Source organism: Allobosea sp. TWI1241 (assembly GCF_039673065.1).
Classification (GTDB): Bacteria; Pseudomonadota; Alphaproteobacteria; order Rhizobiales; family Beijerinckiaceae; genus Allobosea.
Map to the genome: position 1 here is coordinate 56,049 of NZ_JBDJKW010000008.1, position 56,985 is coordinate 113,033.

The 56,985-nt window shown below is 70.0% G+C and carries 46 protein-coding genes and 1 tRNA gene (1 of these 47 cut by a window edge); 25 read left to right on the forward strand and 22 right to left on the reverse strand.

Annotated features, from left to right (window positions below; translation table 11 throughout):
* Window positions 1-597, forward strand: the final stretch of a protein-coding gene (locus ABE438_RS12130; RefSeq protein ID WP_346502885.1) for an AIPR family protein. The gene continues 1,074 nt to the left of window position 1, outside the view; only the last 597 of its 1,671 coding nucleotides appear in the window; the start codon falls outside the window, past its left edge; the stop codon is at window positions 595-597.
* A 129-nt stretch (window positions 598-726) separates the two neighbouring features.
* On the opposite strand, the gene uvrA is transcribed toward ABE438_RS12130, so the two are convergent.
* Complete coding sequence (uvrA, locus tag ABE438_RS12135; RefSeq protein ID WP_465248606.1) at window positions 727-3,834, reverse strand: excinuclease ABC subunit UvrA; 3,108 nt, start codon at window positions 3,832-3,834, stop codon at window positions 727-729.
* Between the two features lie 265 nt (window positions 3,835-4,099).
* Window positions 4,100-6,721 carry an ATP-dependent chaperone ClpB gene (gene clpB, locus ABE438_RS12140; protein ID WP_346502886.1) on the reverse strand — a complete coding sequence of 874 codons (2,622 nt, stop codon included), beginning with the start codon at window positions 6,719-6,721 and terminating at the stop codon, window positions 4,100-4,102.
* A 183-nt stretch (window positions 6,722-6,904) separates the two neighbouring features.
* Here clpB and ABE438_RS12145 point away from each other — a divergent pair, with 183 nt between their 5' ends.
* Entirely contained in the window at window positions 6,905-7,234 is a 330-nt protein-coding gene (locus ABE438_RS12145) for a DUF2293 domain-containing protein (protein WP_346502887.1), read from the forward strand.
* Between the two features lie 57 nt (window positions 7,235-7,291).
* Window positions 7,292-8,050: an MOSC domain-containing protein gene (locus tag ABE438_RS12150; protein ID WP_346502888.1), complete on the forward strand. Its 759-nt coding sequence runs from the start codon at window positions 7,292-7,294 to the stop codon at window positions 8,048-8,050.
* 104 nt (window positions 8,051-8,154) lie between these two features.
* Here the strand turns inward: ABE438_RS12150 and ABE438_RS12155 are convergent, their stop codons facing one another.
* The 6 genes from ABE438_RS12155 to ABE438_RS12180 form a co-directional block, all read right to left on the reverse strand.
* Window positions 8,155-9,102, reverse strand: a complete 948-nt coding sequence (locus ABE438_RS12155; protein WP_346502889.1) for a DUF4167 domain-containing protein — start codon at window positions 9,100-9,102, stop codon at window positions 8,155-8,157.
* 405 nt (window positions 9,103-9,507) lie between these two features.
* Window positions 9,508-10,401: a peptide chain release factor N(5)-glutamine methyltransferase gene (gene prmC, locus ABE438_RS12160; RefSeq protein WP_346502890.1), complete on the reverse strand. Its 894-nt coding sequence runs from the start codon at window positions 10,399-10,401 to the stop codon at window positions 9,508-9,510.
* Between the two features lie 26 nt (window positions 10,402-10,427).
* Window positions 10,428-10,676, reverse strand: coding sequence for a hypothetical protein (locus tag ABE438_RS12165; RefSeq protein WP_346502891.1), 249 nt, complete (start codon window positions 10,674-10,676; stop codon window positions 10,428-10,430).
* Between the two features lie 87 nt (window positions 10,677-10,763).
* Window positions 10,764-11,849, reverse strand: coding sequence for a peptide chain release factor 1 (prfA, locus tag ABE438_RS12170; RefSeq protein ID WP_346502892.1), 1,086 nt, complete (start codon window positions 11,847-11,849; stop codon window positions 10,764-10,766).
* Window positions 11,850-11,909: 60 nt separating this feature from the next.
* The gene (gene ptsP / locus ABE438_RS12175; RefSeq protein WP_346502893.1) at window positions 11,910-14,177 is read right to left on the reverse strand and encodes a phosphoenolpyruvate--protein phosphotransferase; all 2,268 of its coding nucleotides are present in this window, start codon (window positions 14,175-14,177) and stop codon (window positions 11,910-11,912) included.
* A gap of 109 nt (window positions 14,178-14,286) precedes the next feature.
* Window positions 14,287-15,888 (reverse strand): alpha,alpha-trehalose-phosphate synthase (UDP-forming), encoded by a 1,602-nt coding sequence (locus ABE438_RS12180; RefSeq protein WP_346502894.1) that lies wholly within the window; start codon window positions 15,886-15,888, stop codon window positions 14,287-14,289.
* A gap of 260 nt (window positions 15,889-16,148) precedes the next feature.
* On the opposite strand from ABE438_RS12180, the gene otsB reads away from it, so the two are divergent.
* On the forward strand, window positions 16,149-16,946 hold the full coding sequence (gene otsB / locus ABE438_RS12185) for a trehalose-phosphatase (protein ID WP_346502895.1): 798 nt from the start codon (window positions 16,149-16,151) through the stop codon (window positions 16,944-16,946).
* 66 nt (window positions 16,947-17,012) lie between these two features.
* The gene (locus ABE438_RS12190; protein WP_346502896.1) at window positions 17,013-18,854 is read left to right on the forward strand and encodes a glycoside hydrolase family 15 protein; all 1,842 of its coding nucleotides are present in this window, start codon (window positions 17,013-17,015) and stop codon (window positions 18,852-18,854) included.
* A 262-nt stretch (window positions 18,855-19,116) separates the two neighbouring features.
* On the opposite strand, the gene metW is transcribed toward ABE438_RS12190, so the two are convergent.
* Window positions 19,117-19,740, reverse strand: a complete 624-nt coding sequence (gene metW, locus ABE438_RS12195) for a methionine biosynthesis protein MetW (protein WP_346502897.1) — start codon at window positions 19,738-19,740, stop codon at window positions 19,117-19,119.
* A 196-nt stretch (window positions 19,741-19,936) separates the two neighbouring features.
* Complete coding sequence (metX, locus tag ABE438_RS12200) at window positions 19,937-21,115, reverse strand: homoserine O-acetyltransferase MetX (RefSeq protein ID WP_346502898.1); 1,179 nt, start codon at window positions 21,113-21,115, stop codon at window positions 19,937-19,939.
* Window positions 21,116-21,373: 258 nt separating this feature from the next.
* Here metX and ABE438_RS12205 point away from each other — a divergent pair, with 258 nt between their 5' ends.
* The 4 genes from ABE438_RS12205 to ABE438_RS12220 all read left to right on the forward strand — a co-directional run bounded on the left by ABE438_RS12205 (window position 21,374) and on the right by ABE438_RS12220 (window position 24,655).
* On the forward strand, window positions 21,374-22,210 hold the full coding sequence (locus ABE438_RS12205; RefSeq protein ID WP_346502899.1) for a chorismate mutase: 837 nt from the start codon (window positions 21,374-21,376) through the stop codon (window positions 22,208-22,210).
* 33 nt (window positions 22,211-22,243) lie between these two features.
* On the forward strand, window positions 22,244-23,350 hold the full coding sequence (locus tag ABE438_RS12210; protein ID WP_346502900.1) for a pyridoxal phosphate-dependent aminotransferase: 1,107 nt from the start codon (window positions 22,244-22,246) through the stop codon (window positions 23,348-23,350).
* Window positions 23,347-24,291 carry a prephenate/arogenate dehydrogenase family protein gene (locus ABE438_RS12215; RefSeq protein ID WP_346502901.1) on the forward strand — a complete coding sequence of 315 codons (945 nt, stop codon included), beginning with the start codon at window positions 23,347-23,349 and terminating at the stop codon, window positions 24,289-24,291. Before ABE438_RS12210 ends, ABE438_RS12215 begins: the two co-directional genes overlap by 4 nt.
* Before the next feature lie 288 nt (window positions 24,292-24,579).
* Window positions 24,580-24,655 (forward strand) — tRNA-Thr (locus tag ABE438_RS12220).
* A 178-nt stretch (window positions 24,656-24,833) separates the two neighbouring features.
* Here ABE438_RS12220 and ABE438_RS12225 read toward each other — a convergent pair.
* Window positions 24,834-25,616, reverse strand: coding sequence for a putative phage abortive infection protein (locus ABE438_RS12225; protein ID WP_346502902.1), 783 nt, complete (start codon window positions 25,614-25,616; stop codon window positions 24,834-24,836).
* A gap of 398 nt (window positions 25,617-26,014) precedes the next feature.
* Here ABE438_RS12225 and ABE438_RS12230 point away from each other — a divergent pair, with 398 nt between their 5' ends.
* The gene (locus tag ABE438_RS12230; RefSeq protein WP_346502903.1) at window positions 26,015-27,871 is read left to right on the forward strand and encodes a DUF3857 domain-containing transglutaminase family protein; all 1,857 of its coding nucleotides are present in this window, start codon (window positions 26,015-26,017) and stop codon (window positions 27,869-27,871) included.
* A 39-nt stretch (window positions 27,872-27,910) separates the two neighbouring features.
* On the opposite strand, the gene ABE438_RS12235 is transcribed toward ABE438_RS12230, so the two are convergent.
* On the reverse strand, window positions 27,911-29,002 hold the full coding sequence (locus ABE438_RS12235) for a hypothetical protein (protein ID WP_346502904.1): 1,092 nt from the start codon (window positions 29,000-29,002) through the stop codon (window positions 27,911-27,913).
* 16 nt (window positions 29,003-29,018) lie between these two features.
* A complete protein-coding gene (locus ABE438_RS12240) occupies window positions 29,019-29,510 on the reverse strand; it encodes a GAF domain-containing protein (RefSeq protein ID WP_346502905.1) in 492 nt (163 codons plus the stop codon).
* Between the two features lie 169 nt (window positions 29,511-29,679).
* On the opposite strand from ABE438_RS12240, the gene ABE438_RS12245 reads away from it, so the two are divergent.
* Window positions 29,680-31,311, forward strand: coding sequence for a GMC family oxidoreductase (locus ABE438_RS12245; RefSeq protein WP_346502906.1), 1,632 nt, complete (start codon window positions 29,680-29,682; stop codon window positions 31,309-31,311).
* Window positions 31,312-31,338: 27 nt separating this feature from the next.
* Here the strand turns inward: ABE438_RS12245 and ABE438_RS12250 are convergent, their stop codons facing one another.
* From ABE438_RS12250 to ABE438_RS12260, 3 genes are read right to left on the reverse strand one after another with little or no spacing between them, the layout of a single operon-like run.
* Window positions 31,339-32,199 carry a PPC domain-containing DNA-binding protein gene (locus ABE438_RS12250; RefSeq protein ID WP_346503009.1) on the reverse strand — a complete coding sequence of 287 codons (861 nt, stop codon included), beginning with the start codon at window positions 32,197-32,199 and terminating at the stop codon, window positions 31,339-31,341.
* A 14-nt stretch (window positions 32,200-32,213) separates the two neighbouring features.
* Window positions 32,214-33,845 (reverse strand): acyl-CoA synthetase, encoded by a 1,632-nt coding sequence (locus ABE438_RS12255; RefSeq protein ID WP_346502907.1) that lies wholly within the window; start codon window positions 33,843-33,845, stop codon window positions 32,214-32,216.
* Window positions 33,842-34,699 carry an IclR family transcriptional regulator gene (locus ABE438_RS12260; protein WP_346502908.1) on the reverse strand — a complete coding sequence of 286 codons (858 nt, stop codon included), beginning with the start codon at window positions 34,697-34,699 and terminating at the stop codon, window positions 33,842-33,844. The genes ABE438_RS12255 and ABE438_RS12260 overlap by 4 nt, the downstream gene beginning before the upstream one ends.
* A gap of 245 nt (window positions 34,700-34,944) precedes the next feature.
* On the opposite strand from ABE438_RS12260, the gene ABE438_RS12265 reads away from it, so the two are divergent.
* The 8 genes from ABE438_RS12265 (at window position 34,945) to ABE438_RS12300 (ending at window position 44,846) form a co-directional block, all read left to right on the forward strand.
* Complete coding sequence (locus ABE438_RS12265) at window positions 34,945-36,771, forward strand: TRAP transporter large permease (RefSeq protein ID WP_346503010.1); 1,827 nt, start codon at window positions 34,945-34,947, stop codon at window positions 36,769-36,771.
* 117 nt (window positions 36,772-36,888) lie between these two features.
* Window positions 36,889-37,908: a TRAP transporter substrate-binding protein gene (locus ABE438_RS12270; RefSeq protein WP_346502909.1), complete on the forward strand. Its 1,020-nt coding sequence runs from the start codon at window positions 36,889-36,891 to the stop codon at window positions 37,906-37,908.
* Between the two features lie 180 nt (window positions 37,909-38,088).
* The gene (locus tag ABE438_RS12275; RefSeq protein ID WP_346502910.1) at window positions 38,089-40,401 is read left to right on the forward strand and encodes a putative bifunctional diguanylate cyclase/phosphodiesterase; all 2,313 of its coding nucleotides are present in this window, start codon (window positions 38,089-38,091) and stop codon (window positions 40,399-40,401) included.
* Between the two features lie 75 nt (window positions 40,402-40,476).
* Window positions 40,477-41,523: a histone deacetylase family protein gene (locus ABE438_RS12280; protein WP_346502911.1), complete on the forward strand. Its 1,047-nt coding sequence runs from the start codon at window positions 40,477-40,479 to the stop codon at window positions 41,521-41,523.
* Between the two features lie 240 nt (window positions 41,524-41,763).
* Window positions 41,764-42,726, forward strand: coding sequence for an ABC transporter substrate-binding protein (locus tag ABE438_RS12285; RefSeq protein WP_346502912.1), 963 nt, complete (start codon window positions 41,764-41,766; stop codon window positions 42,724-42,726).
* Between the two features lie 19 nt (window positions 42,727-42,745).
* Window positions 42,746-43,291, forward strand: a complete 546-nt coding sequence (locus ABE438_RS12290; RefSeq protein WP_346502913.1) for a mismatch-specific DNA-glycosylase — start codon at window positions 42,746-42,748, stop codon at window positions 43,289-43,291.
* Window positions 43,288-44,064, forward strand: coding sequence for an ABC transporter permease (locus ABE438_RS12295; RefSeq protein WP_346502914.1), 777 nt, complete (start codon window positions 43,288-43,290; stop codon window positions 44,062-44,064). The genes ABE438_RS12290 and ABE438_RS12295 overlap by 4 nt, the downstream gene beginning before the upstream one ends.
* Window positions 44,061-44,846 carry an ABC transporter ATP-binding protein gene (locus ABE438_RS12300; protein WP_346502915.1) on the forward strand — a complete coding sequence of 262 codons (786 nt, stop codon included), beginning with the start codon at window positions 44,061-44,063 and terminating at the stop codon, window positions 44,844-44,846. Before ABE438_RS12295 ends, ABE438_RS12300 begins: the two co-directional genes overlap by 4 nt.
* A gap of 40 nt (window positions 44,847-44,886) precedes the next feature.
* Here the strand turns inward: ABE438_RS12300 and ABE438_RS12305 are convergent, their stop codons facing one another.
* The 4 genes from ABE438_RS12305 to hutI form a co-directional block, all read right to left on the reverse strand.
* Complete coding sequence (locus ABE438_RS12305) at window positions 44,887-45,459, reverse strand: HutD/Ves family protein (protein ID WP_346503011.1); 573 nt, start codon at window positions 45,457-45,459, stop codon at window positions 44,887-44,889.
* Window positions 45,460-45,772: 313 nt separating this feature from the next.
* Window positions 45,773-47,440, reverse strand: coding sequence for a urocanate hydratase (hutU, locus tag ABE438_RS12310; RefSeq protein ID WP_346502916.1), 1,668 nt, complete (start codon window positions 47,438-47,440; stop codon window positions 45,773-45,775).
* A 97-nt stretch (window positions 47,441-47,537) separates the two neighbouring features.
* Window positions 47,538-49,064, reverse strand: coding sequence for a histidine ammonia-lyase (gene hutH, locus ABE438_RS12315; RefSeq protein WP_346502917.1), 1,527 nt, complete (start codon window positions 49,062-49,064; stop codon window positions 47,538-47,540).
* Window positions 49,061-50,227: an imidazolonepropionase gene (gene hutI, locus ABE438_RS12320; RefSeq protein WP_346503012.1), complete on the reverse strand. Its 1,167-nt coding sequence runs from the start codon at window positions 50,225-50,227 to the stop codon at window positions 49,061-49,063. The genes hutH and hutI overlap by 4 nt, the downstream gene beginning before the upstream one ends.
* 157 nt (window positions 50,228-50,384) lie before the next feature.
* Between hutI and ABE438_RS12325 the strand changes: the two genes are divergently transcribed.
* A complete protein-coding gene (locus tag ABE438_RS12325; RefSeq protein ID WP_346502918.1) occupies window positions 50,385-51,749 on the forward strand; it encodes a formimidoylglutamate deiminase in 1,365 nt (454 codons plus the stop codon).
* A gap of 7 nt (window positions 51,750-51,756) precedes the next feature.
* Window positions 51,757-52,506: a histidine utilization repressor gene (gene hutC, locus ABE438_RS12330; protein ID WP_346502919.1), complete on the forward strand. Its 750-nt coding sequence runs from the start codon at window positions 51,757-51,759 to the stop codon at window positions 52,504-52,506.
* Between the two features lie 75 nt (window positions 52,507-52,581).
* On the opposite strand, the gene ABE438_RS12335 is transcribed toward hutC, so the two are convergent.
* Together ABE438_RS12335 and ABE438_RS12340 are read right to left on the reverse strand one after the other, a co-directional pair.
* On the reverse strand, window positions 52,582-52,845 hold the full coding sequence (locus tag ABE438_RS12335; protein WP_346502920.1) for a glycine zipper domain-containing protein: 264 nt from the start codon (window positions 52,843-52,845) through the stop codon (window positions 52,582-52,584).
* A gap of 62 nt (window positions 52,846-52,907) precedes the next feature.
* The gene (locus tag ABE438_RS12340; RefSeq protein ID WP_346502921.1) at window positions 52,908-53,387 is read right to left on the reverse strand and encodes a PRC-barrel domain-containing protein; all 480 of its coding nucleotides are present in this window, start codon (window positions 53,385-53,387) and stop codon (window positions 52,908-52,910) included.
* Between the two features lie 359 nt (window positions 53,388-53,746).
* Between ABE438_RS12340 and ABE438_RS12345 the strand changes: the two genes are divergently transcribed.
* From ABE438_RS12345 to ABE438_RS12360, 4 genes are all read left to right on the forward strand, one after another.
* Window positions 53,747-54,130, forward strand: a complete 384-nt coding sequence (locus tag ABE438_RS12345) for a PRC-barrel domain-containing protein (RefSeq protein WP_346502922.1) — start codon at window positions 53,747-53,749, stop codon at window positions 54,128-54,130.
* Window positions 54,131-54,390: 260 nt separating this feature from the next.
* Complete coding sequence (locus ABE438_RS12350) at window positions 54,391-55,299, forward strand: transglutaminase-like domain-containing protein (protein WP_346502923.1); 909 nt, start codon at window positions 54,391-54,393, stop codon at window positions 55,297-55,299.
* Between the two features lie 2 nt (window positions 55,300-55,301).
* Window positions 55,302-56,237, forward strand: coding sequence for a diacylglycerol/lipid kinase family protein (locus ABE438_RS12355; protein WP_346502924.1), 936 nt, complete (start codon window positions 55,302-55,304; stop codon window positions 56,235-56,237).
* Window positions 56,238-56,312: 75 nt separating this feature from the next.
* Window positions 56,313-56,981, forward strand: a complete 669-nt coding sequence (locus ABE438_RS12360) for a phosphatase PAP2 family protein (protein ID WP_346502925.1) — start codon at window positions 56,313-56,315, stop codon at window positions 56,979-56,981.
* The last annotated feature ends 4 nt before the right edge of the window (window positions 56,982-56,985 follow it).

Sequence of the window (56,985 nt, forward strand, 5' to 3'; positions counted from 1 at the left end):
CCTAGGCAGGACGGCGCGAGGAAGAGGACGGGCAAGGACACTATCGAGCTGGATAGATTGGCTCAATACATCGCATCTTCTGATAAAGAATTTCTTATCCAAGCTATTGATAATAAGGGAGAGTTGTTTGACCAGCCGTATCAAAAACTATTCCCAAAAGACATAAGCGAACGCCGAGTATATTTAGCGTGGCTTTCCGGTCTTGCCTCCGATGCGGAGCGTAAGAAGCTTTTGGAGAAAATCGGGGATACTTCAAGTGGTTTGCTGACCGTGACGTCTGGATTTTGGATTGTATATACATCCTTCATTTTGATGAAAAAATTCAGCGACTTAGACTCTGGAATAATAACTCTTGATAAGATGAAAAATCAGTCATTCCAGAATTCAATAAATAAATATGCTGCTAAAGCAACGGAGATTTTCTTTGATGCGGCGATTGATACTTACGATCGTTCCGAATATGGTTCTGTAAAAGCGACACTTAGATCCACAAAATTTCTTGGAAAAATGGATTCTAAAATTGCAATGCGCGTCGCAAAATTAAAGGCAAAAGAGTTGCCAAATTTAGTGGATGTTTGTAAGTCCATTAAAGTTTAGTTTTATTTTCTAAAAAAGGGTGCGGCGCGCAATTGCCGCATCCTTTCCTTTATAGCGTTGGCCTTGTTTGCCGAGTGTCAGCCCTGTTGACTCTGTGTTGAATTTTCAACTTAAACTGCATTGCAACAGTCACTCCGCCGCCTGCGCCCCAGTCCCCTTCAACGGCCTTCTCTCCAGCACCTCGCGCAGGAAGCGCGCGGTGTGGCCCTTGCCGATCCGCACCACGTCTTCCGGCGTGCCCTGGGCCACGACCTCGCCGCCGCCGTCGCCGCCTTCGGGGCCCATGTCGATGATCCAGTCGGCGGTCTTGATCACTTCGAGGTTGTGCTCGATGACCACCACCGAATTGCCCTGCTCGACCAGCTCGTGCAGCACCTCCATCAGCTTGGCGACGTCGTGGAAGTGCAGGCCGGTGGTCGGCTCGTCGAGGATGTAGAGGGTGCGGCCGGTGGCGCGCTTGGAGAGCTCCTTGGAGAGCTTGACGCGCTGCGCCTCGCCGCCCGACAGGGTGGTGGCCTGCTGGCCGACCTTGACGTAGTCGAGCCCGACGCGCGCCAGCGTCACCATCTTCTCGCGGATCGAGGGCACGGCCTTGAACAGCTCCTTGGCCTCCTCCACCGTCATGTCGAGCACGTCGGCGATCGAGCGGTCGCGATACTTCACCTCGAGCGTCTCGCGGTCGTAGCGCTTGCCCTTGCAGACGTCGCAGGTGACGTAGACGTCCGGCAGGAAGTGCATCTCGATCTTGATGACGCCGTCGCCCTGGCAGGCCTCGCAGCGGCCGCCCTTCACGTTGAAGCTGAACCGGCCGGCCTGGTAGCCGCGCGCCTTCGCCTCCGGCAGGCCGGCGAACCAGTCGCGGATCGGGGTGAAGGCGCCGGTATAGGTCGCCGGGTTGGAGCGCGGCGTGCGGCCGATCGGCGACTGGTCGATGTCGATGACCTTGTCGAGATGCTCCAGCCCCTCGATGCGCTCATGCGGCGCCGGCTGGGCGATGGCGCCGTTCAGCTTGCGCGCGATCGCCTTGTAGAGCGTGTCGATCACCAGCGTCGACTTGCCGCCGCCGGAGACACCCGTGATGCAGGTGAACAGGCCGAGCGGAATGTCGACCGTGACGTCCTTGAGGTTGTTGCCGCGCGCGCCGACGATCTTCAGGCTCCGGCCCTTCTGCGGCTTGCGGCGCCGCGGCGGCACCGGCACGCTGAGCGCGCCGGTGAGATATTGCCCGGTGAGCGAGTTCGGATCGGCCAGGATGTCCTCCGGCCGGCCCTGCGAGACGATTTCGCCGCCATGGATGCCGGCGCCGGGGCCGACATCGACGACATAGTCGGCGGTGAGGATCGCGTCCTCGTCATGCTCGACCACGATCACCGTGTTGCCGAGATCGCGCAGCCGGCGCAGCGTGCCGAGCAGGCGCTCATTGTCGCGCTGGTGCAGGCCGATCGACGGCTCGTCCAGCACGTAGAGCACGCCGGTCAGCCCCGAGCCGATCTGGCTGGCGAGGCGAATGCGCTGGCTCTCGCCGCCCGACAGCGTGCCCGAGGCGCGGGCGAGGGTGAGATATTCCAGCCCGACATCGAGCAGGAAGCTCAGCCGGTCGCGGATCTCCTTGAGGATGCGCGGGGCGATCTCGTTCTGCTTCGCCGAAAGCCGCGAGGGCAGGGCGCTGACCCAGTCGAGCGCATCGCGCACCGAAAGCCGCGAGACCTCGCCGATATGGCGCCCGTCGATCTTCACCGCCAGCGCCTCGGGCTTGAGGCGGTAGCCGTTACAGGCGGCGCAGGGCGTCTCCGACATGAAGCGCCCGATCTCCTCGCGCGCCCAGTCGCTCTCCGTCTCCTTCCAGCGCCGCTCCATATTGGTGATGACGCCCTCGAAGGGCTTCTTCACCTCATAGGCGCGCAGGCCGTCATTATAGGCCATGCGCACCGCTTCGGTGCCGGTGCCGTAGAGGATGGCGTCGCGCGCCTGCTGCGGCAGCTCCGACCAGGGCTTGGTCATCGAGAAGCCGAAATGACGGGCCAGCGCCTCGAGCGTCTGGCCGTAATAGGGCGAGGTCGACTTGGCCCAGGGCGCGATCGCCCCCTTCTTCAGCGTCAGCGAGGCGTCCGGCACGATCATGCCGGGGTCGATGCGCATCTCGTGGCCGAGCCCGTCGCAGGTCGGGCAGGCGCCGAACGGGTTGTTGAACGAGAACAGCCGCGGCTCGATCTCGGGAATGGTGAAGCCGGAGACCGGGCAGGCGAATTTCGAGGAGAAGGTGACGCGCCGCGGCTCGCCGTTCTCCTCCTTTTCGTCGGCATATTCGAACACCGCGATGCCGTCGGCGAGGTCGAGCGCCTGCTCGAGCGAATCCGCCAGCCGCGCCCCGAGATCGGGCCGGATCACGATGCGGTCCACCACCACGTCGATGTCGTGCTTGAACTTCTTGTCGAGCGAGGGCGCGTCCGGGATCTCGTAGAAGGCGCCGTTGACCTTGACGCGCTGGAAGCCGCGCTTCAGCCAGTCGGCCATCTCCTTGCGGAACTCGCCCTTGCGGCCGCGCACCACCGGCGCCAGCAGATAGCCGCGCGTCTTCTCCGGCAGGGCCACCAGCCGGTCGACCATCTGCGAGACGGTCTGGCTCTCGATCGGCAGGCCGGTCGCCGGCGAATAGGGGATGCCGGCGCGGGCCCAGAGCAGGCGCATATAGTCGTGGATCTCGGTGACGGTGCCGACCGTCGAGCGCGGGTTCTTCGAGGTGGTCTTCTGCTCGATCGAGATCGCCGGCGAGAGCCCGTCGATCTGGTCGACATCGGGCTTCTGCATCATCTCGAGGAACTGGCGGGCATAGGCCGACAGGCTCTCGACATAGCGGCGCTGGCCCTCGGCATAGATCGTGTCGAAGGCGAGCGAGGACTTGCCCGAGCCCGACAGGCCGGTGAACACCACCAGCTTGTCGCGCGGAATGGCGAGGTCGACATTCTTGAGGTTGTGCTCGCGCGCCCCGCGCACCGAGATCATCCGCGCATGCGCCTCCGCCGCCAGGTTCGCGCCGGCCTTGGCGTCGAACAGCGCCTCCAGCGACGCCGCCTGCTCGGCCAGCGTCGCCTTGGCGGCCGCGGGCTTGGCAGCGGACGGCTTGGCGGTCGCGGTCTTGGCAGTCTTTGTGCTGGCAGTCTTCGCCTTGGCGCTCGTCGTGCTGGCGGCAGGAGCCTTGCCGTCCGTCGCGGCGGAGCTTTGAGTCTTGCGGGCCATGTCGGGATCCGGTTGGGGGCAGCCGTAGAGATAGGGCAAAAGCCGTTCCGTGCCAGATCGGGCCGGCGGCGGGCGGGCATGACTAGCACGCAGGCGGCGATGTTGCCGCATTGTTCCTGCCGGCTGTCCTGACAAAGATTGTCAGCAGCGCGTCAGGGGCGGGACGAGCCCCCGCCCGAGCCGGCATGCCGCGGGCGCGGGCCGCCGCAACGACAAAGGGCGCCGCTCGCGCGGCGCCCTCGTCATCATCGGGGTGCGGAACCCCTCAGTTCAGCGGCACGCCCGCCGGGCGCTGCTCGCTTGCGGCGGCGAACTCGCCCAGCATCAGCCCGGCCGGGCCGACGGTGAGCGGCACGGTCTCGCCGTCCCGGATCGCGCCGGCGAGCAGCAGCTCGGCCAGCGGGTCCTGCACCGACTTCTGGATCACGCGCTTCAGCGGGCGCGCGCCATAGGACGGGTCGTAGCCCTTCTCGGCCAGCCAGTCGCGCGCCTCGGGCGAGAGGTCGAGCGCGATCTTGCGGTCGACCAGCAGGCGGCCGAGGCGGGCCATCTGGATGTCGACGATGGCGCCCATATCCGACCGCCGCAGGCGATGGAACAGGATGATGTCGTCGATCCGGTTGAGGAACTCCGGCCGGAAGGCGTGGCGGACCACGCCCATGACCTCGTCGCGCACGGCCTCCGAATCCTCGCCCTCGGGCTGGTTCACCAGATACTCCGAACCGAGATTCGAGGTCATGATGATCAGCACGTTGCGGAAGTCGACCGTGCGGCCCTGGCCGTCGGTGAGCCGCCCGTCGTCGAGCACCTGCAGCAGGACGTTGAACACGTCCGGATGCGCCTTCTCGACCTCGTCGAACAGCACGACCTGATAGGGCCGGCGCCGCACGGCTTCGGTCAGGGCACCGCCCTCCTCATAGCCGACATAGCCGGGAGGCGCGCCGATCAGCCGGGAGACCGAGTGCTTCTCCATGTATTCCGACATGTCGAGCCGGACCATCGCCGTCTCGTCGTCGAACAGGAAGGCGGCGAGCGCCTTGGTCAGCTCGGTCTTGCCGACGCCGGTGGGCCCGAGGAACATGAAGGAGCCGATCGGACGGTTCGGGTCCTGCAGGCCGGCGCGGGCGCGCCGCACCGCCTTGGACACCGCCTCGACCGCCTCCTTCTGGCCGACGACGCGGGCGCCGAGCGTCTGCTCCATCTGCAGCAGCTTCTCCTTCTCGCCCTCCAGCATCTTGTCGACCGGCACGCCGGTCCAGCGCGAGACCACCGCCGCGACATGGTCGGGCGTCACCGCCTCCTCGACCATGCCGGACTGGCCGCCATTGGCCTCGATCTCGGCGAGCTGCTTCTCCAACTGCGGGATCTCGCCATAGGCCAGCTCGCCGGCGCGCTGGTACTCGCCCTTGCGCTGCGCCTGGGCCAGTTCGTTGCGGGCATTGTCGAGCCGGGTCTTGATCTCCGCCGCCTGGCCGAGCTTGTCCTTCTCGGCCTTCCAGGTCGCGGTGATCGCGGCCGAGCGGGTCTCGAGCTCGCCGAGCTCGCCTTCGAGGCGCCGCAGCCGCTCCTTCGAGCCGGCGTCGCTCTCCTTCTTGAGCGCCTCCTGCTCGATCTTCAGCCGGACGATCTCGCGGTCGATCGAGTCGAGCTCCTCGGGCTTGGAATCGACCTGCATGCGCAGGCGCGCCGAGGCCTCGTCGACCAGGTCGATCGCCTTGTCGGGCAGGAAGCGATCGGTGATGTAGCGGTTCGACAGGGTCGCGGCCGAGACCAGCGCCGAATCCGTGATGCGGACGCGGTGGTGCTGCTCGTACTTCTCCTTGAGGCCGCGCAGGATCGAGATCGTGTCCTCGACCGTCGGCTCCTCGACGAAGACCGGCTGGAAGCGCCGGGCCAGCGCCGCGTCCTTCTCGACATATTTGCGGTACTCGTCGAGCGTGGTCGCGCCGACGCAGTGCAGTTCGCCGCGCGCCAGCGCCGGCTTCAGCAGGTTGGAGGCGTCCATCGCGCCGTCGGTCTTGCCGGCGCCAACGAGCGTGTGCATCTCGTCGATGAACAGGATGACGCCGCCGGCCGCGGCCGAGACCTCGGACAAAACCGCCTTCAGCCGCTCCTCGAACTCGCCGCGATATTTCGCGCCGGCGATCAGCGAGCCCATGTCGAGGGCGAGCAGCTCCTTGTCCTTCAGGCTTTCGGGCACGTCGCCATTGACGATGCGCAGCGCCAGCCCCTCGGCGATGGCGGTCTTGCCGACGCCGGGCTCGCCGATCAGCACGGGATTGTTCTTGGTGCGCCGGCTCAGCACCTGGATGGTGCGGCGGATCTCCTCGTCGCGGCCGATCACCGGGTCGAGCTTGCCCTCGCGGGCCGCCGCGGTGAGGTCGCGGGCGTATTTCTTCAGCGCGTCATAGCCCTGCTCGGCCGAGGCTGAGTCGGCGGTGCGGCCCTTGCGGATCGCTTCGATCGCGGCGTTGAGGCCCTGCGGCGTCACGCCGGCGGCGGCCAGCGCCTTGCCGGCCTCGTTGTCCTTCTCGATCGCCAGCGCCAGCAAAAGCCGCTCGACCGTGACAAAGCTGTCGCCGGCCTTGTCGGCCGCCTTCTCGGCGGTGTCGAAGACGCGCGCCAGGGCCGGCGTCAGATGCAGGCCGCCGGCGCCGCCGCCGCTGACCTTGGGCTGCTTGGCGAGCGCGGCCTCGACCGACTGGCGCGCCAGCCGCGACTGGCCGCCCGAGCGGTCGATCAGACCGGCGGCCATGCCCTCCTGATCGTCGAGCAGCGCCTTGAGCAGGTGCTCCGGCGTGAACTGCTGATGGCCCTCGCGCATCGCGATGGTCTGCGCCGCCTGGAGGAAGCCCTTGGCCCGGTCCGTGTACTTCTCGATGTTCATCTGTATCGCTCTCCGCCCGCCGGTCGCGCCCCGTAGCGGCGGATCCGGCTGCCCTTTCGTCAGGATGGGGCCCCCTGAGGCGACCCCTCGGGCCAGAGATAGGTGTTGCTTTCCCGCAACGGAAGGGGTGAGGGCCCGGGAGTCACGTTGACGCGGCTGCGGCATCCTGTCCAGCATCGCGCCATGGTCGGGACGAAGCGGCAGCAGGCGATTCGCAAGGCGCTCCGGGCGCTGGCGCCGGGCATCCCCTTCGGTGATGCCGAGGCGGTGCTGACGCTGGCAGGCCGCCCGGCGATGAAGGCGCTGCCGCCGGGCACCGCGCTCTGGCTGGCGCTGGCCAGCCATGTCCGCCACGTGCACACCGATTACGACCAGCTGCTCGCCGAGGGCTATGAGCGCGACGCCGCCCGCTTCTTCGTGGCCGAGCCGAGCGACGACGTGCTCGCCGGCTGGGGCTGCCAGCGCTCGGTGCTCGACGGCGAGATGCTGGAGGAGGGCGCGCCCGGCGCGTGACCGGGGCGCGCGCCCATGGCAGGGTGCGCCGCTTTCGCAGACGGGAACGGTCGGTCCATGCGCGTCATGTCGCTCTATCGCTATCCGGTGAAGGGGCTCTCGCCCGAGCGGCGCGAGGCCTTCGCCCTGCCGGAGGGCGGCCATGTGCCGGGCGACCGGCTCTTCGCCATCGAGAACGGCCCTTCGGGCTTCGACCAGGCCGCGCCGGTGCACCAGCCGAAGATCAAGTACCTGATGCTGATGCGCAATGCGGCGCTGGCCCGGCTGCGCACGCGCTATGACGACGCTTCGGGCACGCTCGTGGTCGGTCATGAGGGCGTGGAGGAGCGCTTCGACCTCGCCAGCGAGGCGGGGCGCGCGGCGCTCGCCGCCTTCCTGGGCCGCGCCGTGCCGGAGGAGCTGCGGGGCCCGCCGCGCCTGCTGACGGCGCCGGCCGGCTACCGCTTCACCGATTCGCGCTCGGGCTTCGTCTCGCTGATCAACCTCGCCAGCGTCGCCGATCTGGCGCAGCGCATGGGCGCGCCGCTCGATCCGCTGCGCTTCCGCGGCAACGTCATGCTCGCCGACCTGCCGGCCTGGGGCGAGAACGAGCTCGTCGGCCGGCGGCTCGCCACCGGCTCAGGGCTGGTGCTCGAGGGCATCAAGCGCATCGAGCGCTGCGCCGCGACCAATGTCGACCCGGCGACCGGTGAGCGCGATCGCCAGATCCCCAAGGCGCTGATGCAGCTCTACGGCCATGTCGATTGCGGGCTCTACTGCCGCATCCTCGCCGCCGGCAGCCTCGCCGAGGGCGACGTGCTCAGCCCGGCCGACTGAGCCGGCGGCCATCGCCGCATCGCAGGTTTCCGCACAGCAAAAAGGGCCCGCGAGGGCCCTTTTCGATATCGTGTCCGATGAGAGCGCGACAGGCGCCCGGCGGATCACTCCGCCGGCGTCTCGCTCTCGGCGCCCAGCGCGTCCATGACCTCGCGCGGCGAGCGACGGCGGCGGGTGCGCTTCGGCTTCTCGCCGGCCTCGCCCTCGCTCTCGGCCTCGCCGGCCTGGGTGACAGGCTCGGCCTCGGCTTCCGGCGCCTCGCTGACCGCGATCGGCACGCGGGTCGGCATGGTCAGGAAGGCGGGCAGCGAGCCGGCGCCGTCCTGCTCGGTCTCGGCGGCCTGCGTCTCCTGGCGGCGGGCGGGACGCTCGCTGCGGGCCGGCCGCTCGCGACGCTCGCCGGCCGGCTGCGCCGGGGCGAGATCGGGCTGCTCGGCGCCGGGCTGGGCCTCGGGCCGCATCTGGTAGGGCTGCTGCTGCGGCTGGCCGCCATCCTGGCGCTCGAAGCGGCGCTCGCCGCGCTCGGCCCGCTCCGGCCGGTCGAAGCGGCGCGGGCCGCGCTCGCCCCGGTCCTGCTGGCGATCCTGCTGGCGGTCGAAATTGCGCTCGCGCCGGCCCTGCTGCTCGAAGCGTTGGCCGTTGGACTGGCCGCCTTCGCCGTCCTCGCCGCCGGCATGCTGGCCGTTGGGCTGCTGGTGCTGGCCCTGCTGGCCGCCATCCATCTCGTCGCCTTCCTCGCCGTCATCGTCGGGATCCTCGACGAAGGCGCGGTTGGGCTGGAAGCTGTGGCCGAACTGCTGGGACATCTGCTCCTGCGCCGCGAGCAGGATGCGGTAATAGTGCTCGGCGTGCTGGAAATAGTTCTCGGCCGCTACGGGATCGCCGGAAGACTGGGCGTCGCGTGCGAGCTGGAGATACTTTTCCGCGACGTGCTGGGCCGTGCCCCGCACCTTGACGTCGGGACCGTTGGATTCGTAGCTACGCTGCAGCGGGTTCGGAGATTTCCGGTTGCCGTTATTGTTGTTGTTATTGTTGTTGTTACGGCCGCGCATGCGCCGGTTCTGGCCTGGTCTCATTCGCGTCTGTCTCGCGTTCCGATTATTCGATGCAACCAGCGGGGCGACGTGCACAGGCACTCGCGCGACGGGTTGCGGCGTCGCGCTGCAGGATGGTGACCGGAAAGGGCTTCGAGCCGTTCGTGGTCTTCACACGCCTGTTCCAAAAACGGAGCTCTACCGGCTCCTCGTCCGCAGGCGATCACACGCGCTCGGACGCTCGGTCTTGCTTGTCGGTTACGTCGTTTCTGGCAGCAGTCCGAGGCGAGATCCTCAGCTCATCGGACCTGCCGGATATATGTGCTGACGACATCGTCTACAAGACAGTTCGTGCATAAACGCTTTCCGGCCGTCCTCCAAGCGAATTCGCAGGCGCAACCTGAGGCCGTCCACGCCGGATCGTCAGGCCGGCGATGAGAGGCCCGCATCGCGGAAGACCAGCGCCCGCTCATGGCCGCCGAGGTCGCGGCGGCTCTCGACATGGGCGAGGCCTTCCGCCGTCATCAGCGCCACGACGTCGCCGGCCTGGCCGGCGCCGATCTCGATCACGGCAAGCCCGCCGGGCGCGAGCAGGGCCGGCAGGCGCCGCGCCAGCAGGCGATAGGCGTCGAGCCCGTCGGTGCCGCCGTCGAGCGCCAGCAGCGGATCATGCTCGCGCACCGCCGCGTCGAGTCCGGCGATCTCGGGCGAGGGGATATAGGGCGGGTTCGAGAGGACGAGGTCGAATCGGCCGCTGACCGCCGTGTCCCAGTCGGAGTGCAGGAAGGTGGCCCGCGCGGCGACGCCGTTGCGCTCGGCGTTGCGCCGCGCGGTGGCGAGCGCGTCCTGCGAGAGATCGACGCCGGTGCCCTTCGCCTGCGGGAATTCGCTGAGCGCCGCGATCAGCAGGCAGCCCGTGCCGGTGCCGAGGTCGAGCAGGGCGAGCGGTTCGTCGCGTCGCGTCGCGAGATGGGCCAGGGCCGCCTCGATCAGCGTCTCGCTGTCGGGCCGCGGCTCCAGCGTGCCGGGCGAGAGCGCGAAGCTCAGGCCCCAGAACTCGCGCGCACCGAGCAGGCGCCAGAGCGGCACGCCTTCGCGCCGCCTGTCGAGCGCCTCGCGCAGGCGCGCCGCCGCCTCGGCGTCGAGCTGCGGGCCTTCGCCGGCGAGGTCCTCGATCAGGATGCGCGCCTCGAACACCGCCTCGCGGCTGCCGGCGCGGCGCAGCGCCAGCGCCAGCGCCTTGCGGGCCGACGCGGTTTCGCCGCCCTCGAAGAGGGCGGCGACGGGGTCGTCGGCGATGGGCGATGGCTCGGTCAAGCGTGTCCCGGCGCCGGCGCTCCGGCTTACGAGTTGCCCTGCATGCCCTGCTGGATGCAGGCCTTCATCTTCGTCCGCAACGCGGACTTGCGTTCCTTAGACCCACGGAACTGGCGCTGGCAATCGCGGCGCGCCTGCGCCTCGGTCTTGGCGCCCTGCAGCGCGGCGGGCTGCTGGCGCAGCACCTTGCGCGCGGTGTCCGACTGGGCCTGCGCCGCCATCGGCGCGAAGGTGACGGCGGCGGCGACGGCGAGGCTGGTGAACAGGATCTTCATGGCGCTTCCCCTGGAAGGTGTCTGGTGCGGCAATAACGCGCGACCGGGGGAGAAGGTTTCGTCGCCGTCGCGACGAGGCTGCGCGGCTCAGACGCTGCCCTGCTCGGCCAGCAGTTCGGCCTGCCGCGCGGCGGTCAGCGCGTCGATGATCTCGTCCAGCACCAGCCCCTGCATCATCTCGTCAAGCTTGTAGAGCGTCAGGTTGATGCGGTGGTCGGTGACGCGGCCTTGCGGGAAATTATAGGTGCGGATGCGCTCGGAGCGGTCGCCGGAGCCGATCTGCGAGCGGCGGTCGGCCGAGCGCTCGGCATCGGCGCGGCTGCGCTCCAGGTCGTAGAGCTTGGCGCGCAGCAACTCGTAGGCGCGCGCCTTGTTCTTGTGCTGCGAGCGCTCGTCCTGGACGACCACGACGATGCCGCTCGGCATATGGGTAAGGCGCACCGCCGATTCGGTCTTGTTGACGTGCTGGCCGCCGGCGCCGCCGGCCCGCATCGTGTCGATGCGCAGGTCCTTCTCGTCGAGCGCGACGTCGACCTCGCCGGCCAGCGGCAGGGTCGCCACCGTCGCGGCCGAGGTGTGGATGCGCCCGCTCGCCTCGGTATCGGGCACGCGCTGCACCCGGTGCACCCCGGATTCGTATTTCAGCCGGGCATAGACGCCCTGGCCGGCGATCTCGGCGATCACCTCCTTGAAGCCGCCGACCGTGCCCTCGCTCTCCGAGAGCACCTCGACGCGCCAGCCGCGCTGGGCGGCGTAGCGCTGGTACATGCGCAGCAGGTCGCCGGCGAAGAGCGAGGCCTCGTCGCCGCCGGTGCCGGCCCGGATCTCGAGGATGACGCCGCGCTCGTCGGCGGCGTCCTTGGGCAGCAGCGCGATCAGGATCTCTCGGGAGCGGGTCTCCAGCGCCGCGCGCGCCGCGTCGCGCTCCTCATAGGCGAGGTCGCGCATCTCGGCATCGGTGGCCGGGTCGTCGATCATGGCGAGCGCCTCGTCGAGCGTCGCCTGCGCCCCGCGCCAGGCCAGGATCGCCGCCACCACCGGATCGAGCTCGGCGACCTCTTTGGCGAGCTCGACCACGCGCGCCGGCTCGGTGACATGGTTCAGCGCGTCGCTGGCCGCGGCATGGAGGGCGACGATGCTGTCGAGGCGGTCCTGGGGGAGCTTGAGCGACATGATCCGGAGGGAAAACGAGAAACGGGGGCAGGCGCGGCGGCGCGAGGCGAGGCAGCGTCGCTAGACGGCGACCTTCAGCTCGGCCGCGAGCGCCGAGAGCAGCGGGCGCAGGCTGGCGGCGCCGTCGGAGGTCGAGAGCCAGGCGTCGAGCCGCTGGCGGGTCTTGCCGATGTCGAGCGAGCGCAGCATCGCCTTGACCGGGCCGATGGAGGCCGAGGACATCGACAGCGAGCGATAGCCGAGCGCGATCAGTGCCATCGCCTCGATCGGCTTGCTGCCCATCTCGCCGCAGACCGTGACCGGGCAGCCGGCGCGGCCGGCCTCCTCGACGATGCTGCGCAGCGCCCTCAGGCTGGCGGCGCAGAGCGGGTCGAACCGGTCCGAGACGCGGCGGTTCTCGCGGTCGGCGGCGAAGAGGAACTGCATCAGGTCGTTGGTGCCGACCGAGAGGAAGTCGGCCTCGCGGGTGATCTCCGGCAGCTCGAACAGCAGCGAGGGCACCTCGACCATCACGCCGAGCTTCAGGCTCGACGGGGCGGGGCGGCCGTCGCGCTCCAGCATGGCGAGTTCGCGGCGCACCAGCAGCCGGGCGCGCTGGAACTCGTTCACCGTCGCGATCATCGGCAGCATGATCTTCATGTCGGTGCCGGCGCCGGCGCGCAGCAGGGCGCGGACCTGGGCGCGCAGCAGGCGCGGCTTGTCGAGGCCGATGCGGATCGCCCGCCAGCCCAGCGCCGGGTTCTCCTCCTCGACGCGCTCCATATAGGGCAGCACCTTGTCGCCGCCGATGTCGAGCGTGCGGAAGGTCACCGGCCGGCCGTTCGCCGCCTTGAGCACCGCGCCGTAGAGCGCCTGCTGCTCGGCGGTGGTCGGCATGTGCTGCGCCACCATGAACTGCAGCTCGGTGCGGAACAGGCCGACGCCGGCGGCGGCCGTCTCGTCGAGATTGGGCATGTCGACCAGGAGGCCGGCATTGATCTGCAATTCGATCGCGACGCCGTCCTTCGTCACCGCCGGCTGCGATTTGAGCTTGCGGTACTGCTCCTGCTTGCGGGCGCGCAGCCGCGCCTTGTCCTTGTAGGCGTTCTCGACGTCGGGCTGCGGGCGGATCTGCACCTCGCCGGCCTGGCCGTCGACGATCACCGCGTCGCCCGGCCGGATCAGCGCCGTGGCATTGGCGATCTCGCCGACCGCCGGGATGCCGAGCGCGCGCGCCACGATGGCGATGTGGCTGGTCGGGCCGCCCTCCTCGAGCACCAGCCCGCGCAGATTGGCGCGCTCATAGTCGAGCAGCGCGGCCGGGCCCATCGAGCGCGCGATCAGGATCGCGTTCTCGGGCATCTCCTCGCGGCTGGCGCCGTTGGCCTTGCCGACCAGCGTGCGCAGCAGCCGGTTGGCCAGATCGTCGAGATCGTGCAGGCGCTCGCGCAGATAGGGGTCGGTCTGGCGCAGCATCTTGGCGCGCGTGTCGGACTGCACGCGCTCCACCGCCGCTTCCGCGGTGAGGCCGGTCATCACCGCCTCGTGCATGCGCCGCAGCCAGCCCTGGTCGTGGGCGAACATGCGGAAGGTCTCGAGCACGTCACGATGCTCGCCGGTATGGGCGACGTCGCCGCGCTCGATCAGTTCGTCGATCGCCTGCCGCATCGCGCCGATCGCGGCTTCCAGCCGCTGGACCTCGCGGCCCGGATCCTCGGCGATCAGGTTGGTGATGGCGACGCGCGGCTCGTGCAGCACGGCATGGCCGAGGCCGACGCCGTCGGCCAGCGTCGCGCCCGCGCTCTGCATCGGCCGGTCGAGGCCGATGCTGGCGCCGGGCCGGGACAGCGCCTTCAGCCCGCCGGCCGCGATCATCTCGGCCATGATCATGGCCGTGGTCTGCAGCGATTCGACCTCGTCCTCGCTGTAGATCCGCGAGGCGCGGTTCTGGATGACGAGGACGCCCATCACCGCGCCGCCGCGCAGGATCGGCACGCCGAGGAAGGAGCGGTAGATCTCCTCGCCCGTCTCGGGGCGGTAGGAGAAGGCCGGGTGGGCCTGCGCGTCGGAGAGCGCGATCGCCTCCGCCTCGCTGGCGATCAGGCCGACGAGGCCCTCGCCGGCGCGCATGGTGGTGAGATGCACCGCCTCGGGGTTGAGGCCTTCGGTGGCGTAGAGCTCCAGCGAGCCGTCTTCGCGCAGGACATAGACCGAGCACACCTCGGCCACGAGATTGCTGGCGATCAGGACGACGAGCCTGTCCAGCCGCTCCTGCGGACTGACCGGCGCCGCCATCACCTCGCGGAGACGGCGCAGCAGCACGCCTGATCCCCCGAGCGCGCCTCGCATCAACACTATCCTCCGCCGCCCGGCCCGAAAGCCGTCATTCCGCAGACCTGACACCGTCGCGGACGCGTGGCAAGCGCTCCTGCGGATACAACCCTTCGGCGAGCCGCTTCTAGCGAGGCGTCGGGGCGTTCGGCAAGAGGGCGGGGTTTCCGGCCTGCGCGAATTTGCGGCGCGGTGCCTCGTCCTCGCCAGCCGAATCCTTCACCAGCCGCAGCGACCTGCGGCGGGACGCGGCGGCGGGCTTCTCCGCCGGGGCGTCCTCGGCGACGGCGCGGCGCGGCCCGCCGCGGCGCGGCACGCGGGCCGGCGGCGGCAATTCGTCGGCCGACTCGGCCGGGACCTTGCCGGTCAGCACCGCGAGATAGCGCGAGGTCCACCAGGCGATGTCGGTGGCGGCGATCACCGAATAGAGCCGCTCGAAGCGCCGGATGCGCTCCTGCCGCGGCATGGCGAGCGCGGTGCGGATCGCCTCGGCGACCTCATGGGTGTCGTAGGGGTTGACGATCAGCGCCTCGCCCATCTGCTGGGCGGCGCCGGCAAAGCGCGACAGGACCAGCACGCCTGGGTCGTCCGGGTTCTGCGCCGCGACATATTCCTTGGCGACGAGGTTCATGCCGTCGCGCATCGGCGTCACCAGCCCGACCTGGGCGCGGCGGTAGAAGCCGGCGAGCGCGCTGCGGGAATAGGCCTTCTTCACCACGCGGATCGGCGTCCAGTCGAACTCGCCGAGCGCGGCGTTGAGCCGGCCGGCGACCTCGTCCGACTGGCGGTCGAGCTCGGCATATTCCGGCACGTCGGAACGCGAGGGCGGCGCGATCTGCAGCAGGCCGACATCGCCGCGATATTCGGGATGGCTGCGCAGGAACAGGCCGAAGGCCTCCAGCCGCTGCACGATGCCCTTGGAATAGTCGAGCCGGTCGACGCCGATCACCAGCTTGCGGCCGCCGAGCGGCCCGGTGGTGGCGCGGATCGGCTGGGTCGCCGCGCGCACCGAGGACACCGCCAGCTTGCGGAAGCCCTCGACGTCGATGCCGATCGGGAAGGCCTGTACCAGGGTGCGGCGCTGCTGCGTGACGATGAAGCGCTCCTCGCGGCGCGCGGCGGTCAGCTTGGTCAGCCCGTCGACGATATTGTCGGCATCCTTCTGCGTCTGCATGCCGATCAGGTCGTAGGCGGTCATGCTGCTGATCAGCGTGCTGCTGAAGGGCAGGGCGCCGAACACCTCGGCCGGCGGCCAGGGGATGTGGTGGAAATAGCCGATGCGGTTGGTGACGCCGCGCCGGCGCAGCTCGGCCGCCAGCGGGATCAGGTGGTAGTCGTGGATCCAGATCACGTCGTCGGGCTGGAGCAGCGGCACCAGCAGCCGGGCGAAGCGGCGGTTGACCGCGAGATAGCCGGCATAGTCCGGGCGCTGGAACTCGGTGAGCCCGAGCCGGTAGTGCATCAGCGGCCAGAGCGCGCGGTTGGAGAAGCCGAGATAATAGCTCTGGCGCTCGGCCTCGGTCAGGTCGATCACCGCATAGGAAACCTTGCCGTGGCGCTGCGGCGTGATCTCGCCGGCGGGTTCGGCCGCGGTGGCGCCGCTCCAGCCGAACCAGAGCCCGCCATGCTTTTCCAGGGCGGAGCGCAATGCGACGGCGAGGCCTCCCGCGGCCACCTTCTCGCCCTTTTCGGGTACGGTGACACGGTTGGAAACGACGACGAGTCGCATGTTGCCTCACTCTCGGTTGACGCTCGCGATCGACGGGCAGGATCGATATCCGGGATCGACATCGATTGCGTCGGCGCGGAACTCAACGCGCCTGCGAACGTAATGTTTCGTGTGCACATCCGGCCTCGCGGGGCCGGAACGCGTCGCTGCCCGGACGGGTGCCGGGCGACGCGGCGGGCGGGATGCGAGCGGGACGGGGCGTGCGATGCGCGGCGCCGAGGGTCGTCCTTTCGCCCGCATTAACCTATAGGACTGATCCCATGTCGCAAGCGTTCACCCCCGAATTCGTGGCGAAACCGGCTTTGCAGCCCGAGGCGGCCACGCCGATCGCCCTGTTTCTCGACTTCGACGGCACGCTGGTCGAGATCGCGCCCTCGCCCGAGCAGGTGCGCATCGACCGTCGCGTGCCGGCCGCCCTCGACGCGCTGCGCCAGCAGCTCGGCGGGGCGCTCGCTCTGGTCTCGGGCCGCCCCGTCGCCTTCCTCGACGCGATGATGGCGCCCTACCGCTTCGACGCGGCCGGGCTGCACGGCGCGCAGATCCGCATCGGCGGGGAGGAGGCGCCGCTCGCCGGCCCGTCCGAGGCGCTGCGCGAGGCGACGCGCGCCATGGTGCGCTTCGCCAACGGCCATGTTGGCGTCATCGTCGAGGACAAGCGCCAGTCGGTGGCGCTGCACTGGCGCCTCGCGCCGGCGCTGGCCGAGGAGGCGGTCGCCCTGATGGAGGGGCTGGCCGAACGGCTCGGCCCGGCCATGCGGCTGCAGCGCGGCAAGGCGGTGGCCGAGCTGGTGCCCGCCGCCGCCAGCAAGGGCAACGCGATCCGCGGCCTGCTCGGCCAGGGCGTCTATGCCGGGCGCCTGCCGGTGTTCATCGGCGACGACGTCACCGACGAGGACGGCTTCGCCGCCGTCGACGCGGCCGGCGGCCTGTCGATCCGCATCGGCGCCGGCGAGACCCGCGCCCAGCACCGCCTCGCCTCGCCGACCGTGCTGCGCCGCATCCTGCTGGCCGCGGCCGAGGAGGGCGGGCTCACCCTCGACAGTTTCCTGCGGGGCTAGCACCGCCCCGTTCCCCCGCTCCCGGTTTGCGGGTTAGGTTTCCTCCGGCGTTCTTCAAGGATTGGCATGACCGTCACGACCCTCGCCGCGCCTGGCGTGGCCTCCCTCGATCTCGGGATCATCGGCAACTGCTCGATCGCGGCCTTCGTCGATCGCCGCGCGCGCATCGTCTGGGGCTGCTTCCCGCGCTTCGACCGCGACCCGGTGTTCTGCTCGCTGATCGACAACCGCATCGAGGACGGCGACGCCATGCCCGAGAAGGGCGTGTTCGCGATCGAGATGATCGGGATGACGCGCTGCGAGCAGAGCTATCTCGACAACACCGCCATCCTCTCCTCCGTGCTCTCCGACGATCAGGGCAACGCGCTCGAGATTCTCGATTTCGCGCCGCGCTTCGTGCGCTATGAGCGCTTCTTCCGGCCGCCGCAGCTGGTGCGCCGGGTGCGGCGCATTTCGGGCCGGCCGCGCATCCGCGTGGTGGTGCGCCCCTGCCTCGGCCTCGGCGAGGAGCCGAGCGAGATCACCCGCGGCTCCAACCATGTCCGCTTCGTCGGCGCCGACCAGACCATCCGCCTGACCACCGACGCGCCGATCTCCTATGTGATGGAGAGCACGCCGTTTGCGGTCGAGGGCAAGCCCTTCTCCTTCTTCCTCGGCTCCGACGAGGCGCTGCGGGCCGAGATCGAGACGACCTCGCGCGAATTCCTCGACAAGACCACCGATTACTGGCGCGACTGGGTACGCTCGCTCTCGCTGCCCTTCGACTGGCAGGACGAGGTCATCCGCGCCGCGATCACGCTCAAGCTCTGCGCCTTCGAGGAGAGCGGCGCCATCGTCGCGGCGCTGACCACCTCGATCCCCGAGGCGCCGGGCACCCAGCGCAACTGGGACTACCGCTTCTGCTGGCTGCGCGACGCCTATTTCGTCGTCCACGCCCTGAACCGGCTCGGCACGACCCGGACGATGGAGGATTATCTCGGCTTCATCGCCAATATCGTCGACAGCTATGCCGAGAGCGGCGCCGAGCACCTGCCGCCGCTCTATCCGATCACCCGCGGCGGCGAATTGCGCGAGTTCGAGGTGCCGCATCTCGCCGGCTATCGCGGCCACAAGCCGGTGCGCGTCGGCAACGGCGCCGCGACCCAGATCCAGAACGACGGCTATGGCGCGGTGGTGCTGGCCGCCACCCATGCCTTCTTCGACCGCCGGCTGATCCAGCCCGGCAAGGAGGCGCTGTTCGCCCAGCTCGAGCATATGGGCGAGCGGGCGATCGCGGTGTTCGACAAGCCCGATGCCGGCCCCTGGGAATTGCGCGGCAAGCAGGTGGTGCACGCCTTCTCCAGCGTGATGTGCTGGGCGGCCTGCGACCGGCTCGCGCGTATCGCCGGCCAGCTCGGCCGGGCCGAGCGCAAGGCCTATTGGTGCGCCGAGGCCCAGCGCCTGCACGCCACGATCGAGGCCCGCATCTGGAACGAGGCGAAGGGCCATTTCGTCTCGACCTTCGACGGCGAGGACCTCGACGCCACGCTGCTGCTCTTCGCCGAGCTCGGCTTCGTCGCCCCCGACGATCCGCGCTTCGTCGCGACGGTGGAGGCGATCGGTCGCGACCTGCGCCGCGGCGACCTCGTGCTGCGCTACGCCACGCAGGACGATTTCGGCTACATGCACACCGGCTTCCTGATCTGCGCCTTCTGGTATGTCGACGCGCTGCACGCCATCGGCCGCAGCGACGAGGCCAAGGCGCTGTTCGAGCGCATCCTGCGCCGGCGCAACAGCTTCGGCCTGCTCTCGGAGGATGCCGATCTCGACACCGGCGAGCTCTGGGGCAACTTCCCCCAGACCTATTCCATGGTCGGCCTGATCAACTCGGCGATGCGGCTCAGCCGCGACTGGGAAGAGGCGTTCTGAGCGAGACCCGTCTGTCCGGGGCGGGCCGACGGGCCTGAGCCCGGACAGCGTGCGCACCGCGGCTGCCGGCATGCCGCCGGCGGGGCGCCATGATCTGATGCGTCGTGGTCATGGGTTCCGGGCTCTTCGCTGCGCGAAGCCCCGGAATGACGGCTGCTGAGAGAGCGTCGGACCGAAAAGCGGACACCGCTTTTCGGAGCGGTACGATGCCAGGACGATGCGCTCGATCGCCGTGCCGTCCCGGTTCGGACGCGGGGCGACTTTATCCCCGCTTCAGCAGGAACACCGCCTGCGCGCCGAAGAGGTTCCAGAACCACCAGGGCGCGTTGACGCCCATGGCGCGGCCCGAGACGTCGAGCGCCACCGCGCGCTCCTTGACCGCGCCGATCGTCTCGCAGAGCAGCACGAAGTCGCGGATCGTGCAAAAATGGATGTTCGGCGTCTCCCACCAGGCATAAGGCAGGGAGTCCGTCACCGGCATGCGGCCGCGGAAGAAGACCTGGCTGCGCATGCGCCAGTGCCCGAAATTCGGGAAAGAGACGATGGCGCGCCGGCCGATGCGCAGCATCTGCTCCAGCACCAGCCGCGGATTGCGCGTCGCTTGGATGGTCTGGGACAGGATGACGTAGTCGAAGCTGTCGTCCGGATAGGCCTCGAGATCGGTATCGGCGTCGCCCTGGATCACCGCCAGCCCGCGCGTCACGCAGCCGGCTACGCCCTCGCGCGACAGTTCGATCCCGCGCGCGTCGACGCCGCGCGTCTCGGCCAGCAGCGCCAGCAACTCGCCGTCGCCGCAACCGACGTCGAGCACCCGCGACCCGGGCGTCACCATCTCGGCGACGAGCCGCAGGTCGATGCGGTTGGTCTGGCTCTCGGGGAGGGTCATGGCACAAGGCTCCGGCGCGCAGGCGAGCCTCCGCCGTCTTTCCGGGGCGGCCCGAAGGGCCGAGCCCGGAACCGATGACCGCGGGGCGTGCAGGCAAGGGCGCGGCCTGCGTCACGCATGGTCAGCGAGGCCTCGTGTTCATGGGTTCCGGGCTCTTCGCTGCGCGAAGCCCCGGAATGACAGGCGCCGAGCTTCATCACAGCCCCCTCGCGCGGGCGGCGGCGTCGATGAAGCCGCGGGTGGTGGCGAAAAGGTTGGGCTCTTCCAGCAGGAAGGCGTCGTGGCCCTTGTCGCTCTCCAGCTCGACGAAGGAGACCGAGGCGCCGGCCGCGTTGAGCGCGTGCACGATGGCGCGCGAGTCGCTGGTCGGGAACAGCCAGTCGGTGCTGAAGGAGGCGACGCAGAAGCGCGTGCGCGTGCCGGCGAAGGCCTTGGCCAGCACGCCGTCATGATCGGCGGCGAGGTCGAAATAATCCATCGCGCGCGTCACGTAGAGATAGGAATTGGCATCGAAGCGCTCGACGAAGCTGACGCCCTGATGGCGCAGATAGCTCTCGACCTGGAAATCCGCGTCGAAGGAGAAGGTCGGCGCGGCGCGCTCCTGCAGGCGCCGGCCGAACTTGCGGTGCAGCGCCGGCTCCGAGAGATAGGTGATGTGCGCGCCCATGCGGGCGACCGAGAGCCCCTTGGCCGGCCGCGTGCCCTCCTCGAGATAGCGGCCGCCGCGCCAGTCGGGATCGGCCATCACCGCCTGGCGGCCGACCTCGTGGAATGCGATGTTCTGGGCCGAATGCTTGGCGGCGGTGGCGAGCGGCAGCGCCGAGAACACGCGCTGCGGATAGCTCGCCGCCCATTGCAGCACCTGCATGCCGCCCATCGAGCCGCCGGCGACGCAGAACAGCGTCTCGATGCCGAGCGCGTCGACCAGCCGCGCCTGGGCGCGGACCATGTCGCGGATCGTCACCATCGGGAAGCCGAGCCCCCAGGGCTTGCCGGTCTCCGGATTGGTCGAGGCCGGCCCGGTGGTGCCCATGCAGCCGCCGAGCACATTGGCGCAGATCACGAAGAAGCGCTCGGTGTCGATCGGCTTTCCCGGGCCGATCATCGAGGTCCACCAGCCGCCCTTGCCGGTGATCGGGTTGCGGCTGGCGACGTGCTGGTCGCCGGTCAGCGCATGGCAGACCAGCACGGCGTTGGAGCGCGCCTCGTTCAGTGTGCCATAGGTCTGGTAGGCGATCTGCCAATGGTCGAGCACCGCGCCGGAATCCAGCCGGAGCGCGCGGTCCGGCCCGAAGCTGGCGAGCAGGCTCGTGGGACGGTTGGCCTCGACCAGCGGGTCGGCGAGCGCATCGGCAGGCGGCGTCCGGTTCGGCATTCGGATTTGTCTTGTCGTCCAGCCCGTTCGGAATGACGGACCCGTACCGATGGCGCGCCGCAGGGCCCCTTGTCAACAAACGCCCGTGCCGGCGGCCGGGCTTCGCCGGCGCGGGGCGGGCAGAGGCCGCACGGCCCCGCGCCAACTCGGCTTTGCCAAGGCGGGCGCGCGCGGATAAGACGCTGGGACCTCGCTCCCCGTCGCGCGCGGCTTCCGGGACGAGGGCCGAAGCCGTTCCTCTGGAGATTGGTCGCCCCCATGACCGAAGCCGCCCCGACCACGCTCGCCGACCTGCGCGGCGAGATCGACCGGATCGACACCGCGATGCACGAGCTGCTGATGGAGCGCTCGCGCATCATCGAGACGCTGATCCGGGTGAAGTCGACGCAGGCCTCGGGCTCGGCCTTCCGCCCCGGCCGCGAGGCGGACATCATGAAGCGCCTGGCGCTGCGCCATCGTGGCCTGCTGCCGCTCGACACGGTCGAGAGCATCTGGCGCGTGATCATCGCGACCTTCACCTATGTCCAGGCCAATTACGCCGTGCATGCCGACATCTCCGGCGGCGACGCGGCGATGCGCGATTCCGCCCGCTTCCATTTCGGCTTCACCGTGCCCTACGTTCCGCATGAGGACGCCAAGGCGGTGATCCGGGCGGTGGCGGACTCCGCCGGCGACCTCGGCATCTTCCGCATGGATCTCGGCGCCAGCGCCGGCGTCTGGTGGGCCGATCTCGTCGGGGAAGACAGCCCGAAGATCATCGCGCGCCTGCCCTTCGTCGAGCGGCCGGACCATCCGGCCGGCACGCCGGTCTACTGCATCGCCAAGCCGCTGACCGACGCCGCCGTGCGCGAGATCGTGCTCTATGCCGCCCGCGTCGAGCGCTGGTCGCAGGCACTGGCGCAGGGGCTCGGCCGCCATCTTGCCGAGGTCTCGGCCAGCGCCGCCGACGGGTCGAGCCTGTCGCTGCTGATTGCTGCGGCCGGCGAGACCCCGCCCGAGACCGTGCGCGCCGCGCTGGAGCCTGCCGGCCTCAAGGAGTTCGCCGAGGTCGGCAGCCATGCCGCCCGCTTCGCCATCAAGCCCGACCGTTCCTGACCCGCTCCTTCAGACCGTCCGAAAGCTGTCACCATGGCTCCGTCCGCCTCCCGCCCCGTTCCGCGTCCCGGCGTCCTCGACATCGAGGCCTATGTGCCCGGCAAGTCCGCCGCCCCGGCCGGCGTGAAGCTGCACAAGCTCTCCTCCAACGAGACGCCGCTCGGCCCGAGCCCGCGCGCGGTCGAGGCCTTCGCGAGCGTCGCCGGCAAGCTGGAACTCTATCCCGACGGCGCCTCGACCGTGCTGCGCGAGGCGATCGCCGCCCGCTACGGGCTCGACGCCGGCCGCATCGTCTGCGGCACCGGCTCCGACGAGCTGCTGCAGCTGATCACCAAGGTCTATCTCGGCGACGGCGACGAGGGCGTCTTCACCGAGCACGGCTTCCTGGTCTACCGCATCGCCATCCAGGCCGCCGGCGGCACGCCCGTCGTGGTGCCGGAGAAGGATCTGCGCGCCGATGTCGACGCCATCCTGGCGGCTGTGACGCCGCGCACCCGCATCGTCTTCCTCGCCAACCCCAACAACCCGACCGGCACCTATCTGCCCTTCGACGAGGTCAAGCGCCTGCAGGCCGGCCTGCCGCCGCAGGTGCTGCTGGTGCTCGACGCGGCCTATGCCGAATATGTCCGCCGCAACGACTACGCCTCCGGGCTCGAGCTGGTCTCGACCTGCGAGAACGTGGTGATGACCCGCACCTTCTCGAAGATCTACGGCCTGGCCAATCTGCGCATCGGCTGGCTCTACGGGCCCGAGGCGATCGTCGACGCGCTGAACCGCACCCGCGGCCCGTTCAACGTCAACGGCGCGGCGATCGCCGCCGGCGCGGCCGCGATCGCCGACGAGGCGCATCTCGCCGCCGCTCTCGAGCACAACGAGACCTGGCTGGCCTGGACCACGGCGGAGCTGGAGAAGCTCGGCCTGACCGTGACGCCCTCGGTCGGCAACTTCATCCTGATCCATTTCCCGGCCACGCCCGGCCGCACCGCCCGCGAGGCCGACGCCTTCCTGACGGCGCGCGGGCTGATCCTGCGCTCGGTCGCCTCCTACGGCCTGCCCGACGCGCTGCGCATGACCATCGGCAGCGAGGAGGCCAACCGCCTCGTCGTCGCCGCGCTCGCCGACTTCCTGGGCAGGTCATGAGCGCGGCGGCCGGCTTCGCGCCCCGCCGCGACGAGCCGCTCTTCGGCCGGCTCGCCATCATCGGCATCGGGCTGATCGGCTCCTCGATCGCCCGCGCCGCGAAGGAGCTCAACCTCGCCGGCCACATCGTGCTGGCCGATCGCGACGAGGCGGTGCGCCGGCGCGCCCGCGAGCTCGACCTCGGCCACGAGATCGCCGAGAGCGCCATCCAGGCGGTGCAGGACGCCGACCTCGTCATCCTGTGCGTGCCGGTCGGCGCCTGCGGGCCGCTGGCGCAGGAGATCGCCGACGCGCTGAAGCAGGGCGCCATCCTCTCCGACGTCGGCTCGGTCAAGCATGCCGTCGTCGAGGCGGTGGCGCCGCATGTCCCGGCAGGCGTGCATTTCGTCCCGGCCCATCCGGTCGCCGGCACCGAGAACTCCGGCCCCGAGGCCGGCTTCCCCAGCCTGTTCCTCAACCGCTGGTGCATCCTCACCCCGCCGCCCGGCACCGACGAGGCGGCGATCGCCCGCACCCGCCGCTTCTGGGAGGGCATGGCGGCGATGGTCGAGGTCATGGGCTCGCAGCACCACGACCTGGTGCTCGCCATCACCAGCCATCTGCCGCATCTGATCGCCTACAACATCGTCGGCACGGCGGAGGATCTCGGCCAGGTCACGCATTCCGAGGTGATCAAGTTCTCGGCCGGCGGCTTCCGCGACTTCACCCGCATCGCCGCCAGCGACCCGACCATGTGGCGCGACGTCTTCCTCGCCAACAAGGAGGCGGTGCTGGAGATGCTCGGCCGCTTCAACGAGGACCTCGCGGTGCTGACCCGCGCCATCCGCTATGGCGACGGCGAGACGCTGCACAAACACTTCACCCGCACCCGCGCCATCCGCCGCGGCATCGTCGCGCTCGGCCAGGAAAAGGCCGAGACCGAGAAGCTCAAGCAGGGCTGACCCCGGCCGCGTGCGGCAGGGGCTACCGTCGCCGGTCTGTCGCCGCCGCGCATGGCGACCGTACGCGCGACGAGGCGGGCCGCCGTCGCCGTCTGCTCGCGCCGGCGGGACACGCGTGAGGCCCGCCAGCGCCGGACCGGTCGTGCGCCGCCCCGAAAGGCCTGCCGCCCGCCGCGCCCCCGCCCATGCCGCGACCGGGGGCGAGGCGGACCGGGGGCGAGGCGCCACCCGGACGGTGCGGCAACCAGCTTGCCAAGACCCCGGCAGGCTGGTACAGCGCCACCCGTTGCCGCAATAGCTCAGCTGGTAGAGCACCTCATTCGTAATGAGGGGGTCGGGGGTTCGAATCCCTCTTGCGGCACCATTTCTCTCCAGCACGACACCTGATCAGCCTAATGACCGAGGCTCCGTTGGCCTGTCCTTGATGCTGTCGAGCATGCTGCGGCTCCTGTATTCGCGCGAGTCGCTGCTGACGGCCGTCAGAGCGGTGGCTAGCGGTCGTCGGCTGCGGAGCCTCGTAAGCGATCATTGGCTTGCGAGCGCTAATCATGGCCAAGAAATGCGGTTTTGGGATAATGTCTTTCTAGATCGTTTCGCAATGGTCCCTTGGGGAGATATTTCAGAAGGCGGAATTCCTCTATGAGAGCGGAAAAATCTTTTGCCAGTGCGAGCTTGCCGTTGAATCCCATTAGATACAATTCATCGCTGCCGAGTTGGCCTCTTAGAAGCTTCGCATAGGACAGCTTTTCGTCTCGCGTTAAAATCTTATCCTCTCGCAATCTATGTAAAATTCTATAAATAACTCTGAAATAGGGGCTTATTGTTGCTTCACAGTGATGATGTATGACTGTCTCGTACGTTATGAGGAGATCTTTTTCATTCGAGTCAGGATGGAGCGCGTGAATCCCCGCAGCCTCTCGTAGCTCTCCAACTGCTTTCGCAAAGGCTGCTAGACCCCGCTCCTTATAATAAACTTCTTGACGGCACTCGCGCAGGAGGCGGAGGAGCTCGAAGAAGGTCGTTTCGAAGCGTTGTCGATGAATATCGTCCTGCTGCTGCTTGATAGCGCGCATCTGTAAAAGCAGCGTCGCTGCAACGGCCCCGAAGCCAAGCGAGCCGACCAGCGCGTTAAAGGCTCCATAGGAGTCCCCCCATACACCGATATTGAAATCGGGGTTATCGGTGCCTCTGGACCAGCTAGCAATCTGTGGGGCCCAAGTTCCCCAAGCCAACCAGGCAAGAATAAGGGCCACGATAGCGCAGGGAACGGCTATGCTTTTCAGGAAATTTGACAATTTCTCCAAATCCCATAACTCCAGCTGCATACCCGATGCTGAAGCAGATCACTGGCACCCATCAAAAGTCGAGTCAGGCGTGCTCTTCTGCACTGGTGGGTACATATCTCGGACTATGCCGTCTCGCTGGTGCTCCATCCCAGTTGATGCGCCTACCTTCCTTGTCCTGACAGGATAAGCCGAGTGGCTGACAAGGCCTCCTTAGGTCTAGCATGAGCCGCAACGCCTCCCATCCCCCTCCGCACACAATTCCCTTACCATGATCGCAGGCCGCTTCCCTTTCGGCAGGGGGGCGGCCGGGCTGCGCTTATGCGGCGGCGGGCCGGGCGCTATAGCTCTTGGCGGGCCTCGTCCGTGACCGCAGGGGGCTGCGGGCGGCGGTGGTCGCTGCACTGACGGAGCCGATGATGGTCGCAGGTCTACGATGCATGGCCGGGCCGGCCCGGCCGCGCCTGGTTGTGGCGCTGGCTGCGCTTGCGGCCGGCGCGGCGCTGCCCGTCCGGGCGGAGCTGCCCGAGGGCGTCGACCGCGCCATCGCGGTGGCCTACGAGGTCGCGGCCGATGCCAGCTATGTCGAGACGCGCGCGGTCGAGATGCGCATCTCCGACGAGCGCATGATCGCCCAGCGCGGCAGCGCCAGCTTCGATTTCGACCCGAGCGACGAGGCGCTGGAGCTGGTCGAGGCCTCCGTGCTGCAGCCGGACGGCACGCGCATTCCGGTGCCGGCGGCGAGCATCTTCACCCGGCCGAGCGCGGCGGCGCAGAGCACGCCCGGCTTCGTCGGCACGCAGACCACCACCGTGGTCTTCCCGCAATTGCGCAAGGGCAGCATCGTGCGCAGCCAGTGGCGCCACAGCGTGAAGAGGCCGCGGGTCTTCGGCTTCGACGCCAACATCCTGCTCGGCCTCGACAATCGCGAGACGGTCGAGCTGCGCATCCGGGCGCCGCTCGCGCTGCCGCTGCGCTTCGCGCATCGCGGCGGCTTCACGGTCAGCGACGAGACGGCCGACGGCATGCGCACCATCGCCGCCTCGATCCGCACCGGCCGCACCCCGCCGGCGGAGCCGCGCATGGTCTCGGCCATCGATCTCGGCCCGGCCTTCGTCGCCTCCAGCCTGAGCGGCTACGAGCAGATCGGCGCGATCTATGCCGCCCGCAGCGCCGGCAAGGCGGCGGTGACGCCGGAGATCGCCGCGCTCGCCCGCAGGATCGCCGGCACGGCGACCGGCCTCGACGCCGCCCGCAAGGTGCATGACTGGGTCGCCGCCCATATCCGCTATGTCGCGGTCTATCTCGATCCCAGCGAGGATTTCGTGCCGCATGAGGCGGCCAGCGTGCTGCGCAACGGCTATGGCGACTGCAAGGACCATGTCGTGCTGATGCAGGCGCTGCTGGCCGCGCTGGATATCAGGGCCCTGCCGGTGCTGGTGCAGTGGAGCGACCGCATGGCGCCGCTGCCGCTCTGGTCGTCCGGCTCCTTCAACCACGCCATGGTCTATCTGCCGGAGTTCGATCTCTACGGGAATCCGACCAACCCCTTCGCCGGCCTCGGCGCGCTCGACATCATGCTCGCCGGCAAGCTCGTCGTGGTCGCCAGCGAGCAGGGCGAGGTGCGCCGGACCCCGGCCTCGCGCCCGCAGGACAACCGCTACAGCGCGGTGTCGACCATGACGGTCGCCGCCGACGGCACCGTCACCGGCACGGGCCGGATCACCGCCTCGGCGGGCGTCGACCCGGTGCTGCGCAGCGCGCTCGCCGCCAGCGGCCGCCCGGAGGATCTCGCGGCGCGCCTGCTGCTGCCGACGCCGGAAGGCGGCTATGGCAGCCTGCATGCGAGCGACCCGCGCGATCTCGCCCGCCCGCTGCAGATCGAGACGCGCTGGACCAGCCCGCACGGCGTCGTCGCCGCGCGCCCCGCGACCTATATGACGGTGCCGCTCGGCATCGACCTGACGCCGAACGGCGACCTGCGCGCCTATATCGCGCCGAGCGGCCGGCGCCGCTTCCCGGTGATGGTCGGCGCCCGCGATTATGACTGGCGTTCCAGCGTCTCCCTGCCGCCGGGCTCGGTGGTCGAGCGCCTGCCGCCGCCGGTCGAGATCGGCAATGCCGCCGGCCGCTTCAGCGTCAGCTACGAGACGACGGCGGAGGGCTTCAGCCAGCAGCGCCGGCTGGTGCTCGATCGCGACGTCTACGCGGCGGAGGACTATCCGGCGCTGGAGGCGCTGCTCTACGCCCAGATCGACGCCCAGCGCTCGGTGGTGGTCTACCGCCCGCCGCAATGACCGGCGCAGGCGCCGGGGCACGCTGCCCGGCGGCCCGGTTCAGCGGGCGCGCGGGCGCAGGCCGACATGCCCGCCCGCGGCGTCGAAGAGATAGTCGAAGACGTTGAGGGCGTGGACGCTGGTGTTGACGAAGGTCGGGCGATCGCGCCCGCCGACCAGCACGATCCTGTCGGGCGCGGCGGCATCCGCCCTGTCGCCGGCCGCGAAGGTGTAGCCCGGCGCGGCCGGGTCGGCCGAGCCGAAGCGGATCGTCAGCCGCGTGCCGGGCTTCAGCTTGCCGCCAGCGGCCGCCGCGGCGGCGGGGGTGGTGAGATACATCGCCGAGACGCCGGTATCGACGAGCGCGGTGCCGCAGGCCGGCGCACCGGCGTCGAGCGCGATGCAGGCCGGCAGCGGCGCCCAGTCGGCGCCGTCCGCGGCGCGGGCGAGCGGCAGGAAGCGGAAGCCGCGGGTGTTGGCGGCGGTGAGCCCGATATGCACGGCATCGCGCGTCACCACATAGCCGCGACCCGGCGCGGAGGCGCCGTCGCCTTTCCCGTCACCTTGCCCATCGCCCTGGCCCGGCAGGTTGAGCAGCGGGTTCTTGTCCGGCGTGCTCTGCGGCTGGTGGTCGGCCTCGCGGGCGAAGCCGATGCCCATCATCGCGACATGGCGCGGCGCCGGGCCGGGCTGGCAGTCGCGCGCCCTGGCGCCGCAGTCGATGCGCTCGACCGCCAGCACCGGCAGCGGCTTCGTCGTCACGCGCGTCCCGTCGCGGCCGGCGATGGTCACCGGCGTCTCGACCCAGCGGCCGCGCATGATCCGGCCCGAGCTCGAATAGGTCAGCGTGCCCGGCCCGCGCTGCGGCACCGCCTCGAGATCGGGGATGTGGGCGGCCGCGACGACGATGCCGGTCGAGCCGGTGTCCATCACCGCATGGACCGGCGCGCCGCCGAAGCTGAGCGCGAGCCGGGGCGGGGTGGTGCGCGGCGCATCGTCCCCCGAACCGTCGACGAAGCGCAGCACGATCTCGGCGGCGCGGCTCTCGAAGACCGGCGCCGGCCGCTCGGGACCGGCGAGCGCCGCCGGCGCAGCCGGCAGGAGCGCCAGCAGGGGCAGCAGGGGCAGGAGGCGCGCGCGCAGCGGCGTCATGGTTCTCTCCCGACGCTCAGAACGGCGCGCTCGCCGCGAGATAGATCGCCGCCAGTGCCGCGATGCCGGCCTCGTCCTCGGCGTCGAAACGGCCCGGCACCGGGCTGTCGAGGTCGATCACCCCGACGACGCGGCCCTCGCGCAGCAGCGGCACCACCAGCTCGGCGCGCGAGGCGGCGTCGCAGGCGATATGGCCGGGGAAGGTGTCGACATCGTCGACGCGCAGCGGCACGGCCTGCGCCACCGCCGTGCCGCAGACGCCGCGGCCGACCGGTATGCGCACGCAGGCCGGCTTGCCCTGGAACGGGCCGAGCACCAGCTCGCCGCCGCGCAGGATGTAGAAGCCGGCCCAGTTCAGCTCCGGCAGCTGCTGGAAGAGCAAAGCGGAGAGATTGGCGGCGTTGGCGATCGGGTCCGGCTCGCCGGCGAGGAGGGCCGAAAGCTGCTGGCCGAGCTCGCGATAGAAGTCGGACTTGCTCGCGGCCTGGATGGTGCTGCTCTCGAACATCGGCGGTCTCCGCATCGCTGGTCGCCAAGGGGTGGCGCAAGGCGTAGCGCAAGGCGGCGGGCTTGGACAGGCGCCCGCGCCGTGCGCCGATACGGCATTGCCGCTCCGGGGCGCACCGCTTATCCCTGTCACGCCAGAGCGAAGAGACAGGGCAGCCGGGGAGCGGGACATGGCCGACGAGACCGTCATCGGGACGTTCGACTACGTCATCATCGGCGCCGGCTCGGCCGGCTGCGTGCTGGCCAACCGGCTCTCGGCCGATCCGCGCAAGCGCGTGCTGATCCTCGAGGCCGGCGGCAAGGACGACTGGATCTGGTTCCACATCCCGGTCGGCTATCTCTACGCCATCGGCAATCCCCGCGCCGACTGGCTGTTCCAGACCGAGGCCCAGCCCGGGCTCGGCGGGCGCGCGCTCGCCTATCCGCGCGGCAAGGTGGTCGGCGGCTGCTCGGCCATCAACGCGATGATCTACATGCGCGGCCAGGCGGCCGATTACGACGGCTGGCGCGAGCAGGGCCTCGCCGGCTGGGGCTGGGACGACGTGCTGCCGATGTTCCTGGCGCATGAGGACAACGCCGCCGCCTCCGGCCCGCATCACCGGGCGGGCGGCGAGCTCAGGGTCGAGAATCCGCGGGTGCGCTGGGATATCCTCGACGCGGTGCGCGACGCCTGCGCCGCGGCCGGCATCCGCAAGATCGACGACTTCAACACCGGCGACAACGAGGGCAGCGCCTATTTCCAGGTGACGCAGCGCAAGGGCCGGCGGGTCAGCGCGGCGCGCGCCTTCCTCGAGCCGGCGCTGGATCGCGACAATCTGCGCGTCGAGCTCGGCGCCATGGTCGAGCGCATCGTGGTCGAGGACGGCCGCGCCACCGGGGTGATCGTCAGCCGCGCCGGCGAGCGCTGCCGCGTCGAGGTGGCCGGCGAGGTGCTGCTCAGCGCCGGCGCGGTCGGCTCGCCCGCCATTCTCGAGCGCTCCGGCATCGGCGACGGAGCGAGGCTGCAGGCGCTCGGCATCGAGACGGCGCATCACGCGCCGGGCGTCGGCGAGAACCTGCAGGACCATCTGCAATTGCGGCCGATCTACAAGGTCGCCGGGGTGCGCACCCTCAACACCGACTACGCCAAGCTCTGGCGCCGGCCATTGATGGCGCTGGAATACGCCGCGCGCCGCACCGGCCCGCTGACCATGGCGCCGTCGCAGATGGGCGCCTTCGCCCGCTCGGCGCCGCATTACGCCACCGCCAATCTCGAATTCCACTTCCAGCCGCTCTCGCTCGACAAATGGGGCGACGGTCTGCACCCGTTCGGCGCCTTCACTGCCAGCGTCTGCAATCTGCGCCCGTCGAGCCGCGGCAGCGTCCATATCCGCAATGCCGATCCGGCGGCGGCCCCGGCGATCTCGCCGAACTATCTCGCGACGGAGGAGGACCGGCAGGTCGCGGTCGACGCGCTGAAGCTCGCCCGGCGCATCGTCGCGCAGGCGCCGCTGGCGCGCTTTGCGCCGAGCGAGCACCTGCCCGGGCCGGGCTTCGACAGCGACGAGCGCCTCGCCGAGGCGGCGGGCCAGATCGGCACGACGATCTTCCACCCGGCCGGCACGGTGAAGATGGGCCGGGAGGACGATGCGATGGCAGTGCTCGACGAGCGGCTGCGCCTGCGCGGCGTCGCGGGCCTGCGCGTGGTCGATGCCTCGGTGATGCCGGCGATCACCTCGGGCAACACCGCCGCGCCGACCATGATGATCGCCGAGAAGGCCGCACGGATGATCCGCGAGGACGCCAAGGCGGCGGCGCGCTGAGGCGGGGACGGAGCGCCGCTTCCGCCGTCAGAGCGCTTCCAGCACCAGTTCGAAGGTCATCAGCACGGGGTTGTCGCCGCGCCTGAGCCGGCCCTCGGCGAGGCCGCCGGTATAGTCGACCAGCGCGATGGCGATATCGGCCTGCAATGCCCCGTCCGGCCCCGGCGCGACCCCGCCGGCGGTGATCGCGATCTCGGTGGCGAAGGGCTCGATCGTGCCGCCATCGTCGAAGCGCGCGCCGATTGTCGAGCCGACCCCGCCATGCAGCGCCGCCCGCGCGATGCCGCGCGCGGCGCAGAATTCCTCCAGCGCCGTGCAGGCATCGTGATTGGGCAGGAGCCGCAGCACGTGGAACGGGCCGTCCGGCGCCGGCCCGTCCTGAGGCCCCGCCTCCGGCACGAACAGCTTGAAATTGGTTTCCGGGTCCTGCCGCGCCACGAAGCCGGCGCCCGACAGGCCGACCGCCTCGACCGTCACCGCCTGCGCCAGCACCGTGCGGTCGGGCAGGATATGGCCGCCGGTGCGGCGCCCGTCCGCCTCGCGCCAGAGCGCATGGCCGTGGAAGAAGGGCGCGCCGTCGCGCGCCCCGAAGGTCAGCGCCCCGGTCTCGATCACGCTCTCGCCCGGCGGCGCGAAGGTCTCGCTGTAGAAGGCGGCGTGGTCGGGCGTGGCCGAGAGCGCCGGCATCACATAGGCGAAGGGCGAGAGCGTCATGCCGGCCGGCAGGCGCACCACCCCGCTGGCGAAGCCCTCGGCCGCGAAGGCCTCGCGCAGCGAATCCAGCAGCAGCCTGCCGGGCGCCAGCGTGAGCCGCAGGCGCCTGCCCGCCGCCGGCACGGCCTGCAGGGCATGGCCCGAGGCCGGGCCGGGCTGGCGCACGCGCCGCATCGCGCCCGCCGCCGTCATGCCGAAGGCCCCTTGCTGCCGGAGGCCGGCACCAGCCCGCGCTTCTCCAGCTCGTCGCGCACCAGCCGCTTCGGCACCTTGCCGTAGCCGGATTTCGGCAGGGCGTCGAAAAAGACGAAGCGCTTCGGCATCTTGTAGCGCGGGATTTTCTCGCCGAGGAATTCGGCGATCGCCGCCTCGCTCAACCCGGCCTCGCGCGCCACGCAGACGGCGACGCCGACCTCGCCCCAGACCGGGTCCGGCACGCCGAGCACCGCCACCTCGGCGATGGCCGGATGGGTGAGGATCTTTTCCTCGATCTCGCGCGGATAGATGTTGGAGCCGCCGGAGATGTACATGTCGGAGGCGCGGCCGGTGATGTAGACGAAGCCCTGCTCGTCCATGTGCCCGAGATCGCCGGTGCGGAACCAGCCGTCGCGGAACGACTTCGCATTGGCCTCCGGATTCTCGTAATAGCCGGCGAAGACGGCCGGGCCGATCACGCAGATCTCGCCGGTCTGGTTCGGGCCGAGCTCCGCGCCCTCGTCGTCCTGGATCGAGACCTGGATGCCGGTGCGCTCGAAGCCGCAGGTGCCCTCGCGCGCCTCCGGCCCGTCCTCGGCCCGGTGGAGATAGGGCGGCAGCACGGTGATGTTGCCGGTGACTTCGCCCAGCCCGAAATACTGTACGATCACCGCGCCGAGCTTGCGCAGCGCCGTCTTCTGGTCGGCGCGGTACATCGGGGCGCCGGCATAGATGACATGGCGCAGCGAGGAATGGTCGTAGCGGTCGACCGCCTCGTGTTCGACCAGCATCTTCAGGATGGTCGGGACCGTGAAGATATTGGTGACGCGGTGGCGCTCGATCAGCCGGAACGCCTCGTCGACGTCGAAGCGCTCGCTCGGCATCAGGATGCTCGGCGCCCCGCGCGCCGAGATCACCAGCTGGTGCACGCCGGCGCCGTGCGAGAGCGGCGCCACCACCAGCGAGGCGTCGGCCTCGGTCGAGCCGGGCACCAAGTCGGCGAGGTGGTTGGTGATGACGAAGGCCATCTGGCCATGGGTCAGCACCGCCGCCTTGGAGCGGCCGGTGGTGCCCGAGGTGAAGAAGAACCAGCAGGGATCGTCGCGCTCGACCCGCGCATCGGCGACGCGCGCCCCGCGGTTGGTCTCGATCGCTTCGGCGACGGCGCGGCTGCCGAGGGTGCCCTCGCCGATGCGCCAGGTGAAGCGTAGCGCCGGGCTGTCCGCCACCGCCGCCGCGTGCTCGGGGAAGTCGCCATGGCAGAGGAAGGCCTTCGCGCCCGAGGCCTCGGCCAGCCAGGCGACCTCGTCGGGCATCAGCCGGAAATTCGTCGGCACCCAGACCGCGCCGAGGCGGAAGGTGGCGAACATCGAGACGAACATCTCGTCGCAGTTCTTGGAATGGACGAGGATGCGGTCGCCCTTGCCGATGCCCTCGGCGGCGAGGGCGGCGGCCAGCGCATGGGCGTTCTCCTCGAGCGCGCGCCAGCTCCAGACCTGCTCGCCGCGGATCAGCCCCGGCCGCTCCGGCAGGCGCCTGGCGTTGCCTGTCAGGATATGGGCGAGGTTCATCACCCGTGTGCTGACCGGCGCGAGCCCGCCGGCGGGGGACGAGGTCGAGGTCATGGCACGGGCTCCGTCGCGAGGCTGGAGGCGGGGGCGCCGCGCAGGCGCCCGGGGGAGGGTTGCGGCCGGCGCCCGTGCAGGCGCGCGGCGATGCGGGCTTCGACCAGCCGGGCCTCGCGCGCCAGCACGGCGGCGATCTCCTTCTGGCGCTGGGCCTGCATGCGCGGCTCGATCGCCGCGACGCTGAGCGCGCCGGCGATGCGGCCGTCGGGAAAGTGCACGGCGACGCCGACGCCCCAGGAATTGGCGACGATCCGGCCCGGATTGAGCGCGAAGCCGTTGGCGCGGGCGAAGGCGATGTCGGTGGCGATCTGCGGCGCCGAATAGCCGGGATAGCGCGCGCTCATCATCGGCAGGTTGGCCGCGACCAGCGCCTGCGCCTCGTCGTCCGGCAGGGCCGCCAGCATGGCGAGCGAGCCGGCGCCGACGCCGAGCGGATGCTGGTCGCCGCCCTGCAGCGCATGGGTCCGGACCGGCCAGCTGCCTTCCTCGCGGTGCAGGCAGACGGCGAGGCGGTCGCGGCGGATCGAGAAGAAGCAGGTGTCGAGCGTCTGCTCGGCGACGGCGCGCAGGCTCGGCATGGCGAGATCGAGCAGGCTGTGGCGATGCCCGGCCAGCAGGCCGAGCACGAAGGCCTCGTCGCCGAGATGGTAGCGCTTGCCGCCGGCCTCCTGCTCGACGAGCCCCGCCCGCATCAGCGCCATCAGCAGGCGCCGCACCGTCGGCTTGTTGAGCCCGCTCGCCGCGACGATCGCCGAGAGCGACTGGCCCGCCACCGTCTCGCGCCCGACCAGCGCGAGCAGCTGCAAGGCGCGGTCGACGCTCTGCGACCCTGGCTGGACGGGTTCCCGCATGGAAGAGACGCTATCCTCCCGGATAAGAGGTCCATTATATGGACCCTGATCTTGTCATTGATCTTTAGATCGGGAGCCGAATGATTGCAACGTCGGGCGATCGGTGTATTCTCCCGCCAACGACAAGCATAATCGTTCTACAATATGGACCCTGCGCGGCATGCCGACGACAGGGCGGGGATGGGAGGAACGGCCTCATGGCCGATGTCGACGACGCGCAGACGGCCGAAGCCGTCCTGCGGGAAATGCAGCAGGAGACGGCCGGCTCGGGTTCGGCGCTGGTCCGCCCGCTGGAGATCGCGGCGGCCGGGCTTCTGGTCGTCATCATCCTGCTGCTGCTCGGCGGCGTGACCTCGCGCTATCTGCTCTCGCTGCCGGTGGTCTGGATCGACGAGGCGGCGGCCACCGCCTTCCTCTGGCTCGCCATGCTGGGCGCCGCCGTCGCCATCGACCGCAACGAGCATCTGCGGCTCACGCTGTTCGTCGGCATGCTGCCCGAGCGCTGGCGCGGGCCGGTGCACGCCTTCGGCCTGCTCGTGGTCGCGACCTTCCTGCTGGTGATGGCCTGGCCGGCGATCGATTACATCATCGAGGAATCCTACGTCACCACCGCCGCCCTCAACATCAGGGCGAGCTGGCGGGTGGCGGCGATCGCCACCGGCATCGTCGCGATGCTGGCGCTGCTGCTGCACCACGCGGTGCGCCACTGCCAGGTGCGCCATCTCGTCATGGCGGCGGCGCTGATCGCGACCGTCGCCGGGCTCTGCTTCCTGCTGACGCCGGTGTTCAAGACGCTCGGCTATCTCAATATCCTGATCTTCCTGATCGGCGTGGTCGGCTTCTGCCTGGTGGCGGGCGTGCCGATCGCCTTCTGCTTTGGCATGGGGGCGCTCTGCTTCCTGGCCTTCTCGACCAATGTGCCGATCTTCGTGATGATCGGCCGCATGGATGAGGGCATGTCGAGCCTGATCCTGCTCTCGGTGCCGATCTTCGTGCTGCTCGGCTGCGTGCTCGACGCCACCGGCATGGGCAAGGCGATCGTCGACTTCCTCGCCTCGCTGCTCGGCCATGTCCGCGCCGGCATGTCCTATGTGCTGCTCGGCTCGCTCTTCCTGGTCTCGGGCATCTCCGGCTCCAAGGTCTCCGACATGGCGACCGTCGCCCCGGCGCTGTTCCCCGAGATGAAGCGGCGCGGCTACCAGCCCAAGGAGCTGATCGCGCTGCTCTCCACCGGCGCGGCCATGGCCGAGACGGTGCCGCCCTCGATCGTGCTGATCGTGCTCGGCTCGGTCGCCGGCGTCTCGATCGCCGGGCTCTTCACCAACGGCCTGATGGTCGCCGCCGTGCTGCTGGCGGTGCTGGCCGTGCTGGCCCGCTGGCGGGCGCGCGGCGAGGTGCTGGGCGGGGTGCGGCGCGCGCCGCTGGCGACGATCGGCAAGACCGCGCTGATCGCCGGCCCGGCGCTGCTGCTGCCCTTCCTGATCCGCGGCGCGGTCGGCGGCGGCGTCGCCACCGCCACCGAGGTCTCGACCATCGCGGTGCTCTACGCGCTGATCGTCGGCGTGGTGCTCTATGGCGGCATCAGCTGGAAGCGCTTCTACGGCATGCTGGTGGAGACCGCGGCCCTGTCGGGCGCGATCCTGATGATCCTCGGCACCGCGTCCGCCATGGCCTGGGCCCTGACCCAGACCGGCTTCGCCCGCGACCTCGCGGTGATGATGACCGGGCTGCCCGGCGGCTGGATCACCTTCATGGCCGTGACCATCGTCGTGTTCATGATCCTGGGCTGCGTGCTGGAAGGCCTGCCGGCGATCGTGCTGATGGCGCCGCTGATGTTCCCGATCGCCAAGAATCTCGGCATCAACGACGTGCACTATTCGATGGTGGTGGTGACCGCGATGAATATCGGCCTGATGACGCCGCCGATCGGCATCGGCTTCTACATCGCCTGCAAGATCGGCAACGTCCCGCCGGACGAGGCGATGGGCGCGATCTGGCCCTATCTGCTCGCCCTGCTCGGCGGGCTGATCATCATCGCCGGCGTGCCGTCCTTCTCCACCATGTTCCTCTGAGGAGGGGGCGGGGGCCGCGCGGCCCCCGTCACGGCGCGCGCGCCGGACCAGCCTGACTGACCTGCAATGACGGCGAAGACCGTCGCCAGACGACGACCAAGACCGGGAGGAAACCAGATGACCATTTCACGCCGCACCATCCTGCAGGGCGCCACCGCCACCGCCGCCATCGGGACGTTCTCGATCGGCGCGCGCGGCCAGCAGAGCGCCGAGTTCACCTACAAATACGCCAACAACCTGCCGATCTCGCACCCGATGAACCAGCGGGCCAACGAGGCGATGGAGAAGATCAAGGCCGAGACCAAGGGCCGGGTCGTGATCCAGGTGTTCCCGAACAACCAGCTTGGCTCCGACACCGACGTGCTGAACCAGGTCCGCTCCGGCGGCGTCGAGTTCTTCACCCTCTCGCCGCTGATCCTCTCGACGCTGGTGCCGAACGCCTCGGTCAGCGGCATCGGCTTCGCGTTCCCGAACTACGACGCGGTCTGGAAGGCCATGGACGGCGATCTCGGCACCTATGTGCGCGGCGAGATCGCCAAGGCCAACCTGCACGTCATGGACAAGATCTGGGACAATGGCTTCCGCCAGATGACCTCGTCCAAGGGCGCGATCGCCAGCCCGACCGACCTCAAGGGCTTCAAGATCCGCGTGCCTGTCTCGCCGCTGTGGACCTCGATGTTCAAGGCCTTCGAATCGGCGCCGGCCAGCATCAATTTCGCAGAGGTCTACACCGCGCTGCAGACCCATATCGTCGACGGCCAGGAGAACCCGCTGGCGATCATCGCCACCGCCAAGCTCTACGAGGTGCAGAAGTACCTCTCGATCACCAATCATATGTGGGACGGCTTCTGGTTCCTCGCCAACCGCCGCGCCTGGCAGCGCCTGCCGGAGGATCTGCGCGAGATCGTCGCCCGCAACATCAACGCCGCCGCGCTGCTGGAGCGCCAGGACGTCGCCAAGCTCAATGACGGGCTGCGTGCCGAGCTGACCTCGAAGGGCATGGCGATCAACGAGACCAAGGCCGATGAATTCCGCGCCGCCCTGCAGAAGGCCGGCTTCTACGCCGAATGGAAGGGCAAGTACGGCGACGAGGCCTGGGGCATCCTGGAGAAGGCGGTCGGCGGCAAGCTGGCCTGAGCCCGTTCGCGCCGCAGCCCGCAGCCTTAAGGGCGCGGGCGTTCACGGCGCCGGCGCGTGACGCAGCGCCCCGCGGCGCTTGCCGCGGGCGGCCCGACGGCCGCCCGCTGTCCCGTTTTTGCGCGCTCGCCGCGGACATGCTTAACTCGCCCTTGACGTTCCGCCTGACAGGATCGCGTCATGACCCGCGACGGCCTGTTTCGCTTCGGAGGAGAGTTCCTCGACCCCGTCAGGGAGACAGCGTTTCGTGAGGCCAGGCTGGCCGAGACGCTGCGGCAATGCCGCCTGCTTTTCCTGTTCTCGGTGGTGCTGAACTCGCTGTTCCTGGTCAGCGACTGGCGTTTCCACGGCACCCCGCATTTCTATGTCGCGATTCCGGCCCGCCTCTTGGTGGTCGCCGGCTCCATCGTCGCGCTCGCCCTGCTGCACCATGCCCGGACCGTCGCCCAGACCGAGCGTGTCATGGTGTTCTGGCAGGCGGTGACCGCCGGCGGCATCGCCGTCCTGGTCTCGTCGCGCTCCGACCTCGCCCTGTTCGTTGTGCTGCTGCTGCCCTCGATCTTCTATCTCGTCGTGGCGATGTCGTTCCGGCTGACGCTGACGATGGGCGCGATGTGCAGCGCGCTGATGCTGATCGGCTATCTCGGCGCCGGCCCCTATCCCGAGACGCTGCCCGGCCTGCTGCTCGTCGTCTTCCTGATGAACTGCGCGCTCGGGCTCGTCGTCGTCCACGCCAACCGACTGCGCCGCACCGAATGGCTGGCGACCCAGGCCGAGCGCACCGCCAAGGACGCGCTGGCGGTCAGCCAGGAGATGATCGAGCGGCTGTTCATGGCCGTGCCCATCCCGCTGGTCGTGGCCGCGCGGGACGATGGCCGTTTCCTGCGCGGCAATGATGCGGCCCGGCGCTATTTCGGCAAGGACCTCGCCGAGCGGCAGATCCGGGACGTGCTCTTCGACCCCGAGATCCGCCGGCGGATCGACGCGGTCCTTTACGAGCGCGACCGGATCGTCGGCCAGGAGGCGCAGGTGCTCGACGCGGGCGGGGCGGTGCGCGACGTGCTCGTCACCGCCACCACGCTCGAGACCGACGACACGCCCGCCGTCGTCGCCGGCATCGTCGACATCACCGACCGCAAGGCCGCCGAGGCCCGCACCCGGCGCCAGGCCACCCATGACACGCTGACCGGCCTGCCCAACCGCCTGTTCTTCCAGGAGCGCCTGCGCGAGGTGCTCGACGGCGTGGCCGGGCCCGGCGGCGGCGCCTGCCTCTTCCTGATCGACCTCGACGACTTCAAGTCGGTCAACGACACGCTCGGCCACGATGCCGGCGACGAATTGCTGTTCCAGGCCGCGGCCCGCCTCGCGGCCAGGGCCGAGCCCGAGGATTTCGTCGCGCGGCTCGGCGGCGACGAGTTCATCGTGCTGACCGGCCTCCTGCTGACGCCGGACGAGGCGCTCGCCAAGGCCGAGGGCCTGCTCGATGCGCTGCGCGCGCCCTGCGAGCATGGCGGCCAGACCATCAGCCCGCGTGCCAGCATCGGCATCGCGCTGGCGCCGCAGCACGACGAGGACGCGGTCGAGCTGATGAAGGATGCCGACCTCGCGCTCTACCGCGCCAAGGCCGAGGGGCGCGGCATCGCGCTGGTCTACGAGGGCTCGATGCGCGCCGCGATGCTGCGCCGCGTCGCGGTCTGCCGCGGGTTGGCGAGCGCCCTGCTCGAGAACCGGATCGAACCGTTCTACCAGCCGCAGGTCGATCTCGAGACCGGCCGGATCACCGGCTTCGAGGTGCTGGCGCGCTGGCGCCACAGCGAGCGCGGCATCATCCCGGCCGCCGCCTTCCAGGAAGGTTTCGACGATCCCGAGATCGCCGCCGGCATCACCGACGCGATCGTCGCCGGCACCTTGCGCGACCTGCGCTCCTGGCTCGATTCCGGCCATGCGGTCGGCCATGTCTCGGTCAACCTCGCCGCCAGCGTCTTCCGCGACGCCGCGCTGGCCGAGCGCCTGCTGGCGCGGCTCGACTCCGCCGGGGTGCCGACGCGGCATGTCTCGGTCGAGGTTACCGAGAGCGTGCTGCTGACGCGCAATGCCGACGAGGCGGCGCGCGTGCTGTCGACGCTGCGCGAGGCGGGCCTTCGCGTCGCGCTCGACGATTTCGGCACCGGCTACGCCTCGCTGACGCATCTGCGCCGCTTCCCGGTCGATGCCATCAAGATCGACCGCTCCTTCGTCTCGCATCTCGAAGCCGAAGGCGAGGATGCGGCGATCGTGCGGGCGCTGGTGCATCTCGCCGCCGATCTCGGGCTCGAGGTCATCGCCGAGGGCATCGAGACCGAGGCGCAGGAGGCGGCGCTGCGCGCCTTCGGCTGCCGCATCGGCCAGGGCTACCGCTATGCCCGTCCGGTCCCGGCCGGGCGCGTGCCCTGGCTGCTGGAGCTGCCGCGCCTGCCGGCCGAACCCATGCGTGGCGGGATCGTCGCCGCCTGAGCTGCGCACTGGTCCTGCGCGCGTTTTCGTGGCGCAATGGCAGCCTGATTCAAACCTGCCTGCGAGACATCAGCGATGCGTGCCTTCTATCATCCCGACCAGTCCAAGCACGACCCGCAGCAATATATGCGCTTCGGCCGTGTGGTGGCGCCCAAGGACCTGCCGGAGCGGACCGAGCGGCTGCTCGGCGCGCTGGCCCGCCACGGGATGACGCCGGAGCTGCCGGGCGCCCATGGCCGCGACCCGATCCTCGCCGTGCACGACGCCGGCTTCGTGCGCTTCCTGGAGACCGCCTGGGAAACCTGGCAGACCCTGCCGGCCGAGCGCGGCCCCGAGGTCTGGCCCGCGACCTTCCCCTATTGGAGCGGCCGTCCCGACGAGGATGTCCGCCCGCCCTGCCGGCCGACCGGCTTCCTCGGCCAGCTCGGCTGGTATCTCGGCGACATGTCGGTGCCGATCGGCGAGCATTGCTGGACCTCGGTGCTGCGCTCCTCGGAGACCGCGGTGTCAGGCGCCGAGGCGGTGCTGGCCGGCGAGCGCGCGGTCTATGCGCTCTGCCGTCCCTCGGGCCATCACGCCCGCGCCGACCGCGCCTCCGGCTTCTGCTACGTCAACAACAGCGCGATCGCGGTCCAGCGCCTGCGCGCGCGCTTCGGCAAGGTGGCGATCCTCGACGTCGACGCCCATCACGGCGACGGCACCCAGCAGATCTTCTATCGCCGGCCCGACGTGCTCACCATCTCGGTGCATGCCGACCCGACCGACTACTATCCCTTCTACACCGGCTATGACGACGAGCGCGGCAACGGGCCGGGCGAGGGCTTCAACCTCAACCTGCCGCTGGTCCACGGCGCGGCCGGCCCCGAAATGGAGGCCGCCCTCGACCGCGCCGCGCGCGCCATCCGCGACTTCGGCGCCGAGGCGCTGGTGCTCGCCCTCGGCTACGACGCACACAAGGACGATCCGATCGGCGTGCTCAAGCTGGAGGCGGCCGATTTCGGCATGATCGGCGCCAGGGTCAAGGCGATGGGCCTGCCGACGCTGGTGGTGCAGGAGGGCGGCTACGCCATCGAGGCGATCGGCGACTGCCTCGACGCCTTCCTCGGCGGCTTCAAGGGCTGAGCCCGCGCGGCGCGGCGGCCGGGGTCGCCCGGCGGCCGGGCCTGCCGGCCGCCGCGCGCGACCGTCCGCCGGTTCCCCGGCGTGCTGCCGGCCGCGTGCCCGATGCGGGCGCGCCATCCCATCCCGTCGCGCTTGACTGATTTGCATAGGCATTTAACCTGCCTTGGAACGAAGGTTGCATCCATCCCGCCGTGCCCGCGGCGGCGTCGCGGCCGTCGACAACAGGGGAAGGGTTTCGGCATGACGGGATTGAAGCGTATCGGGGCGGCGGCCGGGTTCGGCGCGGCGCTCCTGCTGGCGGCCGGCGCGGCCCAGGCGCAGACCAAGGTCGCCATCGGCATGTCGGGCTGGACCGGCTTCGGTCCGCTGACGCTGGCCAAGGAGGCCGGCATCTTCGCCAGGAACGGCCTCGACGTGACGATCCGCAAGATCCCGCAGAAGGACCGCCACCTCGCCATCGCCTCGGGCGACATCCAGTGCGCCGCGACCACGGTCGAGACCTGGATCGTCTGGGACGCCGCCGGCATCAAGACCAAGCAGCTCTTCCAGCTCGACAAGAGCTACGGTGCCGACGGCATGGCCGTGCGCAACGACGTCTCGGCGATCAAGGACCTCAAGGGCAAGCGGGTCGCGGCGTCCGCGCCCGGAACCTCGCCCTATTTCGCCCTCGCCTGGTTCCTCAAGGAGAATGGCATGTCCGTGAAGGACGTGACCGTGGTCAACATGGAGCCGGGCCCGGCGGCGCAGGCCTTCATCGCCGGCCAGAACGACGCGGCCATGACCTATGAACCCTATCTCTCGACGGTGCGCGACAAGCCCGAGACCGGCAAGATCATCGCCACCACGCTCGAGTATCCGATGGTGATGGACACGCTCGGCTGCACGCCGAAATTCCTGGCGGAGAACGATGCCGCCGCGGCCGCGCTGACCAAGAGCTATTTCGAGGCGCTCGAGATGATCAAGGCCGACAAGGACAAGGCCTACGCCATCATGGGCGCCGACGTGAAGCAGTCGGGCGAGCAGTTCGGCAAGTCGGCGGGCTTCCTGCGCTGGTCGGACGCCGAGGGCAACAAGGCCTTCTTCGGCGGCGAATGGCAGGCCTTCACCCAGAAGGCGGCCAACCTGCTGCTCGAGGTCGGGCTGATCAAGACCAAGCCGGACATCGCCTCGCTGGCGGAGACGAAGTACGTCCTCGGCAAGTAAGGCGGCAGGGGCCGCGCGCGTGCCGGGGCGGAGCGATCCGCGGGATGTCCTGCCCGACGTCCTGCCCGACGTGCTCGGCCCCGGTCTGACCCTCGTGCTCTGCGGCACGCAGGCCGGGGCGGCTTCGGCCCGGCTCGGCGCCTATTATGCCGGCCCGGGCAACCGCTTCTGGGGCACGTTGCACGCGACCGGCTTGACGCCGCGCCGGCTCGCGCCGCAGGAGTTCCGCGCGCTGCCGGATTACGGCATCGGCCTGACCGACGTCGCCAAGCGCAGCTCCGGCCCGGACGCCGCGCTGCGGGGCGACCATTTCGACGCCGACGGGCTCGCGGCGCGCATCCGCGCTCATGCGCCCGCCATCCTCGCCTTCAACGGCAAGCGCGCCGCGCAGGCGGTGCTGCGGCCGCGAGGCCGGGCGCTCGCCTACGGGCTGCAGCCCGATACGCTCGGGACGACGCGCCTCGTCGTCCTGCCCTCCACCTCGGGAGCCGCCTCCGGCTTCTGGTCGATCGAGCCCTGGCGCGCACTCGCCGCCCTCGTCAAGGAAACGAGTTCCCCGCGATGAGACCCCTCCAGCCGGTATCGCCGGCCGCCCGCGTCGTCTACGGCGTCGCCTTCTTCGCGCTGTTCGTGGCGCTCTGGTCGGTGGCGACCTTCGGCGGCTACGTCCAGAAGCTGTTCCTGGCCGATCCGCTGACCATGCTCGCCGAGGGCTGGAATCTGCTCTTCGTGCACGGTTTCCTGTTCGACATCGGCATGACGATCTGGCGCGTGGTCGGCGGCTTCGTGCTGGCGGCGCTGGTGGCGCTGCCGCTCGGCATCATGATGGGCGCCTACAAGCCGGTCGAGGCGTTCCTGGAGCCCTTCGTCTCCTTCGCGCGCTATCTGCCGGCCTCCGCCTTCATCCCGCTGCTGATCCTCTGGGCCGGCATCGGCGAGGCGCAGAAGCTGCTCGTCATCTTCATCGGCTCGGTGTTCCAGCTCATCCTGATGATCGCGGTGGCGGTCGGCTCGGCTCGGCGTGATCTCGTCGACGCCGCCTATACGCTCGGCGCCAGCGATGCCTCCGTGGTGCGGCGGGTGCTGCTGCCCAACGCCGCCCCCGAGATCGCCGAGATCCTGCGCCTCGTGCTCGGCTGGGCCTGGACCTATGTCATCGTCGCCGAGCTGATCGGCTCCTCCTCCGGCATCGGCCACATGATCACCGACAGCCAGGCGCTGCTCAACACCGGGCAGATCATCTTCGGCATCATCGTGATCGGCCTGATCGGCCTGATCTCCGACTTCCTGTTCAAGGCGTTCAACCAGCGCCTGTTTCCGTGGGCGCAGCAGTCGTGAGCAAGCTCGTCATCGACAAGGTCGGCAAGGTCTTCCCGGCGCGGGGCAAGGGGCAGGCGACGCGCGCGCTGATGCCGACCTCGCTCAGCGTCGCCGACAACGACTTCATCACCATTCTCGGCCCTTCGGGCTGCGGCAAGTCCACCTTGCTGCGCATCGTCGGCGGGCTGGAGACGGCGAGCGAAGGCCGCATCATGCTCGACGGCGCGCCGGTGACCGGGCCGGGCGCCGATCGCGGCTTCGTCTTCCAGAGCTACACGCTCTTCCCCTGGCTGACCGTGGTGCAGAACATCGCCTTCGGCCTGCGCGAGAAGGGCATCGGCGAGCGCGAGCGGCTCGACATCGCCCGCGGCTGGGCCGGGCGCGTCGGCCTCTCCGGCTTCGTCGACCATTTCCCCAAGCAGCTCTCCGGCGGCATGCAGCAGCGCACCGCGATCGCCCGCGCGCTCGCCAACGATCCCAAGATCCTGCTGCTCGACGAGCCCTTCGGCGCCCTCGACAACCAGACCCGCGCGTTGATGCAGGAGATGCTGCTCGGCATCTGGGAGCGCGAGCAGAAGACCGTGCTCTTCGTCACCCATGACATCGAGGAGGCGATCTTCGTCGGCTCGCGCGTCGTGGTGATGAGCGCCCGGCCCGGCCGGATCAAGGCCGACATCGCGATCGACCTGCCGCATCCGCGCCCCTACACCATCAAGACCACGCCCGACTTCGTCGCCCTGAAGGAGCGGCTGGTCGAGGAGATCCGCGCCGAGGCGGTGCTCGCGGCGGAGGTGCACTGAAGCCGGTGCGGCCGGCGACCGTGGCGGCCTCGCGCCGCCCTCAGGCCGCCGGCGTCAGCCGCACGACATGAAGCGCGGCCGCGCCCGTCGCGCCGAGGCAGTCCGCGCCGCAGCTCCCGGTGCCGATCGCGGCATCGCCGGGCAAGAGCGGCTCGCCGTCCACCCGCCAGCCGCCCTCCGGCGCGATCAGCAGCAGCGTGCCGTCATGCGCGATGCGGTGCGGGCCTTGGCCGGTCAGGCGCACGACGCTGTGCGCGAAGCGGCCGCGTCGGGTCATCACGTTGAGATCGTCGATCGGCCCGTCCTGCAGCAGCCCGTCCACCGGCCGGTCGGCCGCGAACGGATAGGGGGCGCTGTCGCGGTCGAGCCGGACGCGCTCGCCGTCGCCGAAGGCCAGGGTGATGCCGGCGCCGGTGAGCACGCTCAGCGTCCGCTCGATGCCGGGGAAGGTGGAAAACGGCCCGTCCGTCCCGACATGCGCCATCGAGACGCGCCAGTCGAAATCCGCCATCGACGCGCCTTCGGGATGGACGGCGATCTCGGTGGTGGTCCCGCCGCCATTCTTCCACGGCATGCTGCGATAGCGCGCGGCGCGGATGATGCGCATGATGATCTCCCCCGGCGTTCAGACATCGCCCGGGCCGTTCCGGGGCCGCTTCACGCAGTCGTTCAGAGCTTAACGCCCTTTCGTTCCGGGCTCATCACCCTGTCATTCGGGACTTAATGCGCTTTTGGTCCAGGCCAATCCCGCTGTCATTCTGGGGCCTCGCGCAGCGAGGAGCCCGCAACCCATGACGGGGTGAGACCTGACGATCCCGCCCGTTGAACAGCGCGCACCCGGTCGTGGGTTCCGGGCTCGCCCTTCGGGCGCCCCGGAATGACAGAGGGGGCGCCGGTATGGGGGCGTCACAATGACGGGCGGCCACCTACCCCAGGATGCCAGGCAGCTTCAGCCCCTTTTCGCGGGCGCAGGCGAGTGCGATGTCGTAGCCGGCATCGGCATGGCGCATCACGCCGGTGGCCGGGTCGTTCCAGAGCACGCGCTCCAGCCGCTTCGCCGCTTCTGGCGTGCCGTCGGCGACGATGACCACGCCGGCATGCTGCGAATAGCCCATGCCGACGCCGCCGCCATGGTGCAGCGAGACCCAGGTCGCGCCGCCGGCGGTGTTGAGCAGGGCGTTGAGCAGCGGCCAGTCGGAGACTGCGTCGGAGCCGTCCTTCATCGCTTCCGTCTCGCGGTTGGGTGAGGCGACCGAGCCGGAATCGAGATGGTCGCGGCCGATGACCACGGGCGCCTTCAGCTCGCCCTTCGCCACCATCTCGTTGAAGGCGAGGCCGAGCCGGTGGCGATCGCCGAGGCCGACCCAGCAGATGCGCGCCGGCAGGCCCTGGAACTGGATGCGTTCGCGCGCCATGTCGAGCCAGTTGTGCAGATGCGCGTCGTCCGGCAGCAGCTCCTTCACCTTGGCGTCGGTCTTGTAGATGTCCTCCGGATCGCCCGAGAGCGCGGCCCAGCGGAACGGGCCGACGCCGCGGCAGAACAGCGGGCGGATATAGGCCGGCACGAAGCCCGGGAAGTCGAAGGCGTCGGCGACGCCCATATCCTTCGCCATCTGGCGGATATTGTTGCCGTAGTCGAGCGTCGGCACGCCCATGCGCTGGAAGTCGAGCATCGCCTTGACGTGGACCGCCATCGAGCGCTTGGCGGCCTCGATGGTGCCGGCGGGATCGCGCTCCTTGCGCTCCTCCCACTCCTCCAGCGTCCAGCCGGCGGGCAGGTAGCCGTTGAGCGGGTCGTGCGCCGAGGTCTGGTCGGTGACGACGTCGGGGCGGATGCCGCGCTCGACCATGTCGGGGAAGACCTCCGCGGCATTGCCGAGCACGCCGACCGAGACCGCCTTGCCCTTGGCATGCGCCGCCTCGACGATCGCCAGCGCCTCGTCGATGCTCGCGGCCTTCTCGTCGAGATAGCGGGTGCGCAGGCGGAAATCGATCGAGGAGGGCTTGCACTCGACCGCGATCATCGAGGCGCCGGCCATGGTCGCGGCCAGCGGCTGCGCGCCGCCCATGCCGCCGAGCCCGCCGGTGAGGATCCACTTGCCCTTGAGCGAGCCGCCATAATGCTGGCGGCCGACCTCGGCGAAGGTCTCGTAGGTGCCCTGAACGATGCCCTGCGTGCCGATATAGATCCAGGAGCCGGCCGTCATCTGGCCGTACATCATCAGCCCGGCCTTATCGAGATGATGGAAATGCTCCCAGTTGGCATAGGCCGGCACGAGGTTGGAATTGGCGATCAGCACGCGCGGCGCGTCGGCATGGGTGCGGAACACGCCGACCGGCTTGCCGGACTGCACCAGCAGCGTCTCGTCCGCCTCGAGCGAGCGCAGGGCTGCGACGATGCGGTCGAAATCCTCCCAGCTGCGCGCGGCGCGGCCGATGCCGCCATAGACCACGAGCTCGCCCGGCTTCTCGGCGACGTCGGGGTCGAGATTGTTCATCAGCATGCGCAGCGCCGCTTCCGTCAGCCAGGACTTGGCGGTGCGCTCGCTGCCATGGGGGCTGCGGATGACGCGGCTGTTGTCGATGCGGGTCATGACGGAAATCTCCCGGAACGATCGCCCGAAGGGCCGGATGAGGGGACGCGGAGGCCGGGCTCGCCGGCGCGCGCGGCCGAAACGGGGGCGGGGCGCCTCACGCGCCGAGCTCCGCGAAGCCGTCGATCCCGGCGGCCTCGCCCAGCGCGCCGGAGAGCACGAGCGCGGTGGCGGCGGCGAGGTCGGGCGCGAGGTAACGGTCCTCGGTGAGCGGCGCGATCTTCGCGCGGATCAGCTTCAGCACCGGCTCGAGTCGCGGCGAGCTCTTCAGCGGCCGGTGATGCTCGATCGCCTCGGCCGCCGCCATCAGCTCGACCGCGACGATGCCGGCGGCGTTGCGCGCCATGTCGAGCAGGCGATAGGCGCCATGCGTCGCCATCGAGACATGGTCCTCCTGGTTGGCGGAGGTCGGGATGGTGTCCACGGAGGCCGGATAGGCCCGCTGCTTGTTCTCGGAGGCCAGCGCCGCCGCCGTCACCTGCGCGATCATGAAGCCGGAGTTCAGCCCGGCGTCGCGGGCGAGGAAGGGCGGCAGGCCGCTCATCACCGGGTCGACCAGGAGGGCGATGCGCCGCTCGGCCAGGTTGCCGATCTCGCAGATCGCCATCGCCAGCATGTCGGCGGCGAAGGCCACCGGCTCGGCGTGGAAATTGCCGCCGGAGACCACCTCGCCCGGGCCGAGCACCAGCGGGTTGTCGGTGACGGCATTGGCCTCGATGGCGAGCGTGCCGGCGGCCTGGCCGATCAGGTCGGCGACCGCGCCCATCACCTGCGGCTGGCAGCGCAGCGAATAGGGGTCCTGCACCTTGCTGTCGCCGAAGCGATGGCTTTCGCGGATCTCGCTGCCGGCGATCAGCTCGAGCAGCAGGCCGGCGATGCGGATCTGGCCCTTCTGGCCGCGCAATTGCTGGATGCGCGGGTCGAAGGGCGTGTCGGAGCCCTTGAGCGCATCGACCGAGAGCGCGCCGGCGATCAGCGCGGCGTCGAAGACGCGCGTCACCGCGACGAGCCCGGCCAGCGCCAGAGCGGTCGAGACCTGGGTGCCGTTGATCAGGGCGAGGCCTTCCTTGGCGCCGAGCGTCAGCGGCGCCTGGCCGATGCGCGCCAGCCCCTCGGCCGCCGGCAGGGTCTCGCCGCCGATGCGGATCTCGCCGACGCCCATCAGCGCCGCGGTGAGATGGGCGAGCGGCGCCAGATCGCCCGAGGCGCCGACCGAGCCCTTGGCCGGCACCACCGGCAGCGCCCCGGCACGCAGCGCGCCGAGCAGCGCCTCGACCACCGCCGGCCGCACGCCGGAGGCGCCGCGCGCCAGGCTGGCCGCCTTCATGGCGAGGATCAGCGCCACGACGCCGTCGGGCAGCGCCGGGCCGGTGCCGACCGCATGGGAGAGGATGAGATTGCGCTGCAGCGTCGCGAGGTCGGCATCGGCGATGCGCACGCTGGCGAGCTTGCCGAAGCCGGTGTTGACGCCATAGGTCACGGTGCCGGCGGCGACGATGCCGTCGACGATCTCCTGCGCGCGGGCGATCGCGCCTGTCTCGGAGAGGCCGACGCTGCGGCCGTCGAGCACGGCGCGCCAGTCGGTGAGGCAAGCCTGGCCGGGGGTGAGGGCGAGCTGGGTCATTGGCCGTTCCGGATGCGGGCGTGGAGCGGGTTGAAGCCGATGCGGTAGGCGAGCTCGGCCGGGCGCGCGATCTCCCAGATCGCGAGGTCGCAGGCCTTGCCGGCCTCAAGCGTGCCGATCTCGTCCTGGAGCCCGAGCGCGCGCGCGGCGTTGCGGGTCATGCCGGCCAGCGCCTCCTCGGGCGTCAGGCGGAACAGCGTGCAGCCCATGTTCATGGTCATCAGCGGCGAGGTCAGCGGCGAGGTGCCGGGATTGGCGTCGGTCGCCAGCGCGATCGGCACGCCATGCGCGCGCAGCAGGTCGATCGGCGGCTTCACCGTCTCGCGCAGGAAGTAGAAGGCGCCGGGCAGCACCACCGCGACGGTGCCGGCCTTCGCCATGGCGACGACGCCCGCCTCGTCGAGATGTTCGAGATGGTCGGCCGAGAGCGCGCCGAAGCCGGCAGCCAGCGCCGCCCCGCCGAGATTGGAAAGCTGCTCGGCATGGATCTTCACCGGCAGCCCCTTCGCCTTCGCGGCCGTGAAGACGCGCGCGGTCTCCTCGGGCGAGAAGGCGATGCCTTCGCAGAACACGTCGACCGCGTCGGCGAGGCCCTGCGCCGCCACCGCGTCGAGCATCGGCCCGCAGACCAGGTCGACATAGGCGCCGGAGCGGCCCTTATAGTCTCGCGGCACGGCATGGGCGCCGAGGAAGGTCGTCAGCACGCGCACCGGGCGCTCGCGGCCGAGCCGGCGCGCCACGGCGAGCACCTTGACCTCGCTCTCGGTGTCGAGCCCGTAGCCAGACTTGATCTCGACGGTGGTGACGCCCTCGGCCAGCAGCGCCTGCAGCCGACTGTCGGCGGTCTCGAACAGCGCGTCCTCGCTCGCCTCGCGCGTCGCCTTGACGCTGGAGACGATGCCGCCGCCGGCGCGCGCGATCTCCTCGTAGCTGGCGCCCTGCAGGCGCAGCTCGAACTCATGGGCGCGGTCGCCGCCATAGACGAGATGGGTGTGGCAGTCGATCAGGCCGGGCGTGATCCAGCGGCCGTCGCAGTCGATGGTCTCGGCCGCGCCGAAGGCCGGCGCCGCGGCGCGCGGGCCGGCATAGAGGATGCGCCCGTCGCGCGCCGCGACAACCCCGTCCTCGACCGCGCCATAGGGGGCGGATACGCTCGGCGCCATCGTCGCCAGACGCGCATTCACCCAGAGCCGGTCGCAGCTCGCCGATGCCTCAGCCACGTATCGCCCCTCTCGACTTCGTCTCCGTTCCGGGTAAGCTAGCTAATTGCATATGCAAAAAGCAAGCGGTGATTTGCCTATGCAAATCGGAGGGGTCGGCATGACGAGGCTGGAGCTGCATTGCGACGAGGCGCTGCTGCCGGGCGGCTTCGCCCGCTCGGTCGCGATCCGCGTGGAAGACGGCACCATCGTCGCGGTTGCGCCCGATGCCGATCCCGCGCCGGGCGTGCGCCGCCTGCCGGGCCTCACTCTGCCGGGCCTGCCGAACCTGCACAGCCATCTCTTCCAGCGCGGCATGGCCGGGCTGTCGGAACGGCGCGGCGCCTCGGAGGATTCCTTCTGGACCTGGCGCGAGGTGATGTATCGCTTCCTCGACCGTCTCGATCCCGACGATGTCGCGGCGATCGCGGCGCAGGCCATGGTCGAGATGCTGGAGGGCGGCTTCACCGCACTGGCGGAATTCCACTATCTGCATCACGACCGCGACGGCCGGCCCTATGCCGACATTGCCGAGATGGCCGGCGCCGTCGCCGCGGCGGCGGCCGAGACCGGCATCGGGCTCACCCTGCTGCCGGTGCTCTATCGCTACGGCAATTTCGGCGGCGCGCCGGCCGTCCACGGCCAGCGCCGCTTCCTGAACAATCGCGACGCCTATCTGCGGCTGGTCGAGGGGGCGGAGCGCGCGGTCGCGGCGCTGCCGGACGCACATGTCGGCATCGCCCCGCATTCGCTGCGCGCCGTCGCGCTCGACGACCTGCCCTGGCTCGCGGGCCTGAGGCCGCAGGCGCCGGTGCATATCCATGTTGCCGAGCAGACCCGCGAGGTCGAGGACGCGCTGGCGATCGCCGGCCGCCGGCCGGTGGCGCTGCTGATGGACACGGTCGCGGTCGATAGCCGCTGGTGCCTGATCCACGCCACCCATCTCGACGATGGCGAGCGCGAGGCCATGGCCCGTTCCGGCGCCGTCGCCGGCCTGTGCCCGATCACCGAGGCCAATCTCGGCGACGGCATCTTCGACGGGGTGCGCTACCGGGAGGCCGGCGGGCGGATCGGCGTCGGCAGCGATTCCAATGTCGAGATCGGCGCCGGCGGCGAATTGCGCCTGCTGGAATATTCACAGCGCCTGCGCGACCGGCGCCGCGCGCTCTGGGCTCAGGAGGGTGTCTCGGCCGGCACCCGCCTCTGGCGCGACGCCTGCGCCGGCGGCGCCCAGGCCTGCGGCCGGGCGATCGGGGCGATCGCGCTCGGCCATCGCGCCGATCTGGTGACGCTCGCGGCCGCGCATCCGGCGCTGGTCGCCAAGGGCGGCGACCTCGCGCTCGACAGCGCGCTGTTCGCCGCGCCCGCGCTGCCGGTGGCGCAGGTCCATGTCGGCGGCGAACAGCTGGTGACGGATGGCAGACATCGCGCCCGCGAGCGGGTAGAAGCGCGCTATGCGGCGGTGATGCGCCGCCTCCTGGCCTGAGATGCGCTTGACCGACACGACGCAAGATGCCGTGGCCCTGGACGGGGTGGGGCCGCTCTACGACCAGATCCGCCGCGCCATCCGCGACCTGATCGTCTCGGGCGCCTGGCCGCCGGGAACCGGCGTGCCCCCCGAGCACGCGCTGATGGAACGCCTCGGCGCCTCGCGCATGACGGTGCACCGCGCCCTGGTGCAATTGGCGCGCGAGGGGCTGATCACCCGCCGCCGCCGCTCCGGCACGATCGTCGCCTCGCCGCCTGCCAGCCATACCATGTTCGACATCCTCTCGATCCCCGACGAGGTGCGCGGGCTCGGTCAGGATTACGCCTTCCGCGTGCTCGAACGCCGTGACGGCAAGGCCCGCAGCGCCGAGATCGCCCGTTTCGAGCTCGGGTCTGCCGTCGAGATCGCTCATCTCACCCTGCTGCATTCGGCCGATGGCGCGCCGCATGTGCTGGAGGAGCGCGTCATCCATCTCGCCACCGTGCCGGATGCGGCGACGGAGGATTTCACGGCGATGCCGCCGGGCGACTGGCTGCTCCGGCACAGCCTCTGGACCCAGGCCGAGCATGCGATCAGCGCGGTCGCGGCCAGCGCCACGCAGGCCGGGCTGCTCGGACTGGCCGAGGGCGAGCCCTGCCTGCTGGTCGAGCGCCGCACCTGGAACCAGGAACGGCCGGTGACGGCGGTGCGCCTGCTCTATCCCGGCCACCGCCACCGCTTCGTCGGGCGCTTCGGCCCCTATGGCAACGTCTAGCACCCGGACATGCGAACGCCGGAGCCCCTGAGGGCTCCGGCGTCGCCGGCATCGCGGTGTTTCGCGGACCTTGGATCAGCAGGCGTAGCTGACGCGGCGGCCCCACTCGTCGCGGCCGACGCAGACGCGATCCTGCGTGGTGGCGGAGCCGATGATGGCGCCACCAGCGCCGCCGATCGCGGCACCGGCGAGGGCGCCGCCGGCGCGGCCCGTGGCGAGGCCGCCGACGAGGGCACCGGCACCCGCACCGACGACGGCGCCCGTCGCGGTGTTCTGCTCGCGGGCGGTGCAGGCGCCGAGCGTGCCGGCGACGAGGGCGGCGAGGAGAAGCTTGTTCATGATGGCGTCCTTTCGGCTTCAGGTCTGGATGAGGGTTTCGGAAGGCTGGTCGGTCTCGGGCGTCAGTTCTGGGTCGGCATCGGCGCGGGCTTGTAGGGCGGGGCGGTCTGGAGCGTCTCCGGCGCGAGGTCGAGCACCAGCTTCACCGCGCCGTCGCTGGCCCGCATCGGGCGGAAGGCGTCGTAGGAGATCGCGATGGTCTTGGCGCCGATCCCCATCACGCCGCCGACGCTGAGCAGCAGCGCACCGACGCGGCCGTCGCCGGTGACCAGCACGTCGCTGACCGTCCCGACCGACTGCTCCTGATTGTTCTGCACGGCGCGACCCGTCAGCTCGGAGCCGCGCAGCATGCCGTCGGCCACGCCGGCGGCGACGAAGGGGCCGGCGGAGGCAGGCAGGGGGGCATTGGCGACGGTCAACGGGCGCCCTTCTGCGGCATTGGCCGGCGACGGCTCGCTGGCGGTCTGCGCCAATGCGAGGCCGATGGCGCCGACGAGCATGCCGGCGACGAGCCCGTGACGGGCGACATGGCGGATGGACATGGCATTTCCCTCCGGTGCGCGGGTCTGTCGAGTGGCGAGGGCGCGCGGCCGCCTTCTGCGGACCGCGTCACCCGATCGGGAGACGCCCCTGTGGGGCCGGGCTCCCGATCGCCCGTTGCTCCCCACAACCGGCCAAAACCGCGTTTGTTCCGGGTTTTCGGACCGCCTCGCGCGCGCCCGGGCCTGCCCGCGTGCCGTGTCGACGCCGGGACGATCGGCGTCTTGAAGCCCTTATCGTCTGCGCCGGCGGGCTTTCGGCGCCGTGCCAATTTTCTTCGCTGCGGCGCGGAACAAGCCGGGAGGCGACGGGTTGATCAGCCACGTCGGCCGGCCCGGCTTCGAAACCGATGGAGGATGAGATGAGCGCGACCATGACTGCAGCTTCGACTGCCGCCAATCCGCTGATCGCGGGGGCCCGTGTCGCTGGAACGAACGTCTACAACGCCTCCGGCGATCATCTCGGATCGATCTACGACGTGATGCTCGACAAGGCGACGGGCAAGGTCGCCTACGCGATCATGTCGTTCGGCGGCTTTCTCGGCCTCGGCGAGAAATATCACCCGATTCCCTGGAGCATGCTCGACTATGACGTCGACAAGGGCGGCTACATCGTCCCGCTGACGCGGGAGAAGCTGGAAGCGGCCCCGATGTACGATGCCGAGGGCGAGCCCGACTGGCAGGATCGCGAGTACGGCAAGCGCGTCCACGACTATTACGGGACCATGCCCTACTGGATGATGTGAGCGCGCTTTAGGGGGACGCGCGCTCCAAAGGCGCAGCTCGCGGCGATTGCTATCCCCCCAGCCGGATCGTCGCGAATGCGTGGTGGGGGCCGAACGGCCCGCACCTTTTTTATCCGCGGGGCGATGTGCACCGGTCGCGCGCGCCCCGCCGGAACCCGCGCTCGCCCGTGGAACCAAACCGCCCCCGCCCGCGTCTTTCAGTGCCGGCTGGGACTTCGGTGCGGGGCGCGCCTGCTCTCCGACATGTTGCGAGGATCGACATGCTTATCCGCTACGGCTACCGGATCGAGATCGTGTGCGAGCAGCCGACGGCGCTGGTCACCATGCTCGACGTGCATCCCTCCCGTCACCACACCCTGGTTGCGCAGGACGCGATGAGCGCGACGGCGCTCGGCCCCGCCGGCGGCCAGGTGCCGCTCTCGCTGCACATCGATTCCTTCGGCAATGTCTGCCGCCGCCTGCTGGCGCCGGCCGGCGGGGTTCGCCTGGAAGCGCATGGCACCGTCCATGATCACGGCCGGCCCGACCCGGTCGTGCCAGAGGCCGGCCAGTCACACCCGGCCGAGCTGCCGCACGAGGTGATGCCCTTCCTGCTTGGCAGCCGCTATTGTGAGACCGACCGGCTGATGGACACGGCCTGGCGCCTGTTCGGCCAGGTCGAGCCCGGCTGGCAGCGCGTCCAGGCGGTGGTCGACTTCGTCCACAACCACCTGACCTTCGGCTACGCCTTCGCCCGCAGCACCCGCACCGCCGCGGAAGCCTTCGAGGAACGGATCGGCGTCTGCCGCGACTTCGCGCATCTCGCCGTGGCGCTGTGCCGCTGCCTCAACATCCCGGCGCGCTACTGCAACGGCTATCTGGGCGATATCGGCGTGCCGGCCGACCCGGCGCCGATGGATTTCAACGCCTGGTTCGAGGCCTGGCTCGATGGGCGCTGGTACACCTTCGACGCCCGCCACAACCAGCCGCGCATCGGCCGGATTCTGATCGCGCGTGGCCGCGACGCGACCGACATCCCGATGCTGAACAGCTTCGGCCCGCATGTGCTGCAGCGCTTCGAGGTGATCACCGAGGAGGTCGAGGAGACGACCACGCAGCGCGGCGCATCTCGCCAGCCGCCCCGCTACATCGGCATCGCGCCCGATGACGGGCGGCACGTCGCCGCTTGACCATGACCGGGGGGGCATCGCGGCGGGCGCAAGCCCCCAGGCGCTATCGCGTCGTCGGGAACGCGCGCGCCGGCACGGTGCTCGAAATGGGGCCTGATGATTTCGCGCGCCGTGTCGGCGAGGCCTTCCGCGCCGCCGGTTGCGAGGCCGAGGTCGCGCTCGCCCATCCGCGCGATCTGAAGGCCAGGCTGCGCGAGGCGGTCCAGGACCCCGATGCGATCGCGGTGGTCGCGGGCGGCGACGGCACCATCAACGGCGCGCTCGAGGTCTTGATCGAGAGCGATCGGCCGGTCGGCATCCTGCCGCTCGGCACCGTCAACGTGCTGGGGCGCGATCTCGGCCTGATGGGCACGCTTGAGGAGCAGATCCGCGGACTCTGCCAGGGCTCGCCGGTGGTGATGGACCTCGGCAGCATCGACGGCAAGCTGTTCCATTCGATCTCGGGCATGGGCTTCTTCAGCCTGATGGCGCGCGAGCGCGAGCATGCGCGCCGCCGCTTCCCCTTCAGCCGGGCGATGGCCTTCGCCTTTGCCGCCAGCCGCTCGATCCTGTTCACCCGGCCGATCCGGGTCGAGATGGAAATCGAGGGTGAGCTGCGCGAGGTCACGGCCGATGCCGTGCTGGTCACGGTCAACGCCTTCGACGGCGAGGACTGGCGCCGCAGTCGACTCGATGGCGGCCTGTTCGAGGTGCATGTGCTCGACACCGGCGGGCTGCTCTCGCGCTGCAAGGCGGCGGTCTCGATGGTCACCGGCAGCTGGCGCACCTCGCGCAACCTCGTGAGCTATTCCGGCACCGAGCTGACCCTGACCCGGCGTGACAAGCGCCGCGGCCATGTTACCTTCGACGGCGAGGTCGAGCGGCGCGCCGGCTCGCTTCACTACCGCCTGCTGCCGGCCGCGCTGCAGGTCATCGCCGCCCGCGAGGCGCAGCTCTGACCGGCCACGCCGGCCCGGACCGCTCGCCTTGCGCCTTCGCTGCCCGAGAGTCTTCCCGCCCGTGATCCGTCCGTCATGATCGTCCTGCAGCCGCGCATCCTCCTGCCCGTCGTCGCCGCCCTGGTCTTCGCCGGCCTGGCCTTCGTCGTGCTCTCGGGCCGCGACCTCTCCTTCGACCGCAGCGTGCTGCTGCTCTTCCGCGCGCCCTCCGACCTTGCCACCCCGCTCGGCCCGCCCTGGCTGCGCGAGGCGATGCGCGACCTGACCTCGCTCGGCAGCTTCGCCGTGCTCGGCACCATGCTGGCGGTGGCGGCGCTGATGCTGCGCGCCTGCGGCCATGGCCGGCTGGCCGCGGGCCTGCTCGCCAGCGTGCTCGGCGCGATGCTGATCAGCACGCTGCTCAAGATCGGCATCGGCCGCGAACGCCCCGACATCGTCGAGCATGCCGCGCGCACCTTCACCGCCAGCTTCCCGAGCGGCCACGCCTTCCTCTCGACGGTGGTGCTCAACGGCATCGCCGGCTTCGTCGGCGTCGCCTCCGGCCGGGCGGACATCGCGCGGCTCTGCGCAATGATCGCCTGGGCGCTGATCGTCACGATCGGCGTCAGCCGCATCTATCTCGGCGTGCACTGGCCGAGCGACGTGCTCGGTGGCTGGTGCCTCGGCCTGGCCTGGAGCAGCCTCGCGGTCGCGCTGGTGGCCCGCTGGAGTGCGACGCCGGGCGGGCGCGCGGAACCTTCCTGAGCGA

Excerpts from the sequence above, each read along its gene's own strand:
- uvrA (WP_465248606.1), bottom strand. The coding sequence starts at position 3,834 with ATGGCCCGCAAGACTCAAAGCTCCGCCGCGACGGACGGCAAGGCTCCT.
- clpB (WP_346502886.1), bottom strand. The coding sequence starts at position 6,721 with ATGAACATCGAGAAGTACACGGACCGGGCCAAGGGCTTCCTCCAGGCG.
- ABE438_RS12145 (WP_346502887.1), top strand. The coding sequence starts at position 6,905 with ATGGTCGGGACGAAGCGGCAGCAGGCGATTCGCAAGGCGCTCCGGGCG.
- ABE438_RS12150 (WP_346502888.1), top strand. The coding sequence starts at position 7,292 with ATGCGCGTCATGTCGCTCTATCGCTATCCGGTGAAGGGGCTCTCGCCC.
- ABE438_RS12155 (WP_346502889.1), bottom strand. The coding sequence starts at position 9,102 with ATGCGCGGCCGTAACAACAACAATAACAACAACAATAACGGCAACCGG.
- ABE438_RS12165 (WP_346502891.1), bottom strand. The coding sequence starts at position 10,676 with ATGAAGATCCTGTTCACCAGCCTCGCCGTCGCCGCCGCCGTCACCTTC.
- prfA (WP_346502892.1), bottom strand. The coding sequence starts at position 11,849 with ATGTCGCTCAAGCTCCCCCAGGACCGCCTCGACAGCATCGTCGCCCTC.
- ptsP (WP_346502893.1), bottom strand. The coding sequence starts at position 14,177 with ATGCGAGGCGCGCTCGGGGGATCAGGCGTGCTGCTGCGCCGTCTCCGC.
- ABE438_RS12180 (WP_346502894.1), bottom strand. The coding sequence starts at position 15,888 with ATGCGACTCGTCGTCGTTTCCAACCGTGTCACCGTACCCGAAAAGGGC.
- otsB (WP_346502895.1), top strand. The coding sequence starts at position 16,149 with ATGTCGCAAGCGTTCACCCCCGAATTCGTGGCGAAACCGGCTTTGCAG.
- ABE438_RS12190 (WP_346502896.1), top strand. The coding sequence starts at position 17,013 with ATGACCGTCACGACCCTCGCCGCGCCTGGCGTGGCCTCCCTCGATCTC.
- metW (WP_346502897.1), bottom strand. The coding sequence starts at position 19,740 with ATGACCCTCCCCGAGAGCCAGACCAACCGCATCGACCTGCGGCTCGTC.
- metX (WP_346502898.1), bottom strand. The coding sequence starts at position 21,115 with ATGCCGAACCGGACGCCGCCTGCCGATGCGCTCGCCGACCCGCTGGTC.
- ABE438_RS12205 (WP_346502899.1), top strand. The coding sequence starts at position 21,374 with ATGACCGAAGCCGCCCCGACCACGCTCGCCGACCTGCGCGGCGAGATC.
- ABE438_RS12210 (WP_346502900.1), top strand. The coding sequence starts at position 22,244 with ATGGCTCCGTCCGCCTCCCGCCCCGTTCCGCGTCCCGGCGTCCTCGAC.
- ABE438_RS12215 (WP_346502901.1), top strand. The coding sequence starts at position 23,347 with ATGAGCGCGGCGGCCGGCTTCGCGCCCCGCCGCGACGAGCCGCTCTTC.
- ABE438_RS12225 (WP_346502902.1), bottom strand. The coding sequence starts at position 25,616 with ATGCAGCTGGAGTTATGGGATTTGGAGAAATTGTCAAATTTCCTGAAA.
- ABE438_RS12230 (WP_346502903.1), top strand. The coding sequence starts at position 26,015 with ATGGCCGGGCCGGCCCGGCCGCGCCTGGTTGTGGCGCTGGCTGCGCTT.
- ABE438_RS12235 (WP_346502904.1), bottom strand. The coding sequence starts at position 29,002 with ATGACGCCGCTGCGCGCGCGCCTCCTGCCCCTGCTGCCCCTGCTGGCG.
- ABE438_RS12240 (WP_346502905.1), bottom strand. The coding sequence starts at position 29,510 with ATGTTCGAGAGCAGCACCATCCAGGCCGCGAGCAAGTCCGACTTCTAT.
- ABE438_RS12245 (WP_346502906.1), top strand. The coding sequence starts at position 29,680 with ATGGCCGACGAGACCGTCATCGGGACGTTCGACTACGTCATCATCGGC.
- ABE438_RS12250 (WP_346503009.1), bottom strand. The coding sequence starts at position 32,199 with ATGCGGCGCGTGCGCCAGCCCGGCCCGGCCTCGGGCCATGCCCTGCAG.
- ABE438_RS12255 (WP_346502907.1), bottom strand. The coding sequence starts at position 33,845 with ATGACCTCGACCTCGTCCCCCGCCGGCGGGCTCGCGCCGGTCAGCACA.
- ABE438_RS12260 (WP_346502908.1), bottom strand. The coding sequence starts at position 34,699 with ATGCGGGAACCCGTCCAGCCAGGGTCGCAGAGCGTCGACCGCGCCTTG.
- ABE438_RS12265 (WP_346503010.1), top strand. The coding sequence starts at position 34,945 with ATGCAGCAGGAGACGGCCGGCTCGGGTTCGGCGCTGGTCCGCCCGCTG.
- ABE438_RS12270 (WP_346502909.1), top strand. The coding sequence starts at position 36,889 with ATGACCATTTCACGCCGCACCATCCTGCAGGGCGCCACCGCCACCGCC.
- ABE438_RS12275 (WP_346502910.1), top strand. The coding sequence starts at position 38,089 with ATGACCCGCGACGGCCTGTTTCGCTTCGGAGGAGAGTTCCTCGACCCC.
- ABE438_RS12280 (WP_346502911.1), top strand. The coding sequence starts at position 40,477 with ATGCGTGCCTTCTATCATCCCGACCAGTCCAAGCACGACCCGCAGCAA.
- ABE438_RS12285 (WP_346502912.1), top strand. The coding sequence starts at position 41,764 with ATGACGGGATTGAAGCGTATCGGGGCGGCGGCCGGGTTCGGCGCGGCG.
- ABE438_RS12295 (WP_346502914.1), top strand. The coding sequence starts at position 43,288 with ATGAGACCCCTCCAGCCGGTATCGCCGGCCGCCCGCGTCGTCTACGGC.
- hutU (WP_346502916.1), bottom strand. The coding sequence starts at position 47,440 with ATGACCCGCATCGACAACAGCCGCGTCATCCGCAGCCCCCATGGCAGC.
- hutH (WP_346502917.1), bottom strand. The coding sequence starts at position 49,064 with ATGACCCAGCTCGCCCTCACCCCCGGCCAGGCTTGCCTCACCGACTGG.
- hutI (WP_346503012.1), bottom strand. The coding sequence starts at position 50,227 with ATGGCGCCGAGCGTATCCGCCCCCTATGGCGCGGTCGAGGACGGGGTT.
- ABE438_RS12325 (WP_346502918.1), top strand. The coding sequence starts at position 50,385 with ATGACGAGGCTGGAGCTGCATTGCGACGAGGCGCTGCTGCCGGGCGGC.
- ABE438_RS12335 (WP_346502920.1), bottom strand. The coding sequence starts at position 52,845 with ATGAACAAGCTTCTCCTCGCCGCCCTCGTCGCCGGCACGCTCGGCGCC.
- ABE438_RS12340 (WP_346502921.1), bottom strand. The coding sequence starts at position 53,387 with ATGTCCATCCGCCATGTCGCCCGTCACGGGCTCGTCGCCGGCATGCTC.
- ABE438_RS12345 (WP_346502922.1), top strand. The coding sequence starts at position 53,747 with ATGAGCGCGACCATGACTGCAGCTTCGACTGCCGCCAATCCGCTGATC.
- ABE438_RS12350 (WP_346502923.1), top strand. The coding sequence starts at position 54,391 with ATGCTTATCCGCTACGGCTACCGGATCGAGATCGTGTGCGAGCAGCCG.
- ABE438_RS12355 (WP_346502924.1), top strand. The coding sequence starts at position 55,302 with ATGACCGGGGGGGCATCGCGGCGGGCGCAAGCCCCCAGGCGCTATCGC.
- ABE438_RS12360 (WP_346502925.1), top strand. The coding sequence starts at position 56,313 with ATGATCGTCCTGCAGCCGCGCATCCTCCTGCCCGTCGTCGCCGCCCTG.